Origin of the sequence: Diaphorobacter ruginosibacter (assembly GCF_040396215.1) — a bacterium.
GTDB classification, from domain to species: Bacteria; Pseudomonadota; Gammaproteobacteria; order Burkholderiales; family Burkholderiaceae_C; genus Diaphorobacter_A; species Diaphorobacter_A ruginosibacter_A.
In genome coordinates this window covers 1-46,555 of sequence record NZ_JBEBOW010000009.1, presented here as the reverse complement: position 1 = coordinate 46,555, position 46,555 = coordinate 1, and the positions used below count along the sequence as shown (strand labels likewise).

The following is a 46,555-nucleotide window of genomic DNA, read 5'->3' as shown; positions in this document are numbered from 1 at the left end:
AGCGTGGGGGCCTTTTTTACCCGCGCGCGCTCATTCTGGAGACAATTGCGCCATGAACACCATGACACCGCCGACGACAAGGCCCAGGCGTTACTGGCTGATGAAGTCCGAGCCCGGCGAATGCTCCATCGATGACGCCCTGGCCGCAAAGCACGCCACCGTGCCATGGACGGGCGTGCGCAACTACCAGGCGCGCAACTTCATGCGCGATGAAATGCAAGCCGGCGACGGCGTGTTGTTCTATCACTCGAGCTGCCCGCAGCCGGGCATCGCCGGCATCGCGGAAATCGCTTCGGCCGCGCGGCCCGATCCGACGCAGTTCGACCCCGATTCACCCTACTTCGACCCCAAGGCCAGCCACGGCAAGCCGCGCTGGCTTTTGCGCGATGTGAAGGCGCTGCGCAAGACGCGCCTGCTCGGCCTTGCCGAACTGCGAGCGCACCCCGAACTCGCCCACCTGAAAGTCCTGCAACGCAGCAACCGCCTGTCCATCACCGAAGTTAACGAGGCCGATTGGGAGCTCATACTCCGACTGCTCGCATAACGCCGCCGTCAATCGTGGCGCATGGCTATTGTCTTGAGCTGCGTGAATCCGTAAAGCGCCTCGAAGCCCTTCTCGCGCCCATGGCCGCTGGCCTTGTAGCCGCCAAATGGCAGCTCGATGCCGCCGCCCGCGCCATAGTTGTTGATGAAGACCTGGCCGGCCTTGACCTTGCGGGCAACGCGCATCTGGCGAGCGCCGTCACGCGTCCAGACACTCGCCACCAGGCCGAAGGCCGTGCCGTTGGCCAGAGCGATGGCCTCCTCTTCGGTATCGAAGGCCATGGCCGCGATCACCGGGCCGAACACCTCCTCCTGTGCGAGCCGGTGGGTGACCGGCACGTCGCGCACCAGGGTCGGCACCTGGAAAAAGCCGCCCGCGGGCGCGCCCTGCGCCAGTTGCCCCTGCGCGGCGATCGGCAGGCCGTCCCTGGCCGCCTCGTCCAGAAACGACCGAACCCTCTCCATCTGGCTTTTGCGGATCAGGGGGCCGCAGTCCAGGTCCATTTGGGACGATCCCACCCTGAGCTGTCCAAAACGCTCGCTGAGCAGCGCAATCACCGTCTCGTAGATGCCGCGCTGTACCAACAGGCGGCTGCCCGCCGAGCAGGTCTGCCCCGCATTCTGCACGATGGCGTTGACGACGACCGGCAGCATGGCATCGAGATCGGCGTCCTCGAACACGATCTGCGGCGATTTGCCGCCAAGCTCGGTCGTGACCGGCGTGTGGTTGTCGATAGCCGCCTTCACGACCAGTTTGCCGACATTCGGCGATCCGGTGAAGGACACGTGATCGATGCCGGGATGCGCGACCAGATCGGCGCCCGCCTCATGGCCGTAGCCGGTCACGATATTGAGCGAGCCCGCCGGAAACCCCACGTCGCGCGCCAGCTCGGCCACCCGCAGCAAGGACAGGCAGGCGTCTTCCGCGGGCTTGACCACGACGGCATTGCCGGCGGCGAGCGCGCCGCCGACGCTGCGCCCGAAGATCTGCATGGGATAGTTCCACGGCACGATGGCTGCCGCCACGCCGTAGGGCTCGCGCACGCAAAGCACGGTGTAGCCATTCTGGTAGGGGATGGTGGTGCCCAGCAGCTTGTCCGCCGCGCCGCCGTAGAACTCGAAATACCGGGCGATGGCGGCGGCGTCCGCGCGCGCCTGCCTGAGCGGCTTGCCGCAGTCGCGCGCCTCGATCTGTGCCAGCTCTTCGGCATGTTCCTGCAATTTGTCCGAAAGCCTGAGCAGCAGGCGGCCGCGCTCCGCCGCCGTCAGAAGGCCGAACTCGCCCTCGAATGCCTGCCGCGCGGAACGCACGGCGGCATCCACATCCTCCCGCCTGCCCCGCAGGATGGCGTCATAGACCTCGCCGGTAGACGGGTCCACCACGTCGATGGCCTCGCCCGAGCCCACCCATTGGTTGTGAATGAAATGCTGGCGCATGTGTTTGATCTCCTTGATGTTGTATTCGTCCGCTGGCGGCGCCCCGCCCGGTCAATCAATGCGGTTCATTCCGGCGGTTGCGCAACGAGGTGACCAGTTGCGGAACCAGCGCCTGCGCGCCCTCGTGCTCCACGGCGAATGCGTAGGCGCCGTGGACCGCATCGGCAATCTGCAATGCCGCCCCGGACTGTCCCGCCATCGATACGTAGTACGCCATGTCCTTGAGCGCGTTGCCCATGAAAAAGCGCAGTCCCTGCGGGTCGCCGTCGATCATGTAGGGGCGCAGCCGCTCCAGCGCCACGCCGCCACCGCCGCCGCTGGCCAGAACATCGACGAACACCTGCGGCGAGATTTCGCCCGCCGCCGCGCAGGCCGCCGCTTCGGAAATCAGCGCCACCGTGCCGAGGGAGACATAGTTGTGCAGCAGCTTCATGCGATGGCCCGTGCCCACCGCTCCGGTATGCGTGACGTTCTCCGCAAATGCGCGCAAGAGCGGCAGGCATTCATCGAACACGTCCCTGTCACCGCCCACGAGCAGGTTGAGCCGCCCCTCGGCTGCTTCCCGGGGCGTGCGCGTCATGGGAGCGTCGATGAAACGGACACCCGCCGCCTTTGCGGCCTCGGCCATGCGTTCGGTCGATTCGGGCAGCGCCGTGGAGCAGTCGATGATGACCGAGCCCGGCCTGAGCGCCGCCAGCGCCCCCTGCCCGCCCAGCAAGATAGCCTCGACCTGGGGCGAGCCGGTCACGCACAGAATGAGCGCGTCCACGCCCGCCGCCAGTTCGTGCAACGACGCACAGGACTTCACGCCCAACGCCTTCAGCGGATCCAGCGGCTGATTGCCCGGATGCTCGAGCACCGTCAGCGCATACCCCTTGCGCGCCACATTCAGGGCAATGCCATGCCCCATCAAACCCACGCCCACCAGGCCAACGCTACGGAGATTCATAGTGCAAAGCTTTCTTGAGTCATGAAACATGTCTGCGCGGGCATACGTCCCGCCCGTCATTCAGTCATTGCGCATTGAGCGAACCATAATACAGCCCCATCGGGCCGAAAAACCGAAGAGCGCTTACGCACCGGTGCGTCCCGCCGGGACACAATCGCTCGCATCCCGCCTTCTCCTCCACTCCACGGACACAGCAGACAACCCATGCGCTCCATGATCGATTTCAGCTCCTGGCAGTCCATTGTCTCGACCATCGCCGGCCTGCTGGTCGTGACCTGCCTGATGATGGGCGTGCGGCTGCTGTTCATGCAAACGATGCAAAAGCGCCGCGAGCGCCAGAATCGCCAGATCAACGAGCGGCTGAAAACACTGATGGCGGCATACAAGACGCTGGGAGGCTCCTTTACCGGGCAACTGCAGGTCAGCCCCACCCACATGCGTGACCTGCGCGGACAGCAGGCAACCGGCAGCGAGGCCGATGAGTCCGCCGAGCCCGATTCGGCCATCACCAGCAGCGAGCGCCAACGGCGCATGCGCGATGCGGTGGAAGCGGCGCTCTCCGACATCATTCTGCTTGGCACCGAAGAGCAGGTGCGGCTCGCCGCGCAAGCCGCGCAGGACATGGCAGCCGGGCGCAGCATCCATACCAGGGATCTGGTCATCTCCCTGCGCACCTACGTCCGCGCAGCGCTCGACCTGGAGAGCATCCCCGCCGACGTCCGCATTCCCGACCAGGGTCCCCTGCGCCCCGCGTCATCCGGTGGTGCGAGCCGCAAGGCTGGCGGGGGAGGTTCCGCTGGCAATGAATCCGGTGGCGGCGCAGGTGGGCGTGGCGGTGGTGGCGGCGGCCAGGGCGGAGGCGGAGGCGGAATGGGCGCTCTCGGAATGGGGATGGGCATGGGCGCCGGCGCGCATGGCCTCGCAAGCGGCGGCGATCCACTCGGCCCGGATGAAACGCGAGTGCCTTGAAAGCCTGCGCGCTCTGGCACAACCGTGCGCCGGATTCGCGCCACACTCCAGCGGGTTTCGGGCAATACGGCGTGGCAGCATCTAGAATCCCGGCCGTTGCACCCATTCATATTTCAGGAAACCATCCACTCATGGCTTTTGCAGACAACCTGCGTGAACTCCCTTCCATTGCCCACATCGCCGCGCTTCACCTGCTGGACAAATCAGGCAACGAGGTGGCCTCCATCCCCAACCAGCCCGGCAAGGCCGGCTCGCTGACCGTTTACGCGGCTCTTGCGGCCAGGCACGGCTCCATCGACGCCGCCGCGGCCCGGGAGGGACTGGATCTGTTTGCCGAACACACCCAGGATGCGCGCGAGCATCCGGGCAAGCACCCCAATATCGACCGCCTGTTCGAGCTGATCGCCAGCGGCAAGCGGCTGGCCGTGCGCATCGAGCCGCAATCCTGATCGGGCGGGCAGTCCAGACAGCGGACTGACCATGAAAGCAAAAAAGCCGGATGGCCAGCATCCGGCTTTCATGTCGGTGCATGCCCGAGCGCTCAACTCAACGCTTGAGCGGCACTCCGGTCTTGGACTGGATTTCCTCGAAGGTGACGCCAGGAGCCAGCTCGACCAGCTTGAGCCCTTCGGGCGTCACATCCATCACTCCCAGATCCGTGATGATGCGATCCACCACGCCCACACCGGTCAGCGGCAGCGTGCACTTGGGCAGGATCTTCATGTCGGTGGTGCCGTCCTTCTTTTTGGCGACATGCTCCATCAGCACGATCACGCGCTTGACGCCGGCCACCAGGTCCATGGCTCCGCCCATGCCCTTGACCATCTTCCCCGGGATCATCCAGTTGGCCAGGTCACCGTGCTCGCTGACCTGCATGGCGCCCAGGATGGACAGGTTGATCTTGCCGCCACGGATCATGGCGAACGACTGGTCGCTGCCGAAGATCGACGAGCCGGGGATCGTCGTCACGGTCTGCTTGCCGGCGTTGATCAGATCGGCGTCCACCTTGTCCTCGGTGGGAAATGCGCCGATGCCGAGCATGCCGTTTTCCGATTGCAGCCACACTTCCTTGTCGCCCGTGTGATTGGCGACCAGCGTCGGAATGCCGATGCCGAGATTGACGTAAAAGCCGTCCTGCAGTTCTTGCGCCGCGCGCGCGGCCATCTGGTCTTGCGTCCACGCCATGATCAGGCTCCTTGCTTTTCGGTGATGGTGCGCTTTTCGATGCGCTTTTCGGGATGAGGGTTGTGCACGATGCGGTGCACGTAGATGCCCGGCAGGTGGATCTGGTCAGGCTCGATCGCGCCGGTCTCGACCACTTCTTCCACCTCCACCACGCAGATCTTGCCGGCCGTGGCCACGGCGGGGTTGAAGTTGCGCGCCGTCAGGCGGAACTGCAGGTTGCCGGATTTGTCCGCCCGCCATGCCTTCACCAGCGACACGCTCGGAACCAGCGAACGCTCCATCACATAGGTTTCGCCATCGAACTCGCGCAGCTCCTTGCCCTCGGCCACCATGGTGCCCACGCCGGTCTTGGTGAAGAACGCCGGGATGCCCGCGCCGCCCGCGCGCAGCTTCTCCGCCAGGGTACCCTGAGGGGTGAACTCGAGCTCCAGTTCGCCGGCCAGATACTGGCGCTCGAACTCCTTGTTCTCGCCCACGTAGCTGGCGATCATCTTCTTGATCTGGCGGGTCTCCAGCAGCTTGCCGAGGCCGAATCCGTCAACGCCCGCATTGTTGGAGATGACCGTCAGGTCCTTGACGCCGGAATCCTTCAGCGCCTCGATCAGCGCCTCAGGGATGCCGCACAGGCCGAAACCGCCCACGGCCAGCAACTGGCCGTCCGCCACAACGCCCTTGAGCGCATCGGCCGCGGAGGGATAGAGTTTGTTCACTTCTGTCTCCTGTTCAAAGAATGCAACGAGAATGCGCTACGATACTACGTACCGAATTAAGTAGTTTTTCGTAAATAGAAATACCCGCACGCCATGGATATCGCAGATTACCGCCTCGCCTTCGAGATGGCCCCGGTGGGCCTGGTGATCTCCCGCAACCGCATCATGATCGACTGCAACCGCCATGTCTGCGAAATGTTTGGCGCATCGCGCGAACTGCTGATCGGGCAATCATTCAGCATCCTCTATCCCAGCGTCGATGAGTACGAACGCCTGGGCAAGCGCATGGAGCCGATCCTCAACGCCCGCAGCCACTACGCCGACAACCGGATCATGAAACGGGCGAGCGGCGAGGTCTTCTGGTGCCACGTCTCGGGCCGCGCGCTCAACCGCAACGACCCCCATGCCTCGGGCATCTGGAGCTTCGAGGACCTGAGCGAGCAGCGCCCCGTCAAGGCCGAACTCACCGGCCGCGAACGCGAAGTGGCTGCCAGGCTGCTCGACGGCATGACCTCCAAGGAAATCGGCCGGGCGCTGGACATCAGCCACCGGACGGTGGAGATCTACCGCGCCCGCCTGATGCGCAAATATGGCGCATCCACCGCCGCAGACCTGGTTCAGAAACTACTGGTCGGCTGAACAAGGCAGCAAATCGCAATATTCACATATTGCTAAATATTTTCATTCAGCGGATAACAAATCCATCCATTCTTCTCCATTTGATCCCGATGGAAATACTGAAAATCAAAAGCCAACATTGATTTTCTGCAAACCTTATTCGTTCATCCTTGCTAACTTTGACGGCTCGCCCGACAAATGCCTCACAGTGGCATCGAGCCAGACCACTCACAGGATGACGCATGAATATTCCATCAATTTTCTCCAGACATACCCAATCCCTATTGGCAATTGCAGTCGCGCTTGCCTTGGGCGGATGCGGCGGATCGGGCGGCAGCGACCCGGCGCAGTCGAATGCTGCGCCGGATTCCGAATCGACCACCGTGGTGGCCGACGGGGATGCGGCTCCAAAGCCCGATCCGCAGGATCTGGGCTCCATCGAGCAGCCCGATGAAGGTGCTGATGAAACCGCGCCGGAGCTTCCCGCCATTTCCGATCCGGGTGAGACAGACACCGCCATCATCGATCTCGGTGAGCTGGTCCAAACCCGAAGCCAGGCAGCCGCTGACAGCCACGGGGCGGCACGCGTCGGCGTGGCGCGAGCAAGCGCCATCACCGCCTCCGCAGCACAACTGAATCAGCGGCTCCGCTGGAAATCCGCAAGCAACGGCAGCCGAATAGCGACTATCCAGTTCCAGTCCAATGGCGCTTTTGAAATGCGTATCGGCCTGTTGGTCGATGACATGCCCGCGGGCGCCCTCCTGAGAACCTATCCATCCGCCAGCAGGGCCGACGCCATGCAGACCAGCGGCAGCCGAATCAAGGAAATCATTGCTCTCAACCAGGAGGCTGGAGATGTCTCCAACGAGGCGCGCACCTGGTGGACGCCCAGCATTTCCGGCGACGCTGTCACACTCGAAATCGAATTGCCTTCCGGCACATCACCAGATCAACTGAAAGTATCGGTACCAGAAATCATTCACGTATATGAAAACCCCGCCTCGGGTTATACGAGAGTTAATGCATCTGGCGCATTATCGACGCGCTCCGTCGGAGAATCCGCCTCCTGCCATCTGGACTCCAGCTGCTACCCTGACTACGCCACCACCAGAAACTCCGTCGTGCTGATCAATTATTATGACGGAGGATATTATTATCAGTGCACCGCCACGTTATTAAACAATGCGCGCCTGGACCGGACGCCTTACGTCGCCACGGCCAGCCATTGCATATCCCGGCAAACCGCCGCCTCGACGATGGAAAGCTCCTGGTTTTTCACGAGCACGGGCTGCAATGCAAAAACCTACAAGACCAGAACCAGAACGGCCAGCGGCGCAAAACTGCTCTATTCGACGAGCAGCCGGGATTTCACTCTGGTCCAGCTCAATGACACTCCACCGGTCGGCGCCACCTTCGCGGGCTGGAGCGCAGCCGCCATGGCGGCAAACATGCCGGTCGTGGGCGTTCATCACCCCATGGGGGATCTGCAGAAAATCAGTTTCGGCAAAATCACGGGCACCACGGAATGCTATGCCCTCAGCGGCTCCATTTACTGCGGCACGTCCGCCACACCGTCGGGCAATATGTACCGCATCGCATGGGACCAGGGCGCCACCGAATGGGGAAGCAGCGGCTCTCCGCTGTTCTACAACAATCGATTCATCGGCGCGCTCTCGGGCGGCAGTTCATCCTGCCATGGCGGCGGTGAAGACATCTACACGCGATTCGATCTCGTCTATCCGGCCATCAAGGCCTGGCTCGCGCCATCGAATTCATAAAAATGCGCGCAAGGCGCGGCTGCCGCGCTTCAATGCAGCTTCATGCGGCCCGAAACCCGCTGCTGCAGCAGCCGGGCCAGCGCCAGCAGCCCGGTTTTTCCCGAGCCAAGAATGGCGCGGTGGTGCATGAGATGCAGCGACATGTACATCCATTTGGCGATCAAGCCCTCGACGAAGAAGTTCTTTCCCGCCAGGCCGCCCATCAGGTTGCCAACACCTTTGTTGTCGCCAAGAGAAACCAGCGAGCCAAAGTCCTTGTAGACGAAAGGCTCGTCGCTTTCTCGCTCCTTGAGCAAGGCCAGGAGCACCCTGCTCAGATAGCTTGCCTGCTGGTGTGCGGCCTGGGCCCGGGCTGGCACCTGCCGGCCCTCCTCCCAAGGGCAGGCCGCGCAATCGCCCATCGCATAGATATCGGCCACCGAGGCCCGCAGATGATCATCCACGACGAATTGATGAATACGGTTGACCTCCAGTCCCAGCCTCGCATTGGAATCCGCAGCCTTGATGCCGGCGGCCCAGACAATCAGGTCGGCTTGAATCTCTCCACCCGACGTGACCAGCTCGCCCTTGCGCAGCTCCAGCACCCGCGTGCTCAGCAGCACCTTCACGCCCTTTCGCCTGAGCGCGAGCGTCGCCTGTTCCGATATGCGCTGCGGCAGGCCGCCCAGAATACGCTCACCGCCTTCCACCAGGGTGATATCCAGGCGGAAGCGCTGGCTGCTGCCCAGGCTTTGCATCAGCTCGGCATGCGCCTCCAGCAACTCAGCCGACAGCTCCACGCCCGTGGCTCCCGCGCCCACGATCGCAACCGACAGCGAGCGCTCGCTGGAAAACGAAGCACGCACCGCGGCGCTCAGCCAGTCGGTGTGAAAGTGCTGCGCATCCACCGCGTTTTCGAGCAGATAGGCATGCTCGATGCCCGGAGTGCCAAAGGAGTTGGAGCCGCTGCCCGTGGCAAGCACCAGATGCTTGTAGCTCACCATGCGCTGTGGAACCAGCTCATTGCCTTGCGCGTCTTTCATGGACTCCAGCGTGATGGTTTTTCGCTGCGCGTCGAGCGCGCACATTTCGCCGATGGAGAAGCTGAAGTGATTTCTTCTTGCGAGAACCGTGTAGGACAAACCCTCTTGATGCGCATCGAGAGTTCCCGCGGCTACTTCATGCAGGGTAGGCTTCCAGATGTGGTAGGGAAAACGATCAATGAGAAGCACCTTCTCACCACCGAGACTCCTGCCCAGGTGGCGCCCCAGCTGGGCCGCAAGCTCCAGCCCTCCAGCGCCTCCGCCAACGATCACGACATCGAAATGCATGGGAACCGCCTGACTTTTGAGTTACGCTGGATGCAGCTTAACTCGCATCAAAATGAATGAGGCAATTCCTATAGCTGATTTTTGGATATTCAATTGGCCCTGATTCATTTCCATTCGGACAATAACGACCAACAACCGATTTCGATAGCAGCAACACATTAACCACGTAGGAGTTCAAATGACAAAACGTCTCACCACGGTAGGCGGCGCGCCCGTTCCCAACAATCAGGACTCGATGACTGCCGGCCCACGCGGCCCGATGCTGTTGCAGGATCTGTGGCACCTGGAGAAGCTCGCCCACTTCAACCGCGAAGTGATTCCCGAGCGCCGCATGCACGCCAAGGGCTCCGGTGCGTTCGGCACCTTCACCGTCACCGGCGACATCACCAAGTACACCCGCGCCAAGATCTTCTCCGAAGTAGGCAAGAAGACCGAACTCTTCGCACGTTTTTCCACCGTGGCGGGCGAGCGCGGCGCGGCCGACGCGGAACGCGACATCCGCGGCTTTGCCGTGAAGTTCTATACGGAAGAAGGCAACTGGGATCTCGTGGGCAACAACACGCCGGTGTTCTTCTTCCGCGATCCGCTCAAGTTCCCCGACCTGAACAAGGCGGTCAAGCGCGATCCCTACACCAACATGCGCTCCGCGGAAAACAACTGGGACTTCTGGACCGGCCTGCCCGAAGCGCTTCACCAGATCACCATCGTCATGAGCGATCGCGGCATTCCCCGCGACTACCGCCACATGCACGGCTTTGGCTCGCATACCTACAGCTTCATCAACAAGGACGGCGTGCGCCACTACGTGAAGTTCCACTTCCGCTGCATGCAGGGCATCGAGAACCTGAGCGATCAGGAAGCCTCGGCCGTCGTTGCAAAGGACCGCGAAAGCAGCCAGCGCGACCTGCTCGAATCCATCGATCGCGGCGACTTCCCCCAATGGAAGCTCTGCGTGCAGATCATGACGGAGGAACAGGCACAGACCTACCGCTTCCACCCGTTCGACCTCACCAAGGTCTGGAGCAAGAAAGACTTCCCGCTCATCGAAGTCGGCATCATGGAATTGAACCGCAACCCGCGCAACTATCACGCGGACGTGGAACAGGCCTCTTTCGCGCCAAGCAACCTGGTGCCGGGCATCGGCCCCTCGCCCGACCGCATGTTGCAGTCGCGCCTGTTCGCCTACGCTGATGCGGCCCGCTATCGCCTGGGCGTCAACAATTACCAGATTCCGGTGAACGCGCCCAAGTGTCCTTTCCATGCATACCACCGCGACGGTGCCATGCGCGTGGACGGCAACTATGGCGATGCCATTGCCTATGAACCCAACACCAAGGGCGAATGGCAGGAACAGCCGGAGTACGCCGAGCCGGTCGAAAAGCTCTACGGCGATTCCGCACGCTGGAATTACCGCGAAGACGACAGCGACTACTTCACCCAGCCGGGCGACCTGTTCCGCTTGCTGACCCCGGAAAAGCAGCAACTGCTGTTCGAGAACACCGCGCGCAACATCGCCGGAGTTTCAGAGCACATCGTGCAGCGCCACATCGAGCATTGCACCAAGGCCGATCCCGCCTACGGCAAGGGCGTGGCTGATGCAATTGCTCGCCAGAAGGCGGGCAAGCTGTAAGAACCTGATTGAAAAGCCAGTGGAAAAAACAAGAATCGGTTGAACGCAACTAAGACTTCAGCGCCCGGAGCACCAGTGCCCGGGCGCTTTTTTGTTGCCGGGCCGCCCCAAGACAAAAAGCACCCCCTCGGGGGCAGCGGACCACGCGTAGCGGGGAAGCGTGGGGGCGCTTTTTTGTCGCCGGGCCGCCCCAAGACAAGAAGCACCCCCTCGGGGGGCAGCGGACCACGCGTAGCGGGGAAGCGTGGGGGCTTTTTTTGTTGTCGGTGTCTCATCCTGAATGCCGACGGATGCCCCTGGTTGTGGCTGCTTGCGCGACGCTCACGGCAGGCATTGCAACCTCCACGAGCCGGCTCCGGGTTATGCTTGCCGGATCACCAACCGCCACTCATGGAGACAGACAACATGGCAGCCCGCTATCCCTTTGCCGATCTGAACACACTGCCCGACGACCTCAAGGCCAAGATCCTCGAAGTACAGGAAAAAGCCGGCTTCGTGCCCAACGTGTTTCTCGCCCTCGCCCGCCGACCCGCGGAGTGGCGCGCGTTCTTCGCGTATCACGATGCGCTCATGGACCCGGAGAGCGTGGGCCGCAGCAGCCATCTGACCAAGGGCGATCGTGAAATGATCGTCACCACCACGAGCGCCGCCAACCAGTGCCTGTATTGCGTGGTCGCGCACGGCGCCTTGCTGCGCATCTACGAGAAGAAACCCATGGTGGCCGACCAGGTGGCGGTGAACTACCGCAAGGCCGACATCACCCCGCGCCAGCGCGCCATGCTCGATTTCGCCATGAAGATTTGCCAGCGCGCGAACGAGACCGAAGACTCGGACTTCGAAGCCCTGCATGCCCACGGCTTCGATGATGAGGACATCTGGGACATCGCCGCCATCACGGCCTTCTTCGGCCTGTCCAACCGCATTGCCAGCTTTGCGAACATGCCCCCCAATCAGGAGTTCTACCTGATGGGGCGCGTGCCTCGCGACAAGAAAGCCTGATCCTCGGCCTTGGCAACGCTCAGGCCCGAACACCCGGCCCAGATGTCCAGGTCCGGGTGGTAGCTGGGCGATTTCACGTCCAGCACCCCGAGCATGGAGTGATAGAGGTTATCGTGCGTGTAGGCCGTGCCGGACCGCCCCTTCAGGCACCCCGGCGACACCCGGTCGCGGCGCACCAGTTGCGGAGAGAGCCACGCAATCATCGGCACGTGTTTCTGCACGTCGGGCGCGACGGAGTACGGCAAGCCGTGCAGAAACTGCCCATACTCGCCCAGCGATTCTCCATGGTCGCTCAGGTAGAGCATGCCCGTGTCGTACGCCGACGACCTGGCCTGCAGCCAATCGATGGCCGCGGCAAGAAAGCGGTCGGTTTCCACGATCGAGTTGTCATACGCGTTCATCAGTTCGGAATGACTGCAGTCGGCCAGGACTTCCGTCGTGCACTCGGGCTTGAACAGCTTGGAGGACGCCGAGGACCGCTTGGAATATGCGGGCCCATGACTGCCCATCTGGTGCAGCACCAGCAACACGCCCCTGCCGCGTTTATCGGCGGGGATGGCATCGAGCCTCTGCTGAAGGTTTTCCAGCATCGCCATGTCCCTGCATTCACCGTCCGCGTCGCAGAGCTTTCTTTTCTGCTCGGCGCTCAGCCCCTCGGAAGCGTAGACATGCGGAACGCGGTCGCACACGCCCTTGCAGCCGGACTGGTTGTCGATCCACAGCACGTTCATGCCCGCCGCCTGGACCACGTCGAGCAGGGTTTCATAGTCGTCCGCCCGTGACTCGAAATCCTTCTTTCCCAGCGGCGAGAACATGCACGGAACGGAGGCCAGCGTGCTGGTGCCGCACGAGCGCACGCTCGTCCAGTTGAACACGCCGCGCGCCGCCAGTTGCGGATTGGTGTCGCGATCGTAGCCATTGAGGGCAAAGTGATCCGCTCTTCCCGTCTCGCCGACCACCAGCACGAACAGCAGCGGCTTGCTGCCGGCCGCATGCGTGGCGCCCAGAGCGGCGCCGGCCGTCATCGGAATCAGTCTTTTCTTGCGTGTCACCCATGGCCTGACGATCGAAACGCTGGCCGAGTACAGGCTGGCGACCGGATTGAGCATGTAGCGCAATTGCGGATTGCTGCGCATCAGCGGAGCCAGATCGCGGGACGTGGTGGCGATGAGCACGGCGGCCACGGCCAGCGAAGCCGCCAGCAGCAGCAGATTGCGCGCCACCTGGCGCAGCGGCCTCATCGCCGGAATGCGCACCTGCAGCAGCCACCACACCGGAATCGCCAACACGACGGCCACGCTGAAAAACATCCGCCAGCCCAGAAGGTCAGCCACTTCGCGGACATCCGTCTGCATGACGTTGGCCGCCATGCCCGTATCCATGACGACGCTGTAGGTCAGCATGTAATACTGCGACAGCGCCGCGATCAGCGCCACGGCGATCCACACCAGGCGCATGCCGCGCGTCCATGCGGTGAACGCGAGAATGGCCGTGGTGCCGCAGGCGATCAGCGCTCCCAGCGTCACGGCGGACCGCATGTAGAGGCTGGGCGCGCCGCCGATACGGGCCATCTGGAGCCACAGCGGCCAGTTGGTGGCGAGGACAAAATAGACGGCCAGCAGGCAGACGATTTTCTGCGCCGACATGGAGCGCGAGAAAAAACCATCGATCCATCGCAGCGGCGACAGCGCCGCCCGCGAACGATGAAAACTCTCGCCCGATTGCGAGGAAGGCCGCGGCAGCGGGATATCCATGGGTCTGGCGCTCATGGCTGCAACTCCCGATCCGAAGTAGCGACGGGAGCCATCCGCTTCTTGAACTGGATGGCATGGCAGGCAAGGTCTACGGCCGCACCCACGGACCAGCAGATGAAGCCGCTCCACAGGGTGTGGCTCATGTAGTGCGCCCCCCTGAGCTGCTGCGCGAAGCCCAATGCGAGCCCCAACACCAGCGCGGCTGTCAGCCAGCGCGCGGCAATCTCGGGTGCCGCCCGGCGAATGACGAACCAGCCCGCAAGAAAACCGAATGCCGCCGAGGCATGGCCCGCGGGAAAGCAATGGCCAGGCCCTCCATCGCGCACGCCCAGCGTCCAGTGCGATACGTATGAAGCCACTCCGCCAAACTCGCTCACGTCCCACGGGCAACTGGTTGCGCTCAGGCGCTTGAGCGCCGTCACGGTCAACATGGCGCCCACGATGGAGACGGCCAGTTGAACGCGCTGGCTTTTGCTCAGGCGCCCCAGAAAGCCCCAGGGCTTGAACACTCCAAAAATCAGCGCGGCCACCAGCAGGCTGCTGAGCGTCCTCGGGATTTCATGAAAGGCCATCGTGAACGCATGGCTGCCTCGCAGGGGAAAACCTTCGGGAGTGCCAAAGAGCCGGGCAATCGGCAGATCCAGGCCCGTGGCATCCCACAGCACGATGAGAAAGAGCGCCGCAACCGTCCAGCAAAGCACGCGGCGCGATATCCAGGAAAACATGGGCAAATAAAAACCGCTGGCCGATGAGAAGGCACGGACGCGGTACGTCGTTGAGAAGGCTGGAAGGCTATTGCCGCTTCCTGAACATTGGCTGAATGAAGCCCGCGCGGAAAAACCTCCACTACACTTCCTGAACAACGCCAAAATACCTACCCATGCGTGTCCTGCTCGTAGAAGATGATCGTGCGCTGTCCGAGGCGCTTTGCGGCTATCTGCACGCCAAGGCCTTCGTGGTCGATGCCGTCGCCACCCTCGCATTGGCAAAGACGGCGCTGATGACAACTCAATACGCCGCCGTGCTGCTGGACCTGCATCTGCCCGATGGCGAGGGACTGGCCCTGCTGCCGCAGATCCGCGCGATTGCCGACCGGCCCATCGTGATCGTGCTGACCGCCAAGGACCAGGTCAGCGACCGTATCCTCGGCCTGGATGCCGGAGCCGACGACTACCTCGTCAAACCGTATGACCCCGCGGAACTGCTGGCGCGGCTTCGCGCGGTGGAGCGCCGCCGCAATGCGGCGGCAACGCCCGTGCTGGTGATCGGCGATCTGCAGATCGACCTGTCACAGGAGCTGGTGCGCCGTGCGGGCGTGCCGATTCCGCTCACGCCCAAGGAGTGGGCCTTGCTGCGCGTGATGGCGACGCGGCCCGAGCGCAACCACACGCGCGAACGCCTGCAGGACGCTCTCTACAGCTTCGACGACAGCACGGACAGCAACACGCTGGAAGTGTTCATCAGCCGCCTGCGCCGCAAGCTCGGCCGCGAACATATCGAGACCATGCGCGGCCTGGGCTACCGGCTGGCCTTGCACAAACCCGAGGCCGGACGCTGATGCCGCGCGTGGACACGCTCGCGGGCAGGCTTGCCAGAACGCTGATCCTGTGGGTCGGCGGCATATGGCTTCTGAGCCTGCTGGCCGTGGTCTGGTACACGGGGCGCGAGATCAACTACAACTTCGACAACGAACTGGTGGAAGTCTCCCACCGCATGTTCGACATCGCGCTCGACCATCTGGATGGCGCAGCGAAGAATCCGCCCGCGCAGGGGCCATTGGTCATTCCCTCGCCCGGCTCGTTCGCCGACGCCGAAGTGTTCTACCGCCTCGTCGGCATGGACTCCAAGGTGCTCGCCCGATCCGCCGAAGCCAATGATGGGATGTTCGACGTGTCGCTCGTCCCGGGTTTCGAGAACACCGGCAAATGGCGCATCTACACCCAGTTGCACCCCACCCGCGGCGTCTACCTGCAAGTGGCCGACCCGCTGGAGGAACGCAGCGAAACCGTCAACCGCACGCTGTTCGGGCTGATCATTCCGTTCATCGCGCTGCTGCCGATTCTGGCGCTTTTGCTGCGCAACATCGCCCGCAAGGAATTGCGCGTGCTCGAAGACCTGTCGGATCAGATCGCACAACGCGACGGCCGCCAGCTGGAGCCCATCGAGCTGGACTCGCCTCCGCATGAAATCGCCACCGTGCAGGAGCATGTGAACCGCATGCTCGGGCGCCTGTCGCAGGCGCTGGATGTGGAGCGCGCGCTGGCCGCCAACGCCGCGCACGAATTGCGCACCCCGCTCACGACCGCGCGGCTGCGGCTGCAGACCGCGCTCGATCACGGCTTGAGCCGCGAAGACGTGCAAGCAGCCCTGCTCTCCCTGCAGACCCTCAGCCATCGCACCGAGAAGCTCCTTCAGCTCTCGCGCGCCGAATCAAGCGCGCCATTCACCAGGGACAGCGTGGATCTGGTGCAGCTCGCCACCACCGTTGCGCGCGAATTCTGGCTCGATGACAAGGCCGCGGACCGCCTCGAACTGATCACCCGGCCGGCCTCGCCCGCAGCCGGCGATGGCGCGCCGCTCACAAGCAAGGGCGACTTCGACGCGCTGGCGATAGCGCTGCGTAACCTCGTCGAGAACGCGCTGGCCTACTCGGGCAGCGGCAGCGTGGAAATCATCGTCGGCCCGGGCCGCGAAATCACGGTCCGGGACGACGGTCCGGGAGTCCCGCCCGAACGGCTCGAACGTCTCAAGCACAGGCACGTACGGCAAAGCGCGGAGCGCACGGGCTATGGGCTCGGCCTGTCCATCGTCTCCAGCATCGCCCAAAAGCATGGAGCGGATCTCGCGCTCACATCTCCGCTGCCGGGAAGCAGCCATGGATTCGAAGCCCAGCTGATTCTTCCCGACCACGATTGAGAAGTTTGCGCGCAGCCCTTCAGCCCGGACCGTTTCCCGGCGGGCCGCAGGGAGCGATTGTCATGTCTGAAATCACTATTGGGACAGCAAAACCCGAGGTTGCCCCATCGATGCGCGCTCCCATGAATACAATCTGCTGATCCGCAAAGCCGCGACAGACGGCAAGCGACAACAGTTTTTCAATTCAATACGTTTACGAGACACCCATGACGAACGACGAAATCCTCGCCCAGTACGGCCCGCGAGAGGCCATGGAATACGACGTAGTGATCGTCGGCGCGGGCCCTGGCGGCCTGGCCACCGCGATTCGACTCAAACAGCTTGCCGCCGAAAAGGGACAGGAGCTCTCGGTCGTCGTGCTCGAAAAAGGCTCCGAGCCGGGCGCGCACATTCTCTCCGGCGCCATCATGGATCCACGCGCCATCAACGAGCTGATCCCCGACTGGAAGGAAAAAGGAGCGCCGCTCAACCAGCCCGTCACCGACGACGCAATGGTGTTCCTGTCCGAGAAGGGCTCGTTCCGCACGCCCAACATGGTGCTGCCCGCGTGCTTCCAGAACCACGGAAACTACATCGTCAGCCTGGGCAACGTGGTGCGCTGGATGGCCGAGCAGGCCGAAGCGCTGGGCGTGGAAATCTTCCCCGGCTTCGCCGCCGCCGAGATCGTCTACAACGAAGACGGCTCGGTCAAGGGCGTCGCCACCGGCAACATGGGCGTGGGCAAGGATGGCGAGCCCACGGCGGAATTCCAGCTGGGCATGGAACTGCACGGCAAGTACACCATCTTTGCCGAAGGCGCGCGCGGCAATCTCGGCAAGCAGCTCATCGCCAGGTACCAGCTCGACGAAGGCCGCGATCCGCAGACCTACGGCATCGGCATCAAGGAGCTCTGGGAGATCGATCCCAAGCGCCATCAGCCCGGCTTCGTCCTCCACACCGCCGGCTGGCCCATGGACAACAATACCTACGGCGGCGCCTTCCTCTACCACCTCGAGGACAACAAGGTCACGCTGGGCTTCATCACCGGCCTGGACTACGCCAACCCCTACCTCTCCCCGTTCGAGGAGATGCAGCGCTGGAAGACGCATCCCAACATCCGCTGGTATCTCGAAGGCGACGAATCCAAGGGCATCAAACCCGCCAAGCGCCTGGGCTACGGCGCCCGCGCCATCGCGGCGGGCGGCCTGATGAGCCTGCCCAAGTTCGTTTTCCCCGGCGGCGCGCTGGTCGGTTGCGACGCCGGCTTCCTGAACGTCAGCCGCATCAAGGGCAGCCACGCCGCCATCAAGACCGGGAAGATGGCGGCCGAAGCCGCCTTCGAAGCCATCAGCGCCGGACGCCAGGGCGACGAACTGTCCGCCTACCCCGAGGCTTTCGAGAACAGCTGGCTGTACGAGGAACTGAACAAGTCGCGCAACTTCAAGGCCTGGTTCAAGAAGGGCCTGACCACGGCCACCATCATGAACGGCATAGAGCAGTTCGTGCTGCGCGGCCATATTCCCTGGACGCTGCACCGCGACAAGCCCGATCACGCCTATCTGAAGCCCGCGGCCGAATGCAAGCCCATCGTCTATCCCAAGCCGGACGGCAAGCTCACGTTCGACCGCCTCTCCAGCGTGTTCATCAGCAACACCAACCATTCCGAAGACCAGCCCGCGCACCTGACGCTCAAGGACGCGAGCGTGCCGGTCAACGTGAACCTGGCCAAATTCGCTGGCCCGGAGCAGCGCTATTGCCCGGCCGGAGTGTATGAATTCGTGCCGGACGAATCCAAGGGCGGGAATGCCGAGCGCCTGCAGATCAATGCGCAAAATTGCGTGCACTGCAAGACCTGCGACATCAAGGACCCCACCCAGAACATCGTCTGGGTGACGCCCGAGGGCGGCGGCGGCCCGAACTATTCGGGCATGTAAGCCGTTTCAGCCAAGACACAAGCACATGCGGCCCAGGCGGCCCATGTGCTTTTTTCGTATGAATCACGCGACACGCCGGAATGCAGCAAAGCTGCTTGTTTCAGATATGCAAATACAGGGTTAATCCACAGTTTCCCGCCCGGCTTGCCCGGCGCATACTCGGGAGCTGCCTGACAGGTTGTAGACTTCTGCCCTTGAGGCGGAAACAAAAAATCAGCCACAGCCTGCAAAACAAACAGGAACAACCCAACCTTTCCGACTGGAGATCTTGAAGAATGAAGAACCTGACCTGGGCCCCCCTTGGCGCACTGGCATTGGCCATGGCATCCCTGTCCTCCGTTGCGGTGGCGCAGACCAAGTCTGTCGCCGTGACGGCCATCGTCGAGCACCCGGCTCTGGACGCCATCCGTGACGGCGTGAAGGAAAGCCTCAAGGCCGCCGGCTACGAGGAAGGCAAGAATCTGAAGTGGCAATACCAGAGCGCGCAGGGCAACACCGGCACCGCGGCGCAGATCGCCCGCAAGTTCGTGGGCGACAAGCCCGACGCCATCGTCGCCATCGCCACGCCTTCCGCGCAAGCCGTGGTTGCCGCCACCAAGGACGTTCCCGTGGTCTTCTCCGCAGTGACCGACCCGGTCGCCGCCAAGCTCGTCAAGAACTGGGAGCCCTCCAAGACCAATGTGACCGGAGTCTCCGACCTGCTGGCACTTGATCCCCAGATCGAACTGATCAAGAAGGTCGTGCCGGGCGCCAAGAAGGTGGGCATGGTCTACAACCCCGGCGAAGCCAATTCCGCCGTGGTCGTCAAGCAGCTCAAGGAACTGCTGCCCAAGCACGGCATGACGCTGGTGGAAGCCTCCGCTCCGCGCTCTGTCGACGTGGGCACGGCGGCCCGCAGCCTCGTGGGCAAGGTGGACGTGATCTACACCAACACCGACAACAACGTCGTGTCCGCCTACGAATCCCTGGTAAAGGTGGGGCAGGACGCCAAGCTGCCGCTGATCGCCTCCGACACCGACTCCGTCAAGCGCGGCGCGATCGCCGCCCTGGGCGTGAACTACAAGGACCTGGGCCTGCAGACCGGCCAGATCGTCATCCGCATCCTCAAGGGCGAGAAGGCGGGCGACATCAAGCCTGAAGTCAGCAACAAGACCGAGCTGTACGTGAACCCGGGCGCCGCCGAGAAGCAAGGCGTCAAGCTCTCCGACGAGCTGATCAAATCCGCAGCGCAAGTGGTGCAATAAGCATCGCCGGCAACGGTCGTGGCCTTACCCTGTCATGACCGAGGCAATTCCATGCAGGAGCTGTACACACACGGCTCCTGCTTTGTTTTTTCAGTAGCGACTGTCCATGTCACTTTTCTCCCTGCTGGGCGCTCTTGAAATCGGGCTGATCTTCAGCCTGGTCGCGCTGGGCGTCTTCATTTCCTTTCGCCTGCTTCGTTTCCCGGACCTGACCGTGGACGGCAGCTTTCCGCTCGGCGGCGCCGTCTGCGCCGTCATGATCGCCTCCGGCAGCAACCCGTTCGTGGCCACCGTCGCGGCGGCCGCGGCGGGCGCATTCGCCGGCGCCATCACCGGCTGGCTCAACGTGCGCCTCAAGATCATGGACCTGCTGGCCTCCATCCTGATGATGATCGCGCTGTATTCCGTCAATCTGCGCATCATGGGCGGCCCGAACATTCCGCTGATCAATGACGCCACCATCTTCACCATCCTGCAGCCCGAGGGCCTGCCGGACTATTGGGCGCGCCCCCTGATCCTCATCGTGATCGTGATCGCCGCCAAGCTCGCAATGGACTGGTTCTTCGCAACCGAGCGCGGCCTCGCCATCCGCGCCACCGGCTCCAACGCCCGCATGGCCCGCGCCCAGGGCATCAATACCGGAGGCATGGTGCTTCTGGGCATGGCGGTCTCCAATGCCCTGGTTGCGGCGGCCGGCGCGCTGTTCGCCCAGACCCAGGGCGGCTCCGACATTTCCATGGGCATCGGCACCATCGTGATCGGCCTGGCCGCCGTGATCGTGGGCGAAAGCATCCTGCCCTCGCGCCGCCTGGTCTACGCCACCCTGGCCGTTGTCATCGGGGCCATCGTCTACCGTTTCTTCATCGCGCTCGCGCTCAACAGCGATTTCATCGGCCTGAAGGCGCAGGACCTGAACCTGGTCACCGCCGTGCTCGTGACCGTTGCGCTGGTGATACCGCAGCTCAAGCGCAAGCTGTCCAGGCGCGGCTCCTGATGCGTTCGGCCACAAGAAAAAGGAAAGCGAAGAAGAAATGCTGAGCGCAAAAGACCTGTTCATCACATTCAATCCCGGCACGCCCATCGAGACCCGTGCGCTGCGCGGCATGTCGCTCGACATCCCGGCAGGCCAGTTCGTGGCCGTGATCGGCTCCAACGGCGCGGGGAAATCCACCTTCCTGAACGCCATCTCGGGCGACCTGGGCGTGGACAGCGGCACGATCAAGATCGACAACGAGGACGTCACCCGCCAACCCGTATGGTCACGCGCCACCCGCGTGGCCCGCGTGTTCCAGGACCCGATGGCCGGGACCTGCGAAGACCTCACCATCGAGGAGAACATGGCGCTGGCGCATCAGCGCGGCACGCGCCGCGGCCTGGGCGGTGCCGTCAAGAAGAGCCACCGCGACCTGTATCGGGAAAAACTCTCCACGCTCGGCCTGGGCCTGGAAAACCGCCTCACCGACCGCATCGGCCTGCTCTCGGGCGGCCAGCGCCAGGCGGTGAGCCTGCTGATGGCGTCGCTGCAGCCCTCGCGCATCCTGCTGCTCGACGAGCACACCGCCGCGCTCGACCCGCGCACGGCCGACTTCGTGCTGCAGCTCACCGCGCGCATCGTCGCCGAGAACAAGCTCACGACCATGATGGTCACGCACAGCATGCGCCAGGCGCTGGATGTGGGCGAGCGCACCGTGATGCTTCACCAGGGGCAAGTGGTGCTGGACGTCTCCGGCGAGGAGCGTGCCCGGATGGACGTGCCGGACCTGCTGCAGATGTTCGAGAAAGTGCGCGGCGAAAAACTCTCGGACGACGCGCTGCTGCTGAGCTGATCCGCGCTCATGGCGGCCCGCAAGGCACCGGCGAGCCGTTGCGGCCTTTTGCGTGGTGATCCCGCGCAACCCGGGCCGATATTTTCAAGGCATGCCATGACCGCCGCCATGGTGGATCCCTGGCCCAGCGGTATCATGCGTCGCCCCTGAGACGGGCCATCCGCCCGTCAACCATAGGACATCCAGCCAAGAAACTGGTATTTGATTCATGAACACCAGCACCCCAACAGATACTCAACCCGGCCAGTTGCGCCGCTCCCTGAAGGCGCGCCACATGTCGATGATCGCCATCGGCGGCTCGATCGGCACCGGGCTCTTCGTCGCCTCCGGCGCCACCATTTCGCAGGCAGGCCCCGGCGGCGCGCTGCTGGCCTACATGGTGATCGGGCTGATGGTCTATTTCCTGATGACCAGCCTGGGCGAAATGGCCTCGCACCTGCCGGTATCGGGCTCGTTCGCCACCTACGGCGCCAGATACGTGGACGAAGGCTTCGGCTTCGCGCTTGGCTGGAACTACTGGTACAACTGGGCCGTCACCATCGCCGTCGATCTGGTGGCCGCCCAACTGGTGATGGCCTACTGGTTCCCCGACGTGAACGGCATGCTCTGGAGCGCGCTGTTTCTCGCGCTGATGTTCGGGCTCAACGCGCTCTCGGCCCGCGGATTCGGCGAATCCGAATTCTGGTTCGCCACCATCAAGGTGCTCACCGTGGTGGTCTTCCTGGGCATCGGCCTGCTGATGGTTCTCGGCATTCTGCATGGCGGCTCGCCCGACGGCCTCTGGGGCAATCTTGCGAATTTCACCGTGGGCGACGCGCCCTTCGCGGGCGGCTTCGCCGCGTTGATCGGGGTGGCCATGGTGGTGGGATTCTCCTTCCAGGGCACGGAGCTGATCGGCATCGCCGCCGGAGAATCGGAAGACCCCGCCAGGAACGTGCCGCGCGCCGTGCGCAAGGTGTTCTGGCGGATTCTGCTGTTCTACGTCTTCGCCATCCTGGTCATCGGCCTGCTGATCCCCTACACCGATCCCAAGCTGCTCAAGAACGACCTGGGCGATATCGCGGTCAGCCCGTTCACGCTGGTGTTCGAGCGCGCCGGCCTGCTCGGCGCGGCGGCGCTCATGAACGCCGTGGTGCTGACCTCGGTGCTCTCGGCAGGCAACTCCGGCATGTACGCATCGACCCGCATGCTCTACGCGCTCGCCAGACAGGGCATGGCGCCGCGCCTCTTTGCGCGCGTGAACGCGCGCGGCGTACCCATCATGGCGCTGATCGCCACGACGCTGATCGCGGCCCTGTGCTTCCTCACCAACATCTTCAGCCCTTCCGCGGTCTACATCTGGCTGCTCAATCTCTCGGGCATGTGCGGCTTCGTCGCGTGGCTCGGCATCGCCGTGAGCCACTATCGCTTCAGAAAAGGCTGCGAGGCGCAGAACTACAACCTGGCCCGTCTGCCCTACCGCGCACCCGCGTTTCCGATCGGCCCCGTATTCGCCTTCGTGCTCTGCATGATCATCACGCTGGGGCAGAACTACGAGAACTTCATCGCCGACAGGATCGACTGGGTGGGCGTGATCGCCACCTACATCGGCCTGCCTCTCTTCCTGACGATCTGGTTCGGCTACAAATGGGCCAAGGGCAGCCGCCTCGTCTCCTACAAGGAAATGGACGTGAGCGGCCTGCGCTGAGCCGCCCAGCTTCCGGGCTCAGGACGCGCCCAGCGGCAGATCGGCCTTTTTCAGCGTCCTGAGCACAAAGCTGGAACGGCTGTGCCGGATGCCCCTGATCTTGTAGAGCTTCTCCCGCAGCAGGCGCTCATAGTCGCGCGTGTCCTTCACCACGATGCGCAGCAGATAGTCATAGTCACCCGAGACCAGGTGCGCCTCGACCACTTCGGGGATGGTGGCCAGCACCTCGCCGAACTTCTCCAGCGTGTTGTCGGAGTGGCTGTCGAGCGTGACCTGCACCAGAACGGTGTCCGACAGGCCCAGCGCCTGCGGATTCAGGCGCACCGTGTAGCCCTCGATCACTCCACCCTCCTCCAGCTTTTTGATGCGCCCCCAGCACGGCGATGCGCTCAGGCCCACCGCCGCGCCGATCTCCTGCAGGCTCGCGCGGGAATCCGCCTGCAGGCGCGCGAGAATTTTCCGGTCGATAGCGTCTATTCGCATAATTTTCTGAAAATTTGAAATAAATAAAATATTTTTTCAATTCTCCATCAATAACAAGAAAAAACAAAAACCTATTCGGCGCGCATGGAGGCAAACTTCTTCCATCGAAACGCTTTTACCAAGGTTTATTTCAAGCAGAGCCCGTTTACCGACGGCAACTCTCATGCAGGCCCCCGAGGCGGTTACCGCTGCCTTCCGGGGCTTCGTCATTTCCGGCGACAGCGGCGGACAGAGCGCAACATCATAAAAACCCCAATTCCGCTGACAGGCGCTTTGCACACAATGGACGGCAGAGGCGAAATCCGCCCATCCCTCCTACCGGAGACAACTTCGGCCCTGCCGATGAGGAACGTTATGCGACTGAAGACACTTGCACTGGGGATTGGAATGGCCGTGAGCGCCCTGGCGCTGTCAAGCCAGGTGAATGCACAGACCACGATGCGCATCAGCATTTCCGTGGCGCAGAACTCGCACCAGGGCGTCGCCATCGACACCTTCGCGAAGGAGGTGGAAAAACGCACCGCCGGCCGCTACAAGATCCAGACGTTCTACAACGGCTCCCTGGGCGGCGAGCGCGAGTCGATCGAGGCCGTGCAACTGGGCACGCAGGAGCTGGCCTTCAGCTCCTCCGGCCCGGTGCCCAACTTCGTGCCCGAAACCAAGATCCTGGATGTGCCGTTTCTCTTCCGAGACAAGGCCCATGCGCGTGCCGTGCTGGATGGCCCGATCGGCCAGGAACTGCTCGCCAAGTTCGACGCCAAGGGATTCAAGGCGCTCGCCTGGGCGGAAAACGGTTTCCGCCACATGACCAACAGCAAACGCGACGTGCTGACCCCGGACGACCTGAAGGGCCTGAAAATGCGCACCATGGAGAACCCGGTGCACATCGCCGCCTACAAGGCATTCGGCATCATCACCACGCCGATGGCCTTCCCCGAAGTATTCACCGCGCTGCAGCAAGGCACGGTCGATGGCCAGGAGAATCCGCTGCCGGTGATCATCTCCGCCAAGTTCGACCAGGTGCAAAAGCACCTGTCCCTGACGGGCCACGTGTACTCGCCGTGCATCCTGCTCATGAACAAGGCGGCATTCGAGAAACTCTCCACCGCCGACAAGCAGTCCTTCATCGACGCAGCCAAGGAAGCCGCCAGGCTCAACCGCGCGCGCGTGGACGAGGATGACGCCAAGGGCGTCGCCGACCTGCGCTCCAAGGGCATGACGGTGATCGACAACGTGGACAAATCCAAGTTCGTGGCGGCGCTCACCAACGTGAACGCGCAGTTCGAGAAAGAATTCGGCAAGGCCAACCTCGACCGCATCCGCAACTTCAAATAACGGCATGCCATTCCCGCCCGCGCGTTTTACGAGAAGGCGCGGGCTTTCCCCTTTTGGCGGATCAGCTTTGGGCGTGCGCTCATGAAAACCCTGTTTCTATCTTTCGAGCGATGGACTACCGCCATCGCGATGGCGGGCGCCTGCGCGATGCTTGCCGTATCGGCCAGCCTCGGCATGTTCCAGATCCTCATGCGGTTCGTGCTGGAGCAGCCCGCCGAATGGACCGAGGTGCTGATTCGCTTCAGCCTCATCTGGATGGTGTTTCTCGCCATTCCCATGGCGTTCCGCCAGGGTGCGATGGTCAGCGTGGACGTGCTCTACCGCTGGAGCCCGCCGGGCCTGCGGCGCATGCTCGACTGGGCGGTCAGCCTCGCCGCGCTCACGCTCATCGGCGTGCTCATCTGGTGGGGATTCGACTATGCCGCCCGTGGCTCGGTGCAGACCATGGCGGGGCTGGAATCCATCTCCATGTTCTGGGCCTACCTCGCGGTTCCGGTGGGGGCGCTGTTCAGCATACCCGGCATCATCGGCAACCTGATCGATCCCAAGCGCCTTGAGCTGGAGACCGCGCAATGACCCCGGTAATGATTGGCACCATGGTGCTGTGCTTTGCGCTCAGCGTGTCGGTTGCGGTATCGATAGGGCTGGCCTCGATCGCCGGAATCCAGATGTCGAACGCCAACATGCTCATCTCGGTCAAGGAGATGTTCGGCGCGATCAACAAGTTTCCGCTCGCGGCCATCCCGTTCTTCATTCTCGCCGGCAACCTGATGGAAACCGGCGGCATCTCGCGCCGCCTGGTGGAGTTCGCCAAGAGCATCGTGGGCGGGGTCCAGGGCGGCCTGCCGATGACCTGCGTGCTGACCTGCATGATCTTCGCGGCGGTCTCCGGCTCATCGGTGGCAACCACCTTCGCCATCGGTGCGATCCTGATCCCGGCGCTGATCAAGCATGGCTACCCCACCAGCTTCGCCGCCGCGCTGCAGGCCACCAGCGCCGAGCTGGGGGTGATCATCCCGCCATCCATCCCCATGATCCTGTATGGCGTGAGCGCCGAAGTGTCGATCGGGGAACTGTTCATTGCGGGCTTCGGCCCCGGCATCCTGATCAGCCTTGCGCTGATGGCCTTCGTCTGGGTGTTCTGCAAGTTCAAGGGCTGGGGCAAGCACGATGGCGAGGGCCGCATGTCCTTCGGACCGGCGCTGCTGCAGGCCGGGTGGGCGTTGCTGATGCCGGTGATCATCCTGGGCGGCATCTATGGCGGCATCTTCACGCCCACGGAAGCCTCCGCGGTGGCCGTGTTCTACGCGCTGGTCGTGGGGATGCTGATCTACCGCGAGATCGGGTTGAAGGATCTATATGCCATCCTGCGCAAGTCCGCGCTGTCGTCCGCTGTCATCATGTTCATCATCGCCAACGCCGGCTTGTTCGCGTTCCTGATCACCCGCGCGGGCGTGCCTGACGCGATCGGCCACTGGCTGCAGGAGGTGCTGAAGTCGCCCACGATGTTCCTGCTCGGGGTGACTGGCGCGCTGTTCGTGATCGGCATGTTCATCGAGACCAGCGCCGCCATCATCGTGCTCGCCCCCATCCTCGCGCCGGTGGCGCAGCATTTCGGCGTCGACCCCGTTCACTTCGGCCTGATCATGGTGGTGAACCTGGCCCTGGGCATGATCACGCCGCCGTTCGGCGTGAACCTGTTCGCCGCCTGCACCGTGGCGCGGATTTCGCTGGACCGCATCGTCACGCAACTGCTGCCCTTCGTCGCGGTCATCCTGCTGTGCCTGATTGTGATCACCTACGTGCCCGGCATATCCCTGGGGCTGCGCGACCTGGTTTACGCGCGGTAGCCATTCCTTGCGTGACGCGATCGGCACTGCCATTTACGCATAAGGAATTCCAGGAAAAGTTATACTTCGTGGATTGTCAGGAGAGAGCCGCCCGGACCGCCCCAAGGTCCGCAGCGCGGCCGCCGAAGGCGCAGGCAGATACCGAACGCTCAGGCAAAAGGACTGGCAGCCGCCCGCAGTGATGCGGGCGTTTTCCCAGCTGGAGAGAGGTCAGGTTCTCATCTGATCCACCGAAGGAGCAAGTCGCGGCGGGCCGCGATGAATCTCTCAGGTAAAGCGGACAGCAGGGCAATTACCGCGACCGGCCCCGTGCCGTTCGCCCGGATCATTTGCCTTGGAGCCTGAAAACCATGTCCGCGCCCTCGCCCGCCTCGCCGCTGCTCACCACGCCCCTCAACGCACTGCATCTTGAACTCGGCGCCAGGATGGTGCCTTTCGCCGGCTACTCCATGCCGGTGCAATACCCGGCTGGCCTGATGGCCGAGCACAACCATACACGCAGCGCCGCCGGCCTGTTCGACGTGTCGCACATGGGCCAGTTGCGCCTGGTCGGCACGGACGCCGCGGCAGCGTTCGAGACGCTCATGCCGGTCGACGTGATCGGGCTGGGCGTGGGCAGGCAGCGCTACGGACTGCTGCTCAATGACGAGGGCGGAATCATCGACGACCTCATGTTCGTCAATCGCGGCAAGGACATCTTCGTGATCGTGAACGGTGCGTGCAAGGTCGGCGACATCGCTCACATCATCGAGCGCATCGGCCACCGCTGCCAGGTCATCCCCATGCCCGAGCGCGGATTGCTTGCGCTGCAGGGCCCCAAGGCCGCGGCCGTGCTCTCGCGCCTGATTCCCGGCGTCGAGAAGCTGGTGTTCATGACCGGGGGCGAGTTCCAGTGGAACAGCGCCGATCTGTTCATCACCCGCAGCGGCTATACCGGCGAGGACGGCTTCGAGATCTCGGTGCACGAAAGCCGCGCCGAAGAATTCGCCCGCGCCCTGCTCGCCCAGGAGGAAGTCCAGCCAGTCGGCCTGGGTGCGCGCAATTCGTTGCGCCTGGAAGCCGGCCTGTGCCTGTACGGCAACGACATCGACGCCACGACCACCCCGCCGCAGGCGGCGCTGAACTGGGCGATCCAGAAGGTGCGCCGCACGGGTGGCGAGCGCTCGGGCGGATTCCCGGGCGCGCAGGAAATCCTGCCGCAAATCGACAACCCGGAAACCCTCACCCGCAAGCGCGTCGGCCTGATCGCCAGGGAGCGCATTCCGGTGCGCGAGCCGGCGGTGCTCGAAAATATGGACGGCCAGCACATCGGCCAGATCACCAGCGGCCTGCTGAGCCCCACGCTCAACCAGCCCATCGCGCTGGGCTACGTGCAGCCCGACTACGCCAAGCCCGGCACCGAGATCTTCGCCATCGTGCGCGGGAAGCCCGTGCCCATGGTGGTGAGCGCCACTCCGTTCGTTCCCACCAATTACTACCGCGGCTGATCCGCCGCGCAGGGCCCGCGAAGCCGCCGGCCCGTCCACCGACGTGGCGCGGCGCATGAGCGGAGCAAATCCACGCTACATTGCGCACTGACCACTCTCAACCTGTTTTCAATCTCAATTTTTCCGGAGCACCCATGAGCATCCACTACTCCAAAGACCACGAATGGATCAACGCAGCCGATGCGAACGCCGCCGTGGTCGGCATCACCGTTCACGCGCAGGACGCGCTGGGCGACGTGGTGTTTGTCGATCTGCCCGAAGTGGGCAAGACCCTTGCGCAGGGTGAAGTCGCCGGCGTGGTCGAGTCCGTGAAGGCCGCGGCCGACGTGTACATGCCCGTTTCCGGCGAAATCGTTGAAGTCAACGAAGCGCTGCGCAACGACCCGTCCCTGGCCAACAGCGACCCGCTGAACGCCGGCTGGTTCTTCAAGGTCAAGCTCAGCGACGCCTCGCAGCTAGGTGGGTTGATGGACGAGACGAGCTACAACTCGTTCGCCGCAAACGCCTGATGTAGTCCAACGCCGCGCCCTCTCCGCACAGGTTCGGGGCGCGGCTTTCTTTGCTTTTGAGACTGGTCCCTCCATGCAAATGCCTGCCGCACTCCCTCTCTCCGCGCTGGAGAACGCCACCGAATTCCAGCCGCGCCACATCGGCATCAGCCCCCGCGACGAAGCCCACATGCTCTCCGTGATCGGAGAGGCATCGCGCTCGGCGCTGGTCGACTCCATCGTTCCGCGCTCGATCGCGCGCGCCAAGGCGATGGACATTCCCGCCGCCATCACCGAAGCCAGCGCACTGGCGGAGCTCAAGGCGCTCGCGTCGAAGAACCAGATTCTCAAGAGCTTCATCGGCCAGGGCTACTACGGCACGTTCACGCCAGGCGTCATCCTGCGCAACGTGCTGGAGAACCCCGCCTGGTACACGGCCTACACGCCCTATCAGGCCGAAATCTCGCAGGGCCGCATGGAGGCGCTGATCAACTTCCAGACCATGGTCTGCGACCTGACCGGCATGCCGATCGCCAACGCGTCCATGCTCGACGAGGCAACCGCCGCCGCCGAAGCCATGACGCTGGCCAAGCGCTCGGTGAAGTCCAGGAGCAACACCATCGTGATTGCCGGCGATGCGCATCCGCAAACCATCGAGGTGATGCAGACCCGCGCCAGGCCGCTGGGCATCGAGGTGAAGGTCGCCCATTCGAAGGAAGAATGGCAGGCTCTGCTCGCCGGGGACTTCTTCGCCGTGTTGATCCAGTATCCCGCCAGCAGCGGCTGGATCGCAGACTGGAAGGCCGACGTGCAAGCCATCCACGCCAAGCAGGCAGCGGCCATCGTCGCCACCGACCTGCTCGCGCTCACGCTGCTCGCGCCTCCGGGCGAGTGGGACGCGGACATCGTCGTCGGATCCACCCAGCGTTTTGGCATGCCCATGGGCGCCGGCGGCCCGCACGCCGCCTTCATGGCCTGCCGCGATGAATACAAGCGCTCGCTGCCCGGCCGCCTCGTCGGCGTGAGCGTGGACGCTCATGGCAAGCCCGCCTACCGCCTGGCCCTGCAAACACGCGAACAGCATATCCGCCGCGAGAAAGCGACGTCCAACATCTGCACGGCGCAGGTGCTGCCCGCCGTGATCGCCAGCATGTACGCGGTCTACCACGGACCCGAGGGCCTGACGCGCATCGCACGCCGCGTGGCACGCCTGACCGCCATCCTCAGCCGTGGCCTGTCCAGCCTGGGCTACACGAGCCGCCACCACGACAGCGCGTTCGACACCATCTCGCTGCACACCCAGGGCGAGACCGACGCCATCATGGCGCGCGCCGTCGCCCGGGGCGCCAATCTGCGCAAGGCGTGGGACGAATACATCTGCATCTCGCTCGACGAAACCACGACGCGCGCCGACGTGGAGCTTCTCTGGTCCATCTTCGCGGGCGAAGGCAAGGCCCGGCCCACCATCGAGGCCATGGATGAAGGCACGCCGTCGCTGATCCCTGAATTCGCGGCACGCAAGAGCGGGTTCCTGTCGCATCCGGTGTTCAACACCCACCACTCCGAGACCGCCATGCTGCGCTACCTGCGCGGGCTCTCGGACAAGGACCTGGCGCTCGACCGCAGCATGATCCCGCTCGGCTCGTGCACCATGAAGCTCAACGCCACGAGCGAGATGATTCCGATCACCTGGCCCGAATTCGCCAACGTGCATCCGTTCGCTCCCGCCGACCAGCTGGCAGGCTATGCCGAACTGGACCAGCAACTGCGCGACTGGCTCTGCCAGGCCACCGGCTATGCGGGCGTCAGCCTGCAGCCCAACGCGGGCAGCCAGGGTGAATATGCCGGCCTGCTGGCAATCAAGGGCTGGCACGAATCGCGCGGCGACAGCCACCGCAACGTCTGCCTGATCCCGAGCAGCGCCCATGGCACCAATCCCGCCTCGGCCCAGATGGTCGGCATGCAGGTCGTGGTCACCGCCTGCGACGCCAATGGCAACGTGGACATGGCCGACCTCAAGGCCAAGTGTGAGCAGCACAGCGCCCACCTCGCCTGCATCATGATCACCTACCCGTCCACGCACGGCGTGTTCGAGACCCAGGTGAAGGAACTGTGCGAGCTGGTGCACGGGCACGGCGGCCGCGTGTACGTGGACGGCGCCAACATGAACGCGCTGGTCGGCGTGGCCGCCCCCGGCGAGTTCGGCGGCGACGTGAGCCACCTGAACCTGCACAAGACCTTCTGCATCCCCCACGGCGGCGGCGGCCCGGGCGTGGGCCCCGTCTGCGTCGTCGAGGATCTGGTTCCCTTCCTGCCAGGCCACCGGACGGCCGGCGTCCAGGGCGGCAACGGCGCCGTGAGCGCGGCGCCCCTGGGCAACGCCGCCGTGCTGCCGATCAGCTGGATGTACATCCGCATGATGGGCCCGGACGGCCTCAAGCACGCCACGGAAGCGGCGATCCTGAGCGCCAACTACATCAGCGCGCGCCTGAAGGACCACTACCCCACGCTGTACGCCAGCGCCAACGGCCACGTAGCGCACGAGTGCATTCTCGACCTGCGCGGCCTCAAGGACACCTCCGGCGTGATGGCCGAGGACGTGGCCAAGCGCCTGATCGACTATGGCTTCCACGCGCCGACGCTCTCCTTCCCCGTGCCGAATACGCTGATGGTGGAGCCGACGGAGAGCGAAACGCTGTATGAGCTTGACCGCTTCATCGACGCGATGATCGCCATCCGCGGCGAAATCCGCGAGATCGAGGCCGGCCAGTTGCCACGGGATGACAATCCGCTCAAGCATGCCCCGCACACCGCCGAGCAGGTTACTGCCGACGAGTGGAAACACGCTTACTCGCGCGAGCTGGCCGCCTACCCGGTCGCCGCGCTTCGCCAGTCCAAGTACTGGTCGCCGGTGGGCCGCGTGGACAATGTCTATGGCGACCGCAACCTGTTCTGTAGTTGCGTGCCGCTGGACGCGTACGAGGACAAACAATGATCCGTCATTGCCGGTAGCCTGTCCGCCGGTTGCCTGGTGCCGGCGGACATGGCGTTTTCCTGCCCTGAGGGCGAGCAGCCGCAAGACTGCCCGCCCGTTTTTGCGTTCCACTTCGGCATATCCGGCCCACTCCGCACACCGATGCAATTTCCTCCACCGCCCCAGATTCCACGCACACGGCTGACCCCTCTCTACGAGGATGAGCATCTGCTCGCGTTCGACAAGCCATCCGGCCTGCTGTGCGTTCCCGGCCGGGGACCGGACAAGCAGGACTGCCTCAGCGGCCGCGTAATGGAGCAATGGCCCGACGCCCTGATCGTGCATCGCCTGGACATGGCCACATCAGGCGTGGTGCTGCTGGCCAGAAGCCTGGACATGCAGCGCGCCATGAGCTCGGCCTTCGCCAGCCGGGCCGTGCAGAAAACCTACGAAGCCGTGGTTGCCGGCCGGCTCGGCACGAAGCCCGCCTCCCAGGACTGGCGGGAAATCGACGCGCCCATTCTTCTCGACTGGCCCAACCGGCCGATCCACATCATCGACGGCGCGGGCAAGCAGAGCATCACGCTCTGGAAGGCGATCGGCTCGTCGGGCATCACCTCGCGCCCAGGCGCGGCCCCCATGGACGCCACCCGGCTCAGCCTCAGGCCGGTAACCGGCCGCACACACCAGTTGCGCGTGCATCTCAAGCATCTCGGCCATCCCATTCTGGGCGATGTGCTCTATGCGCCGGAATTCGTGGAGTGTTCTCCCGCCCGCCTGATGCTTCACGCCCGGTCGCTGGAGTTTTCCCATCCGGCGAGCGGGCACGCGATCGAGATATCCAGCCCCGTACCGTTCTGAATTTGCGTCAAATCAACTGCAACCAGAAGTGACGATAATCGGCGCCGACGCATGCAAACCTCATAGGGTAATCCCCGTTGTGAGACCAATTCCCCTCGATAAGCTGGGCGACTTGCCGGAAAGTACCCCTCACCAGGGGGTGCGGACTGCATACAATTGAACTCTCTCTCGTAACTAATTCAGTGATAGGAAAACTATGCAAACGACCTTCCGTGCGCGTACGTTGATCGCAGCCCTGGGACTGGCTGGCGCAGCATTTATCGGTACATCGGCCCAGGCTCAGATCAAGATCGCAATGGTGATACCGACGACCGGCGCACTGACTCAGTACGGCGACATGGTCAAGGAAGGTGCAACCACAGCTGTTGAAATGGCCAACGCCGCAGGCGGCATCAACGGCAAGAAGATCGAGCTGGTCGCCGTGGACGACGCCTGCGAACCCAAGCAGGGCCCGGTGGCGGCCAACCGCGTGGTCAACAGCAAGATCGGCTACGTGATCGGCCCCGTCTGCTCCGGCGCGTCCATCGCGGCCGCTCCTATTTACAACAACGAAGGCGTGGTGGTCGCCACTCCTTCCGCCACCTCGCCCGCCCTGACGGACGGCAAGAACTACCACTTCATCTTCCGCACGATCGGCCGTGACGACCAGCAAGGCCCGGCGGCAGCCAAGTTCATCATCGAACACGCCAAGCCCAAGAAGGTCGCCGTGCTGCACGACAAGCAGTCCTACGGCCAGGGCATTGCCACGGCCGTGCGCGACGACCTGAAGAAAGCCAAGGTCGACGTGGCCCTGTTCGAGGGCATCAACGCGGGCGACAGCGACTACTCCGCCGTGATCACCAAGCTCAAGAGCGCCGGCGTCGACTTCGTCTACTTCGGCGGCTATCACCCCGAAATGGGCCTGCTGCTGCGCCAGGCGGCCGAGCAGGGCCTGAAGGTCAAGATGATGGGCCCTGAAGGCGTCGGCAACCCTGAAGTGAACGCCATTGCCGGCCCCGCCGTCGAGGGCATGCTGGTGACCCTGCCAGCGGACTTCTCGGCCAACCCGCAGAATGCAGCCGTCGTGAAGGCATTCAAGGACGCCAAGCGCAATCCTTCGGGCGCGTTCCAGCTCACTTCCTTCGCCGCCGCGCAATCGCTGATCGCCGCGATCAAGACCGTTGGCGACAATCCCGCCAAGGTGGCCGACTGGCTGCACGCCAACTCGGTCGATACGGTAATCGGCCCGGTTTCCTGGAACAAGCAAGGCGACCTGAAGTCCTTCGACTTCCAGGTGTTCCAGTGGCACAAGGACGGCTCCAAGACTCCGGCTGTCAAGTAATCCTTCACGCTCTCCCTTCGGGGCAGGACGTCCGCGAACCAGGTTTGCGGCGTACCTGCCCCGTTCGCTTAACTAGTGCCACTGATCGACAGCGCATCCTCCAAGCGCCATCGAGATGAAAATCGCACAGGGGCCATGCAGAACCGGAAGCCGACTGCCCGGCCCTCCAAGTGGACGACCAAGCCATGTCAGATTTATTGCCGCAGCTGATACAACAGCTATTCAACGGGCTCTCACTAGGAGCCATCTACGCCCTGATCGCCATTGGCTACACCATGGTCTACGGCATTATCGGGATGATCAATTTCGCCCACGGCGACATTTACATGATCGGAGCCTACGTGGGACTGGTCACGCTGTCCGCCGTCGGCACCACCAGCGGCCTGCCGATCTGGTTCATCATCGCGCTCATGCTCGTCGTGGCCGTGGTGATCACCGGGGTCTATGGCTTCGCCGTCGAGCAGGCAGCCTACAAACCGCTGCGCAACAGCCCGCGCCTCGTGGCGCTGATCTCGGCCATCGGCATGTCCATCTTCCTGCAGAACTGGGTTGCGCTGGGCCAGGGCGCGCGCGACATGGCCGTGCCGGCGCTGCTGCCCGGCGCGTTCACCTTCCATCTCGGCAGCTTCGAGGTGTTCATCCCCTACGCCCGCGTTCTCATCATCGTGGTGGCCGTGGCGCTGATGGTCGCGCTCACGCTGTACATCAAGCACTCCCGCATGGGCCGCGCGTCCCGGGCCTGCTCGCAGGACATGCACATGGCCAACCTGCTGGGCATCGACACCAACCGGGTGATCTCGTTCACCTTCGTCCTGGGCGCCGTGCTGGCCGCCGTGGGCGGCGTGCTGATTGCGTTGGCGGTGGGCAAGCTCAATCCCTTCATCGGCTTCATCGCCGGCATCAAGGCGTTCACGGCGGCGGTGCTGGGCGGTATCGGCAGCATTCCGGGCGCCATGCTCGGCGGCGTCGTGCTGGGCGTGGCGGAAACCTTCGCCGCCGCCTACATCTCGTCGGAATACAAGGACATCGTGGCCTTCGGCCTGCTGGTGCTGATTCTCCTGTTCCGCCCCACCGGCCTGCTGGGCAAACCCGAAGTGGAGAAAGTGTGATGGACAAGATCCGCTCTCAACTCGGCTCCGCCATTTTCGCCACCATCATCGCGGCGCTGCTGATCATTCCGATCTTCGGGCTGCACCTCGAACGCGCGGGCATCCGCACCTATCTGGTTGCGCAGTGGAACTACGTGATCTGGGGCTGCGTGATCGTCTTCGCGTGGCAACTGCTGCGCCCGGCGGTCAAGACGGCCACCAGGAGCTTCGCGCTCCCCTCGCTGCCCAGCCTCCCTGCCCGCAGCCGCCCAGCGGTGATCCTGGTGGTCGCGCTGATCGCCGTCTCCTGGCCCTTCTTCGCGGGGCGCAATGCGGTGGACATCGCCACTCTGGCCATGATCTACGTGATGCTCGGCCTGGGGCTGAACATCGTGGTCGGCTTCGCCGGTCTCCTGGACCTGGGCTTCGTGGGCTTCTACGCCGTGGGCGCCTACACCTACGCCCTGCTCTACCACTGGGCCGGCTGGAGCTTCTGGGAAGCCCTGCCGCTGGCGGGCTGCGCATCCGCGCTGTTCGGCTTCATGCTGGGCTTTCCCGTGCTGCGCCTGCGCGGCGACTATCTGGCCATCGTGACGCTGGGCTTCGGCGAGATCATCCGCCTGCTGCTGGTGAACCTCAATGACTGGACCGGCGGCCCGGACGGCATCTCCAGCATCCCCAAGCCGACGTTCCTGGGCCTGCCGCTCACGCGCTCGCCCGTGACCGAGGGCGGCACCACGTTCGCCCAGTTCTTCAACATCGAGTTCAGCACCATGCACATGGTGATCTTCCTGTACCTGATGGCGCTGCTGCTGGCCACCATCACGCTGCTCATCAGCAACCGCCTCATCCGCATGCCGATCGGCCGTGCGTGGGAAGCATTGCGCGAAGACGAAATCGCCTGCCGATCGCTGGGCCTGAACCCCACGAAGATCAAGCTCTCGGCGTTCACGCTGGGCGCGATGTTCGCCGGTTTCGGCGGCGCGTTCTTCGCTGCGCGCCAGGGCATCGTGAATCCGGAGTCGTTCACCTTCATCGAGTCGGCGCTGATTCTCGCCATCGTGGTGCTGGGCGGCATGGGCTCGCAATTGGGCGTGATCATCGCGGCCATTCTGATTACCGTGCTGCCAGAACTGGCGCGCGAGTTCTCCGAATACCGCATGCTGATTTTTGGTCTGGTGATGATTTTGATGATGATCTGGCGACCGCAAGGCCTGCTGCCCATGAAGCGCTACCAGGTGGAAGTTGCTTCCGCCGGCAACGGCAAGGAGGGAGCGCACGCATGAGCCATCTACTCGAAGTCAAGGACCTGAGCATGCGCTTTGGCGGCCTGCTGGCCGTCGATGGCGTGCAACTGGCGATCAAGCCCGGCGAAATCTTCGCCATCATCGGCCCCAACGGAGCCGGCAAGACCACGGTGTTCAACTGCATCAGCGGCTTCTACAAACCCACCACCGGCAGCATCACGCTGGAAGGGCAATCCATCGCCAGTCTCGGCAGCCACAGCGTCGCACAGCGCGGCGTGGTGCGCACCTTCCAGAATGTCCGGCTCTTCAAGAGCATGACGGTGCTGGAGAACCTGCTGGTCGCGCAGCACCGCCGCACCAGCAAATCGGTGCTCGGCGGCCTGTTCAACACCAGGAGCTACCGGGCAAGCGAGCGCGCCGCCATCGAGAACGCGATGAAATGGCTGCGCTTCATGGGAATCGGCGAATTCGCCAACCGCGAGGCGGGCAACCTGGCCTACGGCCATCAGCGCCGGCTGGAAATCGCGCGCTGCATGATCACGCAGCCCAGGCTGTTGATGCTCGACGAACCCGCGGCGGGCCTCAACCCGCAGGAGAAGGTCGAGCTGCAGCACCTGATCGACCGCCTGCGAACCGAATTCGGCGTGACCGTGCTGCTGATCGAGCACGACATGGGTCTGGTGATGGGCGTTTCCGAGCGCATTCTGTGCATGGAATACGGCAAACCGATCGCCATGGGAACGCCCGAGGAAGTGCGAAGCAACGAGCGGGTCATCAAGGCCTATCTGGGAGAGGCTTGAGATGAGCGCAAAACACATGCTGCAACTCGAAGAAGTATCGACGCACTACGGCGCGATCCGCGCGGTCGACAAGGTCAGCCTGCAGGTCGATCAGGGCGAGATCGTCACGCTGATCGGCAGCAACGGCGCGGGCAAGACGTCGATCCTGATGACCGTGTGCGGCAACCCGCGCGCGAGCCACGGAAGAATCCTGTTCGAGGGCGAGGACATCACCCAGATGTCCACGCACCACATCATGCGCCGCGGCATCGCCATCTCGCCGGAGGGGCGGCGCGTGTTCAAGGACCTGACCGTCGAGGAAAACCTCAAGATGGGCGGCTTTTTCCTGAACGCGTCGGAGATCGCGGACGGCATCGAACATGTGTTCCAGCTGTTTCCACGCCTGCGCGAACGCGCCGGCCAGCGCTCGGGCACCATGTCCGGCGGTGAGCAGCAAATGCTCGCCATCGGCCGCGCGCTCATGAGCAAGCCGCGCCTGCTTCTGCTCGACGAGCCCACGCTCGGCCTCGCGCCGCTGATCATCGCGCAGATCTTCGACATCATCCAGACCATCCGCGCCAACGGCGTGACCGTGTTCCTCGTCGAGCAGAACGCCAACCGCGCCCTGCAGATCGCAGATCGCGGCTACGTGCTCGAAACCGGCAAGGTGGTGCTCGAAGACTCCGGCCAGAACCTGCTGACCAATGCCGACGTGCGCAAGGCCTACCTCGGCGCCTGAGCGGCATCCGGCCTGACCGTCCCGCGCCAGCCCGCGGGTATTCAATGCACCTGGCAGGCGAGCCGGACCAGGTGCATTTCTCATTTCTCACGGCGCGCGCATTCCCCGTAAGATGCGCGGATGACGAAAAAGCACCTCACCATTCTCACCGGCGGATCGCGCGGCATGGGCCTTGCCATGGGCCAGCAACTGCTGCGCGAGGGACACGTGTTGATCAGCATCGCGCGCAAGACCAGCGAAGCGCTCGCCCGCGAGGCCACCGATGCGCGCCAGCTCCAGCAATGGCAGCAGGATCTGTCGGACAGCGGCGAAGCCGCCCGGCGCCTGGGCACGCTGCTCTCCTCTCTGCACGAGGACGACTGGGCCAGCCTCACGCTGATCAACAATGCCGGAGTGATTCCGCGCATCGCACCGCTGGCCCAGGTGCCCGTGGACGAACTGCTCAACGCCATGCGCGTCGGCCTCGAAGCGCCGATGGCCTTGACCGGAGCATTCCTCGCCGCCACGGATGCATGGCGGATTCCGCGCAAGGTGCTCAATATCTCGTCCGGCCTGGGCCGCCGCCCCATGGCGTCGCAGGCTGCCTATTGCTCATCCAAGGCGGGCATGGACCACTTCACACGCTGCGTGGCCCTAGAAGAATCGCGCAAGCCCCATGGCGCCAGGCTCTGCTCGCTCGCGCCCGGCGTGATCGATACCGACATGCAGGCGCAGTTGCGCACGGCGAACCCGGCGGAGTTCCCCGACATCGGAAACTTCGAGGCGCTGAAGGCCGACAGCCGGCTCACTTCCACTGACGAGGCAGCCGCCCGCGTGCTGGCCTACCTCCAGCGCGGGGACTTCGGTACAAACCCTGTCGCGGATGTGCGTGACGCATGAAATGATGCACCGCACAATACGGGATTGAATACATAGCCGAATACTGGCTGCTCCCGGCGCGCCCGCCCGCACCGGGAGCAGCCCTGGTTCGATCCCATCTCATCCATCTCACATTTCGATCAGGAGACCCGCATGTCCCGTGAAGTAGTTGTCGTCAGCGCCGTCCGCACCGCCATTGGCACTTTTGGTGGCAGCCTCAAGGACATTCCGCCCACCGAACTGGGCGCAACCGTCGTGCGTGAATCGCTGGCGCGCGCCAACGTGGACGGCAAGGACGTCGGCCACGTCGTCTTTGGCCATGTGGTCAACACCGAACCCAGGGACATGTACCTCTCGCGCGTGGCGGCCATCAACGGCGGCTGCGGCGAAGCCACCCCGGCCTTCAACGTCAACCGCCTGTGCGGATCGGGCCTGCAGGCCATTGTCAGCGCCAGCCAGTCCATTCTTCTGGGCGACGCCGACATCGCCATCGGCGCGGGCGCGGAAAACATGAGCCGCGCCCCCTACGCCAGCCTCGCCAGCCGCTGGGGCGCACGCATGGGCGACTTCAAGATGATCGACATGATGATCGGCGCGTTGCACGACCCGTTCCACAACGTTCACATGGGCGTGACGGCGGAGAACATCGCGGCCAAGTGGGGGATCACCCGCGAAGACCAGGATGCGCTGGCCGTCGAAAGCCACAACCGCGCCGAGCGCGCCACCGCCGCCGGCTATTTCAAGGAGCAGATCGTTCCCGTCACGCTCAAGTCCCGCAAGGGCGACGTGCAGTATGCGACAGATGAGCATTTCCGCACCGGAGCCAACGCGGCCGATTTTGCCAAGCTCAAGCCCGTCTTCCAGAAAGAAAACGGCACGGTCACCGCGGGCAATGCTTCGGGCATCAACGACGCGGCGGCGGCCGTGGTGCTGATGGAATCCAAGGCGGCGCAGGCCCGTGGCCTCAAGCCCATGGCCCGCCTGGTGGCCTATGCCCATGCTGGCGTCGACCCCAGGTACATGGGTATCGGCCCGGTTCCGGCGACACAGCTGGCGCTGAAGAAGGCAGGACTCACCATCAACGATCTGGACGTGGTCGAAGCCAACGAGGCCTTCGCCGCGCAGGCCTGCGCCGTCACGCGCGATCTGGGACTGGACCCGGCCAAGGTGAACCCGAACGGCTCCGGCATCTCGCTGGGCCATCCCATCGGCGCGACCGGCGCGGTGATCACCGTGAAGGCTCTGCACGAATTGCAGCGCATTCAGGGTAAATACGCGCTGGTGACCATGTGCATCGGCGGCGGGCAAGGGATTGCCGCAATTTTTGAACGCCTCTGAGCACGTTAATATTCGCACTGGCTTCATTCAGGCGACGAACTCGCACCGTCCCTACCCAGGCCGCGCACCCTGACATCGAAAACCTGCGCGGCCGGCATTGACCGGCCTTGGTTACCGCCAAGGTCCGGCAATGTGCCCGCAGCCCTCAACGAACCCGGCTTCTCGCTCGTTGGGATCAGAGCAGCGTCGCCCCAATCAAGCCCTCGGTCACCGGCATCGCTGAGCCCATCGTCTCAGCCCCCGCCCGGTGCATGCCGAGGGCTTTTCATTGATAACGACAGAAAGCGAACAGCACATCATGATGCGTCGAGTCTTCACCATCACAGCAGCGGCACTGGCATTCGGCGGCATTGCGCACGCCCAGACCACACCTGCGTCCAGCTATCCCACCAAGCCCGTGCGCCTCGTGATCCCCTTTCCGCCGGGCGGCGGCACCGACATTCTCGGGCGGCTCATCGCCAACGAACTCAGCAAGAACAACAAGTGGACCGTGGTGGCCGACAACAAGCCCGGCGCGGGCGGCACCATCGGCATCGGTGAAATCGTCAAGGCACAGCCCACGGGCTACGACCTCGTCATGGGCCAGAAGGACAATCTCGTCATCGGCCCCTGGCTGTACCGGAACCTGACCTGGAACCCCACCAAGGATCTGACCGCCGTCGCGCACGTCGCGTACACGCCCGTGATCATCGCGACGTCCGCCAACTCCAGGTTCAAGACGCTGGCCGACGTGGTCGCCGCCGCCAAGGCTCATCCCGGCACGATCACCTATGGCTCGCCGGGCAACGGCACGTCCATCCACCTGGCTGGCGATCTGTTCGAGAAGGCCGCCGGCATCAAGCTGAGCCACGTTCCCTACAAGGGCTCCAACCCGGCGATGATGGATGCGCTGGCGGGCAATGTCGACCTGCTGGTGTCCTCGGTTCCCTCGGCCATGGGGCAGATCCAGTCGGGCAAGCTGCGCCCGCTGGCCGTCACATCGGCCAAGCGCAGTTCATCGCTGCCGGATGTTCCGACCATCGATGAATCGGGCTACAAGGGTTTTGACGTCAGCACCTGGTACGGCGTGATGGCTCCGGCAGGCACGCCCGCCAACGTAGTGGCCACGCTCAACACCGAAATCAACAAGCTGCTGGCGTCTCCCGAAGTCAAGGCCGCCATTCACACGCAAGGCGCGGAGCCGCTGGCCATGTCGCCGGCAGAGTTCAGCAAGATGCTGAATGCCGAATACACGCAATGGAAGTCCATCGTGGAAGCTTCCGGCGTGAAGATCGAGTAATCCGCAACAAGGCGCTGCCAGCCTTGCGCACAAGGGCTGGCAGCCCTTCCCCCATACGGCAGCGCATGGCACGCAATGGGATTCGCGCAATGCGATCCCAACCTACCGGCCAGGCTACTCGCGCACCACCAGCACCGGGATTTCGGATACGCCCAGCACGCGCTGCGTGACGCTTCCCAGCACCAGCTTTTCAAGCCCGCGGCGGCCATGGGAGCCCATCACGATCAGGTCGCTGCCCACTTCCTTGGCCGCGCGCATGATGCCGTCATGCACCGCATGGCCCTCACCCACCATGGTGTTGATCTTGTCCACACCCGCCTCGCCCAGCGCCTTCCTGGCGGTATCGAGAGCCGTGTTCGCTTCAGCGGTGGCCGCCGTCAGGTATTGCGACTGCCCGTATGCGAAATCCGCACCCACGCCCGTGAACGGATAGGGATCGATCACATAGAGAAGCGTGACCGTGCTGCCGTAGGTCTTGGCCAGACCGGCCGCCTTGGAGACCGCGCTCAGCGCAGTTGTCGAGCCATCAACCGGGATGAGGATATTGGTGAACATGAATACTCCTTGTCTTTAACTCTTATCAACGCAAGAAAAACTTACACCCATCGATTTGTAGTGTGCTGCTACAGCTTCTCATATTGCCTGATACATATCAACCACCACCACACCATCATTCGCTTTGGAACCCTCCGGCACGGCACGTCACGACCAGGGTATCGCGCCAGCCTCCTGCCTCGACGGGCTGAATGGGCGTGGTCTCATGGATCATGCGCGCGTCATCCAGGATCATGACCGACCAGGGTTCGGTCAATGTGAATCGCTGGCCGTTGGGGCCCGCTGCTTCGAAGATGCGCGTTTCCCCGCCCTTCACCCCTTGCCTGTTCACAAGAAAAACAGCCACCAGATCCACGCCATCCCGGTGCGCGCCTTCGGGCGTGGGGCGGCCAATGCCATCCGATGTGTCGATACGGAACTGGTGCGCCTCGATGTGCCAGCTCCGGCGCGCGCCGTCCCGCGCAATGGCGGCTTGCGAGAGCGCCGCCAGGGCGCGCATCATCTGCCGCCAGACGGGCTTCGCCACCGTCTCGTCCAGGATGGGCTCGAACCAGCGCTGCATGCCGCCGTGCAGCGCGTTGTATTCCACCGGCTGCCAGTGGGCACGATGCGCAACCTGCCTGTAGGCGCCATCCTCCACGACGAAACACGAATGCCGTCGACGGCGATAACGGCCGCCATCCTTCAGGAACGCATCCGGCGGCAGGCCTTCCCAGGCGGCGCTCAACTCCAGCAGATCGGACGGAGCACAGCCGATCCAGGTCGCGGCATCGGCGGGCTGTAAAACAGCAAACCCGCGATCACGCAGCTGCGGGGCTACCTGATCCGCGGGTGAATAAGGTGGTGAGAATGTGATCAAGGCCATGGGCCTCAAGCTTAAACCTTGGCACGGCTCCTTCACACCATCGGCTAAAACAAAATCCGCGTCAATCGTGGCCGTGCCTGCCCGGACCATGGCGGCCCGGCCCATGATCGCGGCGATCGTGATCCCAGCGGTCGTGGCGGCGATCCCGCTCGCGCCAATGGGGCGGCGGAGGTGGAGCAACCCGATGGCCGCGATAGGGCTCTTTCAGGAAGTAAACACGCTGGCCGCAGGCGCCGTAGCGGCCGCAATATTTGCGCCAGTTCCTGGCATGTCCCGGAGGGACATACATGTAGACGGGTGCTGCCTGCACTGCAACCGGCGGCGGGGCGACGAGGACAGGCTGCTGATAAATCAGCGCCGGCGCCGGAGCATTTCCGATATCCACGCGGCCATACACGCCCGGCGCTATCTGGGCGCCGATCGAGCCGCTCACATAGGCCTGTGCATGCACCGCTGAACCGACCACCACGAGCGCCAGACCCAACAGCCCCGCGCGGGCCCCTCGAATCAAGCGGCTCGCCAATCGCGCCGAGCGGAAAGAAGCGGATGAAAATTTCTGAACTGACTTCTGAAGTGACATATATCCTTGAATCCCTGAGGCGCAGCGCCACTTGATGGCGACGCCTGAATGCCATGCCGGCTTTGAAAAGAAAGAGTGAAAAACCCCTTGCGCACCGGCATCCCGGAGAAATGAACGGCATAAGCGCCTGCCCCGGCAAGGCCTTCATGGTACGTGCGGCAATTCACATGACCTGCATCATGAAACAACAGCTGTAAGCACCCGTTGGACAGAGGCCGACTATCGATATTCAACGGACTTCGATTGATGACCGTTGACCACGGAGCAATTCTCCATAGACAAAATCTCTGTAACCTTATGTTTGAAATTCACTGCAATTCGATCAGCGACTGGCACAGCACTGCCTGCATCAACGACAATGGCCGCCATACGCCCATTCGCCGATGTGCGTCCCGAATTCATTGAAATCCCATGACATCGCCAGCCCTCGCGGCTGCGCTCGTCACGTAGTTGCAGCAAACAACATGAATATTGTCATTTTGGACGACTACCAGGACGCGGTGCGCAAGCTCCATTGCGCCGAGCGGCTTGAACGATATTCCGCCAAGGTTTACACCAACACGGTCAAAGGCCTTGGCCAGTTGTCGGTCCGTCTCAAGGATGCAGATGTCATCGTGCTCATCCGCGAGCGCACCCAGATCAACAAGCAACTGGTCGAAAAGCTCCCGCGCCTGAAGCTCATCGCGCAGACCGGCAAGGTCGGATCGCACATCGACGTGAACGCCTGCACCGAGCGCGGCATCGCCGTTGCCGAGGGCGTGGGCTCTCCCGTCGCGCCCGCGGAGCTGACGTGGGCGCTCATCATGGCCGCCATGCGGCGCCTTCCCCAGTACATCTCCAACCTCAAGCACGGCGCATGGCAGCAGTCGGGCATGCGCGCGGCATCCATGCCGCCCAATTTCGGACTGGGCATGGTGCTGCGAGGCAAGACGCTCGGCATCTGGGGCTACGGCAAGATCGGCCGCATCGTCGCCGGCTATGCCAAGGCGTTCGGCATGAACGTGCGCGTCTGGGGCCGCGAGGCGTCGCGCGCCCAGGCGCTGAGCGACGGCTTTCAGGTGGCATCCACCCGTGCCGAGTTCTTCGCCCAATGCGACGTGATCTCGCTGCACCTGCGTCTGAACGAGGAAACGCGCGGCATCGTCACGCTGGAGGATCTGAGCCAGATGAAGCCCACGGCGCTCATCGTCAACACCTCGCGCGCCGAGCTGATCGAGCAGGACGCATTGATTGCCGCGCTGAACCGCGGCCGCCCCGGAATGGCGGCGGTCGACGTCTTCGAGAGCGAACCCATTCTTCAGGGACATGCGCTCCTGCGGCTGGAAAACTGCATCTGCACGCCGCACATCGGCTATGTGGAGCAGGACAGCTACGAGCTGTATTTCGGCGCCGCCTTCGACAACGTAGTGAACTTCATCAAGGGTACGCCGACCAATATCGTGAACCCTGGCGCGCTTCAGGTGCGTCGCTGAAAAACCGGCGGTGACTATGCAAAAAGGGCCTTCGGTGACCGAAGGCCCTTTCCTTTTGCGCCGGCTATGCCGTTCGTCAGTCCACCGGCAGCTTCTCGCCGTTCTTGTACGAGAACAACGTCACCGCCGGATTCTTCATCTCGCCATTGGGCTCGAAGGAGATCTTGGCCGTCACGCCCTGATAGTTGGACTTCTTGAGTTCGGGGATGTACTTCTTGGGATCGGACGATCCCGCACGAACCATCGCATCGACCAAAAGCATGGCCGCGTCGTACTTATAGGGGCTGTAGACCTGGAACTGCCCGGGGAACTTGGCGTCATAACGCGCCTTCCACTCCTTGCCGCCAGGCATCTTCTCGATGGAGGAGCCGCCTACCGCGCAGACGACATTGCCCAGCGTGGGGGAGTTGGCCGACAGCTTGGCAAGCTCGGTCGTGCAGAAGCCGTCGCCGCCGAAGAATTTCTGCTTGCTCAGGCCCAACTGCTGCATCTGACGCAGCATCGGGCCGGCCTGCGCATCCATGCCTCCGTAGAAAATCGCATCGGGATTCTTGGCCTTGATGGCGGTGAGAATCGCCATGAAATCGGTGGACTTGTCGGTGGTGAACTGCTCTTCCACCACCTTCATGCCCTTGTCCTGGGCCACTTTCTTGAACACGCTGGCCAGACCCTGGCCATATGCGGTGCGATCGTCGATCACCGCGACGGTCTTGAGCTTGAGCGTCTCGGCCGCATAGGCGGCCAACGCGGCGCCCAGGGCGTTGTCATTGGCGATGATGCGGTACGTCGTGTCATAGCCCGGCTTGGTGAGGTTCGGGTTGGTTGCCGCGCCCGTCACCATGGGAATGCCGCAATCGTGATAGATCTTGGCGGCAGGAATGGTCACGCCGGAATTCAGGTGGCCAACCACGCCGGCGACCTTGGCGTCGCATAGTTTCTGGGCAGCCGCAGTGCCCTGTTTTGGATCCGCGGCATCGTCCTCGGCCATCAGCTCCAGCTTGACCTTCTTGCCGCCAATGGTGACGCCCTTGGCGTTCATGTCGTCAACGGCCATGCGGACGCCGTTTTCGTTGTCCTTGCCATAGTGACCTTGGGGTCCGGATACGGGGCCCACGTGGCCGATCTTCACCACCTCTTGAGCAGTTGCAATACCAGCCACGGCTGCAATTGCCACAGCCACGGTCAACTTCAACTTCAATTGCATACGGATCTCCAAAAAATTTAATATGCCGAGATGCTTTGTGTTGTCTCAACGCGTTGAAACATATCGCAATTCACATCACGAAACACTAGGGATTCTCAGAATAATCGGATTGCAAGAAGCAGGCCATTGAGCACAAACCCGCATCGCCAGGCTGTTTCGGGAGATTTTGCTGTGACAGCAGCCGCAAATGGGCGTTGGAAAGCGCGCGGAGGCGAGCGCATGCACCCATCGGGAGCGCATGGAAAGTGCACGTGTCGACACGTCCGCGTCCGTGGCGCGCCACA

Annotated in this window: 42 protein-coding genes and 2 riboswitches; of the genes, 30 read left to right on the top strand and 12 right to left on the bottom strand. The window is 63.4% G+C overall.

The genetic code is table 11. From position 1 onward, the window contains the following. Positions 1-61 precede the first annotated feature (61 nt). Positions 62-544 carry an EVE domain-containing protein gene (locus tag ABWP92_RS02795; protein ID WP_353233824.1) on the top strand — a complete coding sequence of 161 codons (483 nt, stop codon included), beginning with the start codon at positions 62-64 and terminating at the stop codon, positions 542-544. 8 nt (positions 545-552) lie between these two features. On the opposite strand, the gene ABWP92_RS02790 is transcribed toward ABWP92_RS02795, so the two are convergent. Both ABWP92_RS02790 and ABWP92_RS02785 read right to left on the bottom strand, forming a co-directional pair. Next, positions 553-1,980 (bottom strand): aldehyde dehydrogenase family protein, encoded by a 1,428-nt coding sequence (locus ABWP92_RS02790; protein WP_353233820.1) that lies wholly within the window; start codon positions 1,978-1,980, stop codon positions 553-555. A 55-nt stretch (positions 1,981-2,035) separates the two neighbouring features. After that, on the bottom strand, positions 2,036-2,929 hold the full coding sequence (locus ABWP92_RS02785; protein ID WP_353233819.1) for an NAD(P)-dependent oxidoreductase: 894 nt from the start codon (positions 2,927-2,929) through the stop codon (positions 2,036-2,038). A gap of 204 nt (positions 2,930-3,133) precedes the next feature. On the opposite strand from ABWP92_RS02785, the gene ABWP92_RS02780 reads away from it, so the two are divergent. Together ABWP92_RS02780 and ABWP92_RS02775 are read left to right on the top strand one after the other, a co-directional pair. After that, positions 3,134-3,898, top strand: coding sequence for a hypothetical protein (locus tag ABWP92_RS02780; protein WP_353233818.1), 765 nt, complete (start codon positions 3,134-3,136; stop codon positions 3,896-3,898). Between the two features lie 131 nt (positions 3,899-4,029). Then, positions 4,030-4,347 carry a DUF2322 family protein gene (locus ABWP92_RS02775; protein ID WP_353233817.1) on the top strand — a complete coding sequence of 106 codons (318 nt, stop codon included), beginning with the start codon at positions 4,030-4,032 and terminating at the stop codon, positions 4,345-4,347. A gap of 97 nt (positions 4,348-4,444) precedes the next feature. On the opposite strand, the gene ABWP92_RS02770 is transcribed toward ABWP92_RS02775, so the two are convergent. Continuing rightward, entirely contained in the window at positions 4,445-5,083 is a 639-nt protein-coding gene (locus ABWP92_RS02770) for a CoA transferase subunit B (protein ID WP_353233816.1), read from the bottom strand. A gap of 2 nt (positions 5,084-5,085) precedes the next feature. Then, complete coding sequence (locus ABWP92_RS02765) at positions 5,086-5,793, bottom strand: CoA transferase subunit A (RefSeq protein WP_353233815.1); 708 nt, start codon at positions 5,791-5,793, stop codon at positions 5,086-5,088. 93 nt (positions 5,794-5,886) lie between these two features. Between ABWP92_RS02765 and ABWP92_RS02760 the strand changes: the two genes are divergently transcribed. Both ABWP92_RS02760 and ABWP92_RS02755 read left to right on the top strand, forming a co-directional pair. Beyond that, entirely contained in the window at positions 5,887-6,432 is a 546-nt protein-coding gene (locus ABWP92_RS02760; protein WP_353233814.1) for a LuxR C-terminal-related transcriptional regulator, read from the top strand. Positions 6,433-6,653: 221 nt separating this feature from the next. Further along, complete coding sequence (locus ABWP92_RS02755) at positions 6,654-8,189, top strand: trypsin-like peptidase domain-containing protein (protein WP_353233813.1); 1,536 nt, start codon at positions 6,654-6,656, stop codon at positions 8,187-8,189. Between the two features lie 29 nt (positions 8,190-8,218). Here the strand turns inward: ABWP92_RS02755 and ABWP92_RS02750 are convergent, their stop codons facing one another. Next, the gene (locus ABWP92_RS02750) at positions 8,219-9,499 is read right to left on the bottom strand and encodes an NAD(P)/FAD-dependent oxidoreductase (RefSeq protein ID WP_353233812.1); all 1,281 of its coding nucleotides are present in this window, start codon (positions 9,497-9,499) and stop codon (positions 8,219-8,221) included. 178 nt (positions 9,500-9,677) lie between these two features. Between ABWP92_RS02750 and ABWP92_RS02745 the strand changes: the two genes are divergently transcribed. Together ABWP92_RS02745 and ABWP92_RS02740 are read left to right on the top strand one after the other, a co-directional pair. Next, on the top strand, positions 9,678-11,129 hold the full coding sequence (locus ABWP92_RS02745) for a catalase (RefSeq protein WP_353233811.1): 1,452 nt from the start codon (positions 9,678-9,680) through the stop codon (positions 11,127-11,129). Between the two features lie 405 nt (positions 11,130-11,534). Beyond that, positions 11,535-12,128, top strand: a complete 594-nt coding sequence (locus ABWP92_RS02740; RefSeq protein ID WP_353233810.1) for a peroxidase-related enzyme — start codon at positions 11,535-11,537, stop codon at positions 12,126-12,128. Here the strand turns inward: ABWP92_RS02740 and ABWP92_RS02735 are convergent. Both ABWP92_RS02735 and ABWP92_RS02730 read right to left on the bottom strand, forming a co-directional pair. Continuing rightward, a complete protein-coding gene (locus ABWP92_RS02735) occupies positions 12,089-13,897 on the bottom strand; it encodes a phosphoethanolamine transferase (RefSeq protein ID WP_353233809.1) in 1,809 nt (602 codons plus the stop codon). The genes ABWP92_RS02740 and ABWP92_RS02735 overlap by 40 nt on opposite strands. Next, positions 13,894-14,607, bottom strand: a complete 714-nt coding sequence (locus ABWP92_RS02730; RefSeq protein ID WP_353233808.1) for a phosphatase PAP2 family protein — start codon at positions 14,605-14,607, stop codon at positions 13,894-13,896. Before ABWP92_RS02730 ends, ABWP92_RS02735 begins: the two co-directional genes overlap by 4 nt. Before the next feature lie 155 nt (positions 14,608-14,762). Between ABWP92_RS02730 and ABWP92_RS02725 the strand changes: the two genes are divergently transcribed. The 7 genes from ABWP92_RS02725 to ABWP92_RS02695 all read left to right on the top strand — a co-directional run bounded on the left by ABWP92_RS02725 (position 14,763) and on the right by ABWP92_RS02695 (position 23,468). After that, on the top strand, positions 14,763-15,440 hold the full coding sequence (locus ABWP92_RS02725; protein ID WP_353233807.1) for a response regulator: 678 nt from the start codon (positions 14,763-14,765) through the stop codon (positions 15,438-15,440). Next, positions 15,440-16,798, top strand: a complete 1,359-nt coding sequence (locus tag ABWP92_RS02720) for a sensor histidine kinase (RefSeq protein WP_353233806.1) — start codon at positions 15,440-15,442, stop codon at positions 16,796-16,798. The genes ABWP92_RS02725 and ABWP92_RS02720 overlap by 1 nt, the downstream gene beginning before the upstream one ends. Positions 16,799-17,004: 206 nt before the next feature. Next, on the top strand, positions 17,005-18,711 hold the full coding sequence (locus tag ABWP92_RS02715; protein WP_353233805.1) for an electron transfer flavoprotein-ubiquinone oxidoreductase: 1,707 nt from the start codon (positions 17,005-17,007) through the stop codon (positions 18,709-18,711). Between the two features lie 275 nt (positions 18,712-18,986). Continuing rightward, positions 18,987-19,955, top strand: coding sequence for an ABC transporter substrate-binding protein (locus tag ABWP92_RS02710; protein WP_353233804.1), 969 nt, complete (start codon positions 18,987-18,989; stop codon positions 19,953-19,955). A 106-nt stretch (positions 19,956-20,061) separates the two neighbouring features. After that, entirely contained in the window at positions 20,062-20,949 is an 888-nt protein-coding gene (locus ABWP92_RS02705) for an ABC transporter permease (protein ID WP_353233803.1), read from the top strand. A gap of 37 nt (positions 20,950-20,986) precedes the next feature. Further along, the gene (locus ABWP92_RS02700; protein WP_353233802.1) at positions 20,987-21,781 is read left to right on the top strand and encodes an ABC transporter ATP-binding protein; all 795 of its coding nucleotides are present in this window, start codon (positions 20,987-20,989) and stop codon (positions 21,779-21,781) included. A gap of 208 nt (positions 21,782-21,989) precedes the next feature. Then, positions 21,990-23,468, top strand: a complete 1,479-nt coding sequence (locus tag ABWP92_RS02695; RefSeq protein ID WP_353233801.1) for an amino acid permease — start codon at positions 21,990-21,992, stop codon at positions 23,466-23,468. Positions 23,469-23,486: 18 nt separating this feature from the next. Here ABWP92_RS02695 and ABWP92_RS02690 read toward each other — a convergent pair whose 3' ends face one another. Then, the gene (locus tag ABWP92_RS02690) at positions 23,487-23,945 is read right to left on the bottom strand and encodes an Lrp/AsnC family transcriptional regulator (protein WP_353233823.1); all 459 of its coding nucleotides are present in this window, start codon (positions 23,943-23,945) and stop codon (positions 23,487-23,489) included. Positions 23,946-24,305: 360 nt separating this feature from the next. Here ABWP92_RS02690 and ABWP92_RS02685 point away from each other — a divergent pair, with 360 nt between their 5' ends. The 15 genes from ABWP92_RS02685 to ABWP92_RS02615 all read left to right on the top strand — a co-directional run bounded on the left by ABWP92_RS02685 (position 24,306) and on the right by ABWP92_RS02615 (position 41,595). Then, positions 24,306-25,286 carry a TRAP transporter substrate-binding protein gene (locus tag ABWP92_RS02685; protein WP_353233800.1) on the top strand — a complete coding sequence of 327 codons (981 nt, stop codon included), beginning with the start codon at positions 24,306-24,308 and terminating at the stop codon, positions 25,284-25,286. Positions 25,287-25,367: 81 nt separating this feature from the next. Next, a complete protein-coding gene (locus ABWP92_RS02680; RefSeq protein ID WP_353233799.1) occupies positions 25,368-25,862 on the top strand; it encodes a TRAP transporter small permease in 495 nt (164 codons plus the stop codon). After that, positions 25,859-27,136 (top strand): TRAP transporter large permease, encoded by a 1,278-nt coding sequence (locus ABWP92_RS02675; protein WP_353233798.1) that lies wholly within the window; start codon positions 25,859-25,861, stop codon positions 27,134-27,136. The genes ABWP92_RS02680 and ABWP92_RS02675 overlap by 4 nt, the downstream gene beginning before the upstream one ends. 67 nt (positions 27,137-27,203) lie before the next feature. After that, positions 27,204-27,311, top strand: a riboswitch (glycine riboswitch). A gap of 14 nt (positions 27,312-27,325) precedes the next feature. Next, a riboswitch (glycine riboswitch) is annotated at positions 27,326-27,430 on the top strand. Between the two features lie 56 nt (positions 27,431-27,486). Then, positions 27,487-28,623, top strand: coding sequence for a glycine cleavage system aminomethyltransferase GcvT (gcvT, locus tag ABWP92_RS02670; protein WP_353233797.1), 1,137 nt, complete (start codon positions 27,487-27,489; stop codon positions 28,621-28,623). A gap of 134 nt (positions 28,624-28,757) precedes the next feature. Further along, positions 28,758-29,132: a glycine cleavage system protein GcvH gene (gcvH, locus tag ABWP92_RS02665; RefSeq protein ID WP_353233796.1), complete on the top strand. Its 375-nt coding sequence runs from the start codon at positions 28,758-28,760 to the stop codon at positions 29,130-29,132. Positions 29,133-29,205: 73 nt separating this feature from the next. Next, a complete protein-coding gene (gcvP, locus tag ABWP92_RS02660) occupies positions 29,206-32,106 on the top strand; it encodes an aminomethyl-transferring glycine dehydrogenase (protein ID WP_353233795.1) in 2,901 nt (966 codons plus the stop codon). Between the two features lie 141 nt (positions 32,107-32,247). Beyond that, the gene (locus tag ABWP92_RS02655) at positions 32,248-32,946 is read left to right on the top strand and encodes an RluA family pseudouridine synthase (RefSeq protein WP_353233794.1); all 699 of its coding nucleotides are present in this window, start codon (positions 32,248-32,250) and stop codon (positions 32,944-32,946) included. A gap of 196 nt (positions 32,947-33,142) precedes the next feature. Continuing rightward, positions 33,143-34,267, top strand: a complete 1,125-nt coding sequence (locus ABWP92_RS02650) for a branched-chain amino acid ABC transporter substrate-binding protein (protein WP_353233793.1) — start codon at positions 33,143-33,145, stop codon at positions 34,265-34,267. A 185-nt stretch (positions 34,268-34,452) separates the two neighbouring features. Beyond that, entirely contained in the window at positions 34,453-35,376 is a 924-nt protein-coding gene (livH, locus tag ABWP92_RS02645; RefSeq protein ID WP_353233792.1) for a high-affinity branched-chain amino acid ABC transporter permease LivH, read from the top strand. After that, complete coding sequence (locus ABWP92_RS02640; protein WP_353233791.1) at positions 35,376-36,641, top strand: high-affinity branched-chain amino acid ABC transporter permease LivM; 1,266 nt, start codon at positions 35,376-35,378, stop codon at positions 36,639-36,641. The genes livH and ABWP92_RS02640 overlap by 1 nt, the downstream gene beginning before the upstream one ends. Further along, positions 36,638-37,402, top strand: coding sequence for a high-affinity branched-chain amino acid ABC transporter ATP-binding protein LivG (gene livG, locus ABWP92_RS02635; RefSeq protein WP_353233790.1), 765 nt, complete (start codon positions 36,638-36,640; stop codon positions 37,400-37,402). Before ABWP92_RS02640 ends, livG begins: the two co-directional genes overlap by 4 nt. A gap of 16 nt (positions 37,403-37,418) precedes the next feature. Next, the gene (locus ABWP92_RS02630) at positions 37,419-38,120 is read left to right on the top strand and encodes an ABC transporter ATP-binding protein (RefSeq protein WP_353233822.1); all 702 of its coding nucleotides are present in this window, start codon (positions 37,419-37,421) and stop codon (positions 38,118-38,120) included. Between the two features lie 120 nt (positions 38,121-38,240). Next, on the top strand, positions 38,241-38,999 hold the full coding sequence (locus ABWP92_RS02625; protein ID WP_353233789.1) for an SDR family NAD(P)-dependent oxidoreductase: 759 nt from the start codon (positions 38,241-38,243) through the stop codon (positions 38,997-38,999). A 132-nt stretch (positions 39,000-39,131) separates the two neighbouring features. Further along, positions 39,132-40,316, top strand: coding sequence for a beta-ketothiolase BktB (gene bktB / locus ABWP92_RS02620; RefSeq protein ID WP_353233788.1), 1,185 nt, complete (start codon positions 39,132-39,134; stop codon positions 40,314-40,316). 298 nt (positions 40,317-40,614) lie between these two features. Further along, a complete protein-coding gene (locus ABWP92_RS02615; RefSeq protein ID WP_353233787.1) occupies positions 40,615-41,595 on the top strand; it encodes a Bug family tripartite tricarboxylate transporter substrate binding protein in 981 nt (326 codons plus the stop codon). Positions 41,596-41,709: 114 nt separating this feature from the next. On the opposite strand, the gene ABWP92_RS02610 is transcribed toward ABWP92_RS02615, so the two are convergent. From ABWP92_RS02610 to ABWP92_RS02600, 3 genes are all read right to left on the bottom strand, one after another. Beyond that, entirely contained in the window at positions 41,710-42,150 is a 441-nt protein-coding gene (locus ABWP92_RS02610; protein WP_353233786.1) for a universal stress protein, read from the bottom strand. 115 nt (positions 42,151-42,265) lie between these two features. Beyond that, complete coding sequence (locus ABWP92_RS02605) at positions 42,266-43,015, bottom strand: 2OG-Fe dioxygenase family protein (protein ID WP_353233785.1); 750 nt, start codon at positions 43,013-43,015, stop codon at positions 42,266-42,268. A gap of 61 nt (positions 43,016-43,076) precedes the next feature. Next, positions 43,077-43,526: a hypothetical protein gene (locus ABWP92_RS02600; RefSeq protein ID WP_502907435.1), complete on the bottom strand. Its 450-nt coding sequence runs from the start codon at positions 43,524-43,526 to the stop codon at positions 43,077-43,079. Positions 43,527-44,059: 533 nt separating this feature from the next. Between ABWP92_RS02600 and ABWP92_RS02595 the strand changes: the two genes are divergently transcribed. Further along, positions 44,060-45,067 carry a D-2-hydroxyacid dehydrogenase family protein gene (locus ABWP92_RS02595; protein ID WP_353233784.1) on the top strand — a complete coding sequence of 336 codons (1,008 nt, stop codon included), beginning with the start codon at positions 44,060-44,062 and terminating at the stop codon, positions 45,065-45,067. A gap of 76 nt (positions 45,068-45,143) precedes the next feature. Here the strand turns inward: ABWP92_RS02595 and ABWP92_RS02590 are convergent, their stop codons facing one another. Further along, positions 45,144-46,271 (bottom strand): branched-chain amino acid ABC transporter substrate-binding protein, encoded by a 1,128-nt coding sequence (locus ABWP92_RS02590; protein WP_353233783.1) that lies wholly within the window; start codon positions 46,269-46,271, stop codon positions 45,144-45,146. Positions 46,272-46,555 lie beyond the last annotated feature (284 nt).

Bases quoted from the DNA above. Each gene is read 5' to 3' on its own strand.
- ABWP92_RS02795 (WP_353233824.1), top strand. From the start codon at position 62: ATGACACCGCCGACGACAAGGCCCAGGCGTTACTGGCTGATGAAGTCC.
- ABWP92_RS02790 (WP_353233820.1), bottom strand. From the start codon at position 1,980: ATGCGCCAGCATTTCATTCACAACCAATGGGTGGGCTCGGGCGAGGCC.
- ABWP92_RS02785 (WP_353233819.1), bottom strand. From the start codon at position 2,929: ATGAATCTCCGTAGCGTTGGCCTGGTGGGCGTGGGTTTGATGGGGCAT.
- ABWP92_RS02780 (WP_353233818.1), top strand. From the start codon at position 3,134: ATGCGCTCCATGATCGATTTCAGCTCCTGGCAGTCCATTGTCTCGACC.
- ABWP92_RS02775 (WP_353233817.1), top strand. From the start codon at position 4,030: ATGGCTTTTGCAGACAACCTGCGTGAACTCCCTTCCATTGCCCACATC.
- ABWP92_RS02770 (WP_353233816.1), bottom strand. From the start codon at position 5,083: ATGGCGTGGACGCAAGACCAGATGGCCGCGCGCGCGGCGCAAGAACTG.
- ABWP92_RS02760 (WP_353233814.1), top strand. From the start codon at position 5,887: ATGGATATCGCAGATTACCGCCTCGCCTTCGAGATGGCCCCGGTGGGC.
- ABWP92_RS02755 (WP_353233813.1), top strand. From the start codon at position 6,654: ATGAATATTCCATCAATTTTCTCCAGACATACCCAATCCCTATTGGCA.
- ABWP92_RS02750 (WP_353233812.1), bottom strand. From the start codon at position 9,499: ATGCATTTCGATGTCGTGATCGTTGGCGGAGGCGCTGGAGGGCTGGAG.
- ABWP92_RS02745 (WP_353233811.1), top strand. From the start codon at position 9,678: ATGACAAAACGTCTCACCACGGTAGGCGGCGCGCCCGTTCCCAACAAT.
- ABWP92_RS02740 (WP_353233810.1), top strand. From the start codon at position 11,535: ATGGCAGCCCGCTATCCCTTTGCCGATCTGAACACACTGCCCGACGAC.
- ABWP92_RS02735 (WP_353233809.1), bottom strand. From the start codon at position 13,897: ATGAGCGCCAGACCCATGGATATCCCGCTGCCGCGGCCTTCCTCGCAA.
- ABWP92_RS02730 (WP_353233808.1), bottom strand. From the start codon at position 14,607: ATGTTTTCCTGGATATCGCGCCGCGTGCTTTGCTGGACGGTTGCGGCG.
- ABWP92_RS02725 (WP_353233807.1), top strand. From the start codon at position 14,763: ATGCGTGTCCTGCTCGTAGAAGATGATCGTGCGCTGTCCGAGGCGCTT.
- ABWP92_RS02720 (WP_353233806.1), top strand. From the start codon at position 15,440: ATGCCGCGCGTGGACACGCTCGCGGGCAGGCTTGCCAGAACGCTGATC.
- ABWP92_RS02715 (WP_353233805.1), top strand. From the start codon at position 17,005: ATGACGAACGACGAAATCCTCGCCCAGTACGGCCCGCGAGAGGCCATG.
- ABWP92_RS02710 (WP_353233804.1), top strand. From the start codon at position 18,987: ATGAAGAACCTGACCTGGGCCCCCCTTGGCGCACTGGCATTGGCCATG.
- ABWP92_RS02705 (WP_353233803.1), top strand. From the start codon at position 20,062: ATGTCACTTTTCTCCCTGCTGGGCGCTCTTGAAATCGGGCTGATCTTC.
- ABWP92_RS02700 (WP_353233802.1), top strand. From the start codon at position 20,987: ATGCTGAGCGCAAAAGACCTGTTCATCACATTCAATCCCGGCACGCCC.
- ABWP92_RS02695 (WP_353233801.1), top strand. From the start codon at position 21,990: ATGAACACCAGCACCCCAACAGATACTCAACCCGGCCAGTTGCGCCGC.
- ABWP92_RS02685 (WP_353233800.1), top strand. From the start codon at position 24,306: ATGCGACTGAAGACACTTGCACTGGGGATTGGAATGGCCGTGAGCGCC.
- ABWP92_RS02680 (WP_353233799.1), top strand. From the start codon at position 25,368: ATGAAAACCCTGTTTCTATCTTTCGAGCGATGGACTACCGCCATCGCG.
- ABWP92_RS02675 (WP_353233798.1), top strand. From the start codon at position 25,859: ATGACCCCGGTAATGATTGGCACCATGGTGCTGTGCTTTGCGCTCAGC.
- gcvT (WP_353233797.1), top strand. From the start codon at position 27,487: ATGTCCGCGCCCTCGCCCGCCTCGCCGCTGCTCACCACGCCCCTCAAC.
- gcvH (WP_353233796.1), top strand. From the start codon at position 28,758: ATGAGCATCCACTACTCCAAAGACCACGAATGGATCAACGCAGCCGAT.
- gcvP (WP_353233795.1), top strand. From the start codon at position 29,206: ATGCAAATGCCTGCCGCACTCCCTCTCTCCGCGCTGGAGAACGCCACC.
- ABWP92_RS02655 (WP_353233794.1), top strand. From the start codon at position 32,248: ATGCAATTTCCTCCACCGCCCCAGATTCCACGCACACGGCTGACCCCT.
- ABWP92_RS02650 (WP_353233793.1), top strand. From the start codon at position 33,143: ATGCAAACGACCTTCCGTGCGCGTACGTTGATCGCAGCCCTGGGACTG.
- livH (WP_353233792.1), top strand. From the start codon at position 34,453: ATGTCAGATTTATTGCCGCAGCTGATACAACAGCTATTCAACGGGCTC.
- ABWP92_RS02640 (WP_353233791.1), top strand. From the start codon at position 35,376: ATGGACAAGATCCGCTCTCAACTCGGCTCCGCCATTTTCGCCACCATC.
- livG (WP_353233790.1), top strand. From the start codon at position 36,638: ATGAGCCATCTACTCGAAGTCAAGGACCTGAGCATGCGCTTTGGCGGC.
- ABWP92_RS02630 (WP_353233822.1), top strand. From the start codon at position 37,419: ATGCTGCAACTCGAAGAAGTATCGACGCACTACGGCGCGATCCGCGCG.
- ABWP92_RS02625 (WP_353233789.1), top strand. From the start codon at position 38,241: ATGACGAAAAAGCACCTCACCATTCTCACCGGCGGATCGCGCGGCATG.
- bktB (WP_353233788.1), top strand. From the start codon at position 39,132: ATGTCCCGTGAAGTAGTTGTCGTCAGCGCCGTCCGCACCGCCATTGGC.
- ABWP92_RS02615 (WP_353233787.1), top strand. From the start codon at position 40,615: ATGATGCGTCGAGTCTTCACCATCACAGCAGCGGCACTGGCATTCGGC.
- ABWP92_RS02610 (WP_353233786.1), bottom strand. From the start codon at position 42,150: ATGTTCACCAATATCCTCATCCCGGTTGATGGCTCGACAACTGCGCTG.
- ABWP92_RS02605 (WP_353233785.1), bottom strand. From the start codon at position 43,015: ATGGCCTTGATCACATTCTCACCACCTTATTCACCCGCGGATCAGGTA.
- ABWP92_RS02595 (WP_353233784.1), top strand. From the start codon at position 44,060: ATGAATATTGTCATTTTGGACGACTACCAGGACGCGGTGCGCAAGCTC.
- ABWP92_RS02590 (WP_353233783.1), bottom strand. From the start codon at position 46,271: ATGCAATTGAAGTTGAAGTTGACCGTGGCTGTGGCAATTGCAGCCGTG.